Annotated in this window: 53 protein-coding genes (2 of these 53 running past the window's edge); 19 read left to right on the forward strand and 34 right to left on the reverse strand. The window is 68.7% G+C overall.

Features of this window, described 5'->3' with window-relative positions; genetic code table 11:
- The 6 genes from AB0F43_RS36260 to AB0F43_RS36285 form a co-directional block, all read right to left on the reverse strand.
- Window positions 1-884, reverse strand: the 5' portion of a protein-coding gene (locus AB0F43_RS36260) for an FGGY family carbohydrate kinase (RefSeq protein ID WP_360487771.1). Its footprint begins 541 nt before the window's first position; 884 of the gene's 1425 nt are visible here — the first part of the coding sequence; its start codon is at window positions 882-884; its stop codon lies beyond the left edge, outside the window.
- A gap of 134 nt (window positions 885-1018) precedes the next feature.
- The gene (locus AB0F43_RS36265) at window positions 1019-2050 is read right to left on the reverse strand and encodes an NAD(P)-dependent alcohol dehydrogenase (RefSeq protein WP_360487774.1); all 1032 of its coding nucleotides are present in this window, start codon (window positions 2048-2050) and stop codon (window positions 1019-1021) included.
- Window positions 2047-3519 carry a mannitol dehydrogenase family protein gene (locus tag AB0F43_RS36270; RefSeq protein WP_360487777.1) on the reverse strand — a complete coding sequence of 491 codons (1473 nt, stop codon included), beginning with the start codon at window positions 3517-3519 and terminating at the stop codon, window positions 2047-2049. The genes AB0F43_RS36265 and AB0F43_RS36270 overlap by 4 nt, the downstream gene beginning before the upstream one ends.
- The gene (locus AB0F43_RS36275) at window positions 3516-4361 is read right to left on the reverse strand and encodes a carbohydrate ABC transporter permease (RefSeq protein WP_360487780.1); all 846 of its coding nucleotides are present in this window, start codon (window positions 4359-4361) and stop codon (window positions 3516-3518) included. Before AB0F43_RS36275 ends, AB0F43_RS36270 begins: the two co-directional genes overlap by 4 nt.
- Before the next feature lie 76 nt (window positions 4362-4437).
- Window positions 4438-5394 carry a sugar ABC transporter permease gene (locus AB0F43_RS36280; RefSeq protein ID WP_360487783.1) on the reverse strand — a complete coding sequence of 319 codons (957 nt, stop codon included), beginning with the start codon at window positions 5392-5394 and terminating at the stop codon, window positions 4438-4440.
- A 12-nt stretch (window positions 5395-5406) separates the two neighbouring features.
- Complete coding sequence (locus tag AB0F43_RS36285) at window positions 5407-6771, reverse strand: sugar ABC transporter substrate-binding protein (protein ID WP_360487786.1); 1365 nt, start codon at window positions 6769-6771, stop codon at window positions 5407-5409.
- 152 nt (window positions 6772-6923) lie between these two features.
- On the opposite strand from AB0F43_RS36285, the gene AB0F43_RS36290 reads away from it, so the two are divergent.
- Together AB0F43_RS36290 and AB0F43_RS36295 are read left to right on the forward strand one after the other, a co-directional pair.
- Complete coding sequence (locus AB0F43_RS36290) at window positions 6924-7898, forward strand: sugar-binding domain-containing protein (protein WP_360487789.1); 975 nt, start codon at window positions 6924-6926, stop codon at window positions 7896-7898.
- A complete protein-coding gene (locus AB0F43_RS36295) occupies window positions 7891-8679 on the forward strand; it encodes a phosphotransferase (protein ID WP_360487792.1) in 789 nt (262 codons plus the stop codon). The genes AB0F43_RS36290 and AB0F43_RS36295 overlap by 8 nt, the downstream gene beginning before the upstream one ends.
- Here AB0F43_RS36295 and AB0F43_RS36300 read toward each other — a convergent pair.
- Window positions 8636-9079, reverse strand: coding sequence for a hypothetical protein (locus tag AB0F43_RS36300; protein WP_360487795.1), 444 nt, complete (start codon window positions 9077-9079; stop codon window positions 8636-8638). The genes AB0F43_RS36295 and AB0F43_RS36300 overlap by 44 nt on opposite strands.
- Window positions 9080-9169: 90 nt before the next feature.
- Between AB0F43_RS36300 and AB0F43_RS36305 the strand changes: the two genes are divergently transcribed.
- Window positions 9170-9757 carry an ATP-binding protein gene (locus AB0F43_RS36305; RefSeq protein ID WP_360487798.1) on the forward strand — a complete coding sequence of 196 codons (588 nt, stop codon included), beginning with the start codon at window positions 9170-9172 and terminating at the stop codon, window positions 9755-9757.
- Between the two features lie 136 nt (window positions 9758-9893).
- Here AB0F43_RS36305 and AB0F43_RS36310 read toward each other — a convergent pair whose 3' ends face one another.
- From AB0F43_RS36310 to AB0F43_RS36335, 6 genes are all read right to left on the reverse strand, one after another.
- Entirely contained in the window at window positions 9894-11168 is a 1275-nt protein-coding gene (locus tag AB0F43_RS36310; RefSeq protein ID WP_360487801.1) for a thymidine phosphorylase, read from the reverse strand.
- The gene (locus AB0F43_RS36315; protein ID WP_360488033.1) at window positions 11165-11560 is read right to left on the reverse strand and encodes a cytidine deaminase; all 396 of its coding nucleotides are present in this window, start codon (window positions 11558-11560) and stop codon (window positions 11165-11167) included. Before AB0F43_RS36315 ends, AB0F43_RS36310 begins: the two co-directional genes overlap by 4 nt.
- 70 nt (window positions 11561-11630) lie before the next feature.
- Window positions 11631-12914 carry an ABC transporter permease gene (locus AB0F43_RS36320; protein ID WP_360487804.1) on the reverse strand — a complete coding sequence of 428 codons (1284 nt, stop codon included), beginning with the start codon at window positions 12912-12914 and terminating at the stop codon, window positions 11631-11633.
- On the reverse strand, window positions 12911-14116 hold the full coding sequence (locus tag AB0F43_RS36325) for an ABC transporter permease (protein WP_360487807.1): 1206 nt from the start codon (window positions 14114-14116) through the stop codon (window positions 12911-12913). Before AB0F43_RS36325 ends, AB0F43_RS36320 begins: the two co-directional genes overlap by 4 nt.
- Window positions 14117-15667, reverse strand: coding sequence for an ABC transporter ATP-binding protein (locus AB0F43_RS36330; RefSeq protein WP_360487810.1), 1551 nt, complete (start codon window positions 15665-15667; stop codon window positions 14117-14119).
- 91 nt (window positions 15668-15758) lie between these two features.
- Entirely contained in the window at window positions 15759-16835 is a 1077-nt protein-coding gene (locus tag AB0F43_RS36335) for a BMP family ABC transporter substrate-binding protein (RefSeq protein ID WP_360487813.1), read from the reverse strand.
- A gap of 296 nt (window positions 16836-17131) precedes the next feature.
- Between AB0F43_RS36335 and AB0F43_RS36340 the strand changes: the two genes are divergently transcribed.
- Complete coding sequence (locus AB0F43_RS36340) at window positions 17132-18313, forward strand: amidohydrolase (RefSeq protein WP_360487816.1); 1182 nt, start codon at window positions 17132-17134, stop codon at window positions 18311-18313.
- Between the two features lie 229 nt (window positions 18314-18542).
- Here AB0F43_RS36340 and AB0F43_RS36345 read toward each other — a convergent pair whose 3' ends face one another.
- Window positions 18543-20123: a methylmalonyl-CoA mutase family protein gene (locus AB0F43_RS36345; RefSeq protein ID WP_360487819.1), complete on the reverse strand. Its 1581-nt coding sequence runs from the start codon at window positions 20121-20123 to the stop codon at window positions 18543-18545.
- A gap of 215 nt (window positions 20124-20338) precedes the next feature.
- Between AB0F43_RS36345 and AB0F43_RS36350 the strand changes: the two genes are divergently transcribed.
- The 5 genes from AB0F43_RS36350 to AB0F43_RS36370 all read left to right on the forward strand — a co-directional run bounded on the left by AB0F43_RS36350 (window position 20339) and on the right by AB0F43_RS36370 (window position 26636).
- A complete protein-coding gene (locus tag AB0F43_RS36350) occupies window positions 20339-20569 on the forward strand; it encodes an AbrB/MazE/SpoVT family DNA-binding domain-containing protein (protein ID WP_360487822.1) in 231 nt (76 codons plus the stop codon).
- Window positions 20556-20996: a type II toxin-antitoxin system VapC family toxin gene (locus AB0F43_RS36355; protein WP_360487825.1), complete on the forward strand. Its 441-nt coding sequence runs from the start codon at window positions 20556-20558 to the stop codon at window positions 20994-20996. Before AB0F43_RS36350 ends, AB0F43_RS36355 begins: the two co-directional genes overlap by 14 nt.
- Window positions 20997-21169: 173 nt before the next feature.
- A complete protein-coding gene (locus AB0F43_RS36360; protein WP_360487828.1) occupies window positions 21170-22312 on the forward strand; it encodes a glycosyltransferase family 1 protein in 1143 nt (380 codons plus the stop codon).
- A gap of 76 nt (window positions 22313-22388) precedes the next feature.
- Window positions 22389-23495 carry a glycosyltransferase gene (locus tag AB0F43_RS36365; protein WP_360487831.1) on the forward strand — a complete coding sequence of 369 codons (1107 nt, stop codon included), beginning with the start codon at window positions 22389-22391 and terminating at the stop codon, window positions 23493-23495.
- A gap of 102 nt (window positions 23496-23597) precedes the next feature.
- Window positions 23598-26636 carry a choice-of-anchor D domain-containing protein gene (locus AB0F43_RS36370; protein ID WP_360487834.1) on the forward strand — a complete coding sequence of 1013 codons (3039 nt, stop codon included), beginning with the start codon at window positions 23598-23600 and terminating at the stop codon, window positions 26634-26636.
- A gap of 46 nt (window positions 26637-26682) precedes the next feature.
- Here AB0F43_RS36370 and AB0F43_RS36375 read toward each other — a convergent pair whose 3' ends face one another.
- The gene (locus AB0F43_RS36375; RefSeq protein WP_360487837.1) at window positions 26683-27498 is read right to left on the reverse strand and encodes an MBL fold metallo-hydrolase; all 816 of its coding nucleotides are present in this window, start codon (window positions 27496-27498) and stop codon (window positions 26683-26685) included.
- A gap of 318 nt (window positions 27499-27816) precedes the next feature.
- Between AB0F43_RS36375 and sdhC the strand changes: the two genes are divergently transcribed.
- Genes sdhC through AB0F43_RS36395 form a run of 4 tightly spaced genes read left to right on the forward strand, consistent with a single transcriptional unit; the run spans window position 27817 to window position 31114 of the window.
- A complete protein-coding gene (gene sdhC, locus AB0F43_RS36380; RefSeq protein WP_360487840.1) occupies window positions 27817-28194 on the forward strand; it encodes a succinate dehydrogenase, cytochrome b556 subunit in 378 nt (125 codons plus the stop codon).
- 1 nt (window position 28195) lies between these two features.
- Complete coding sequence (locus AB0F43_RS36385; RefSeq protein ID WP_360487843.1) at window positions 28196-28654, forward strand: succinate dehydrogenase hydrophobic membrane anchor subunit; 459 nt, start codon at window positions 28196-28198, stop codon at window positions 28652-28654.
- 13 nt (window positions 28655-28667) lie between these two features.
- Window positions 28668-30410 carry a succinate dehydrogenase flavoprotein subunit gene (gene sdhA / locus AB0F43_RS36390; protein WP_360487846.1) on the forward strand — a complete coding sequence of 581 codons (1743 nt, stop codon included), beginning with the start codon at window positions 28668-28670 and terminating at the stop codon, window positions 30408-30410.
- A complete protein-coding gene (locus tag AB0F43_RS36395) occupies window positions 30410-31114 on the forward strand; it encodes a succinate dehydrogenase iron-sulfur subunit (protein ID WP_132326561.1) in 705 nt (234 codons plus the stop codon). Before sdhA ends, AB0F43_RS36395 begins: the two co-directional genes overlap by 1 nt.
- Before the next feature lie 154 nt (window positions 31115-31268).
- On the opposite strand, the gene AB0F43_RS36400 is transcribed toward AB0F43_RS36395, so the two are convergent.
- Together AB0F43_RS36400 and AB0F43_RS36405 are read right to left on the reverse strand one after the other, a co-directional pair.
- Window positions 31269-31694, reverse strand: a complete 426-nt coding sequence (locus AB0F43_RS36400) for a DUF2000 domain-containing protein (RefSeq protein ID WP_360487849.1) — start codon at window positions 31692-31694, stop codon at window positions 31269-31271.
- An 83-nt stretch (window positions 31695-31777) separates the two neighbouring features.
- Window positions 31778-32608: a M55 family metallopeptidase gene (locus AB0F43_RS36405; protein WP_360487852.1), complete on the reverse strand. Its 831-nt coding sequence runs from the start codon at window positions 32606-32608 to the stop codon at window positions 31778-31780.
- Window positions 32609-32632: 24 nt separating this feature from the next.
- Between AB0F43_RS36405 and AB0F43_RS36410 the strand changes: the two genes are divergently transcribed.
- On the forward strand, window positions 32633-33424 hold the full coding sequence (locus tag AB0F43_RS36410; protein WP_360487855.1) for an AraC family transcriptional regulator: 792 nt from the start codon (window positions 32633-32635) through the stop codon (window positions 33422-33424).
- Here the strand turns inward: AB0F43_RS36410 and AB0F43_RS36415 are convergent.
- The 7 genes from AB0F43_RS36415 to AB0F43_RS36445 all read right to left on the reverse strand — a co-directional run bounded on the left by AB0F43_RS36415 (window position 33414) and on the right by AB0F43_RS36445 (window position 41753).
- Entirely contained in the window at window positions 33414-33638 is a 225-nt protein-coding gene (locus tag AB0F43_RS36415) for a hypothetical protein (protein WP_360487858.1), read from the reverse strand. The two genes, AB0F43_RS36410 and AB0F43_RS36415, sit on opposite strands and share 11 nt — an antisense overlap.
- A gap of 188 nt (window positions 33639-33826) precedes the next feature.
- Entirely contained in the window at window positions 33827-36583 is a 2757-nt protein-coding gene (locus AB0F43_RS36420; RefSeq protein ID WP_360487861.1) for an AAA family ATPase, read from the reverse strand.
- Window positions 36584-36815: 232 nt separating this feature from the next.
- Entirely contained in the window at window positions 36816-37541 is a 726-nt protein-coding gene (locus AB0F43_RS36425) for an FCD domain-containing protein (protein WP_360487864.1), read from the reverse strand.
- Between the two features lie 9 nt (window positions 37542-37550).
- Window positions 37551-38327 (reverse strand): 3-oxoacyl-ACP reductase, encoded by a 777-nt coding sequence (locus AB0F43_RS36430; RefSeq protein WP_360487867.1) that lies wholly within the window; start codon window positions 38325-38327, stop codon window positions 37551-37553.
- Window positions 38328-39680: an aldehyde dehydrogenase family protein gene (locus AB0F43_RS36435; RefSeq protein ID WP_360487870.1), complete on the reverse strand. Its 1353-nt coding sequence runs from the start codon at window positions 39678-39680 to the stop codon at window positions 38328-38330.
- A complete protein-coding gene (locus tag AB0F43_RS36440) occupies window positions 39677-40408 on the reverse strand; it encodes a gamma-glutamyl-gamma-aminobutyrate hydrolase family protein (RefSeq protein ID WP_360487873.1) in 732 nt (243 codons plus the stop codon). The genes AB0F43_RS36435 and AB0F43_RS36440 overlap by 4 nt, the downstream gene beginning before the upstream one ends.
- Window positions 40389-41753, reverse strand: coding sequence for a glutamine synthetase family protein (locus AB0F43_RS36445; protein ID WP_360487876.1), 1365 nt, complete (start codon window positions 41751-41753; stop codon window positions 40389-40391). Before AB0F43_RS36445 ends, AB0F43_RS36440 begins: the two co-directional genes overlap by 20 nt.
- 154 nt (window positions 41754-41907) lie before the next feature.
- On the opposite strand from AB0F43_RS36445, the gene eat reads away from it, so the two are divergent.
- The 3 genes from eat to AB0F43_RS36460 all read left to right on the forward strand — a co-directional run bounded on the left by eat (window position 41908) and on the right by AB0F43_RS36460 (window position 45600).
- The gene (gene eat / locus AB0F43_RS36450) at window positions 41908-43347 is read left to right on the forward strand and encodes an ethanolamine permease (protein ID WP_360487879.1); all 1440 of its coding nucleotides are present in this window, start codon (window positions 41908-41910) and stop codon (window positions 43345-43347) included.
- Between the two features lie 129 nt (window positions 43348-43476).
- Window positions 43477-44436 (forward strand): zinc metalloprotease, encoded by a 960-nt coding sequence (locus AB0F43_RS36455; RefSeq protein ID WP_360487882.1) that lies wholly within the window; start codon window positions 43477-43479, stop codon window positions 44434-44436.
- 33 nt (window positions 44437-44469) lie between these two features.
- Window positions 44470-45600, forward strand: a complete 1131-nt coding sequence (locus AB0F43_RS36460; protein ID WP_360487885.1) for a D-alanyl-D-alanine carboxypeptidase — start codon at window positions 44470-44472, stop codon at window positions 45598-45600.
- A 31-nt stretch (window positions 45601-45631) separates the two neighbouring features.
- On the opposite strand, the gene AB0F43_RS36465 is transcribed toward AB0F43_RS36460, so the two are convergent.
- The 3 genes from AB0F43_RS36465 to trpS are packed head-to-tail and all read right to left on the reverse strand — an operon-like array spanning window position 45632 to window position 48300.
- Entirely contained in the window at window positions 45632-46672 is a 1041-nt protein-coding gene (locus AB0F43_RS36465; RefSeq protein WP_360487888.1) for a YihY/virulence factor BrkB family protein, read from the reverse strand.
- 30 nt (window positions 46673-46702) lie between these two features.
- Window positions 46703-47215: a 2'-5' RNA ligase family protein gene (locus AB0F43_RS36470; protein WP_360487891.1), complete on the reverse strand. Its 513-nt coding sequence runs from the start codon at window positions 47213-47215 to the stop codon at window positions 46703-46705.
- 8 nt (window positions 47216-47223) lie between these two features.
- Window positions 47224-48300: a tryptophan--tRNA ligase gene (trpS, locus tag AB0F43_RS36475; protein WP_360487893.1), complete on the reverse strand. Its 1077-nt coding sequence runs from the start codon at window positions 48298-48300 to the stop codon at window positions 47224-47226.
- Window positions 48301-48370: 70 nt separating this feature from the next.
- Here trpS and AB0F43_RS36480 point away from each other — a divergent pair, with 70 nt between their 5' ends.
- A complete protein-coding gene (locus tag AB0F43_RS36480) occupies window positions 48371-48916 on the forward strand; it encodes an alpha/beta hydrolase (protein WP_360487896.1) in 546 nt (181 codons plus the stop codon).
- Here AB0F43_RS36480 and AB0F43_RS36485 read toward each other — a convergent pair whose 3' ends face one another.
- The 6 genes from AB0F43_RS36485 to AB0F43_RS36510 all read right to left on the reverse strand — a co-directional run bounded on the left by AB0F43_RS36485 (window position 48917) and on the right by AB0F43_RS36510 (window position 54943).
- On the reverse strand, window positions 48917-49321 hold the full coding sequence (locus AB0F43_RS36485) for a hypothetical protein (protein ID WP_360487899.1): 405 nt from the start codon (window positions 49319-49321) through the stop codon (window positions 48917-48919).
- A 78-nt stretch (window positions 49322-49399) separates the two neighbouring features.
- Complete coding sequence (ngcE, locus tag AB0F43_RS36490; protein ID WP_360487902.1) at window positions 49400-50749, reverse strand: N-acetylglucosamine/diacetylchitobiose ABC transporter substrate-binding protein; 1350 nt, start codon at window positions 50747-50749, stop codon at window positions 49400-49402.
- Between the two features lie 13 nt (window positions 50750-50762).
- Complete coding sequence (locus AB0F43_RS36495) at window positions 50763-51665, reverse strand: carbohydrate ABC transporter permease (protein WP_360487905.1); 903 nt, start codon at window positions 51663-51665, stop codon at window positions 50763-50765.
- Window positions 51666-51675: 10 nt separating this feature from the next.
- On the reverse strand, window positions 51676-52587 hold the full coding sequence (locus AB0F43_RS36500; RefSeq protein ID WP_360487907.1) for a sugar ABC transporter permease: 912 nt from the start codon (window positions 52585-52587) through the stop codon (window positions 51676-51678).
- A gap of 122 nt (window positions 52588-52709) precedes the next feature.
- A complete protein-coding gene (gene ngcE, locus AB0F43_RS36505; protein WP_360487910.1) occupies window positions 52710-54131 on the reverse strand; it encodes an N-acetylglucosamine/diacetylchitobiose ABC transporter substrate-binding protein in 1422 nt (473 codons plus the stop codon).
- A gap of 23 nt (window positions 54132-54154) precedes the next feature.
- Complete coding sequence (locus tag AB0F43_RS36510; RefSeq protein WP_360487912.1) at window positions 54155-54943, reverse strand: SIS domain-containing protein; 789 nt, start codon at window positions 54941-54943, stop codon at window positions 54155-54157.
- Window positions 54944-55200: 257 nt separating this feature from the next.
- Here AB0F43_RS36510 and AB0F43_RS36515 point away from each other — a divergent pair, with 257 nt between their 5' ends.
- Window positions 55201-56190, forward strand: coding sequence for a BadF/BadG/BcrA/BcrD ATPase family protein (locus AB0F43_RS36515; RefSeq protein WP_360487915.1), 990 nt, complete (start codon window positions 55201-55203; stop codon window positions 56188-56190).
- 146 nt (window positions 56191-56336) lie between these two features.
- On the opposite strand, the gene AB0F43_RS36520 is transcribed toward AB0F43_RS36515, so the two are convergent.
- Window positions 56337-56565, reverse strand: the 3' portion of a protein-coding gene (locus tag AB0F43_RS36520) for a YciI family protein (protein WP_360487918.1). It continues 161 nt past the right edge of the window; 229 of the gene's 390 nt are visible here — the last part of the coding sequence; the start codon falls outside the window, past its right edge; its stop codon occupies window positions 56337-56339.

Raw genomic sequence — 56565 nt, forward strand, 5'->3', positions numbered from 1 at the left:
AGCTCAGCTGTGGCCGACAGGACCCGGGCGGCGTTCAGCGTGCAGACCAGCGGCAGGTAGCCCCCAGTCGCATCGGCGAATCCTGCGACGAGGCCCGATGCGTCAGCGGTCGGGTCGGCCGAGCGGGCGAACGCCGTACCGCTGGTGCCCAGCGAGACGGCGACGTCGCCCGGCTGCAGATCCAATCCAAGCGCGGCCGCCATGTTGTCACCCGTACCGGCTGCGAGCGCGGCACCGGCCGCGGTCTGCCCGACGATCTCGGCCGGCCCAGCGACGCGTGGCAACTCCAGCGACCGACCGAAAGCAAGCTCGACCAGGTCCGGCCGGTAGCTGTTCGTGGCCGGCGACCACCAGCCCGTCCCGGAGGCGTCACCGCGGTCCGTGCTGATGCCCTCGATGCCCCGCCGATCGGCCGCCAGCCGATGCGTCATCCAGTCATGCGGCAGGACGACGGCCGCCGCGCGGGACGCAGCGTCGGTATCGCGAACCCAGCGCAGCTTGGTCACGGTGAAGCTCGGCACCGGCACCGACCCTACGGCCGCCGCCCACGCACCCGGACCACCGAGCTCGGAGATGAGCTCCACCGTCGCGTCCGCGGAGGACGTGTCGTTCCACAACACTGCCGGGTGGACGACCTCGCCGGCGTCGTCCAGCAGGACCATGCCGTGCTGCTGCCCGCCGATCGAGATCGCCTCGACCCCGTCGAGCAGCCCGTCGGACGCGATCTCCCACGCCTTCCACCACTCAGCCGGATCCACCTGGGTCCCGTCCGGGTGCGGTGCCCGGCCTTCGCGCAGTACCGCGCCGGTGTCGGCATCGCACACGACGACCTTGGTCGCCTGCGTGGAGCAATCCACACCGGCGACAAGCCTTGATTCACTCATATTCGGCCTCCTCGTGAGCGCGGGCGGAACCAACCCTAACCGGCCGAGCCAGAGCGCGTACGGCGTTGTCCACAAGCGGACCGGCACCCGCAGCCGGACCGGGTGTGGCCGCGGGCGCCGGCGTTCAGGGCCGGTCAGCTTCCGGGGCGGACTATCGCCTTGATGGCCGCAGGATCCTGGCGGCCGGCGGTCAGCGCATCCGGTGCCTGCTCGAGTCCGTGGCGGCTTGTCACGAGCCGATCCAGGTCGACACGGCCGGTCGCCACCAGAGCGATCGCCGTCGGCCAGGTATTCGCGTAGCGGAAGGTCCCGGTCACCTCGATCTCATGCTCCTGCACATACGACAGCGGTAACGGCAACTCGTCGCCACCCATGCCCACGAGGACCGCGCGGCCGGCCGGGGCGAGAGCGCGGATGCCCTCAGCGACGACGGGCGGATGTCCCGAGCACTCGAGCAACACGGTGGGCGACCAGTCCAGCTCGGACAATTTCGCCGTACGAGCGTCGATCACATCGGTGGCGCCGAGCTCCGACGCTGCCGCGAGACGCGCCGGATTGACGTCGGAGACCGCGATCAGGGTCGCACCGAGCGCTCGCGCCACCTGGACGCAGAGCAGGCCGATCGCCCCGGCGCCGGTGACCAGCACCCGCGAACCGGCACCGACCGCGCCCTTGCCGCAGGCCCACACGGCCACCGACAACGGCTCCAGCAGAGCCGCCGCCTCGTCGCTCACACTGTCTGGTACGACGTGCGCCATCGCCTGATGTACGACGACCAGCTCGGCGAAGGCACCGTCAACCGGCGGGGTGGCGAAGAACCGCATCTCCGGGCAGAGGTTGTACCGGCCGGCGAGGCACTGTTCGCAGGTGAAGTCTGGCCGGCCGGGCTCGATCGACACTCGGTCCCCGATCTGCCGGCCGGTCACTCCTGGACCGAGTTCGACGATCACGCCCGACGCCTCGTGCCCCAGGACGAGCGGCTGGTCGACGACGAATCGCCCGATCCGGCCGTGGTCGAAGTAGTGCGTGTCGGACCCGCACACCCCGACGGCGGCGACCTTCACCAGCACCTCGCCGGCTCCCGGACGCGGCACCGCACGCCGCTGCGTCACCACGTCCCCGGCGCGACGCAGCACGGCCACCCGCATGGTGCCGACGGCCGTCATCCGGCCCCGACTTCCAGGGTCGCCCGCGCTCCGCGTTCGTGCAGGGATCGCAGCGCCGAGGTGTACTCCGCGACGAAGCGAGGATCCGATGCCAGGTCACCGAACAGGTCTGGATCCGAGATGAACACCAGCGGATCCTGCCGGTTGTGTCGCGCACGCTCCATGAGCGTGTCCTTCAGCCGATCCACCACCTCGATCGGCTCACCCTGCTCGTCGACGCCCTCGGCGTACCGGGCCCAGGAGGCGACGACCAGCGCCGACCGCCCGATCTCCCGGCCGGCCGCCAACTGCTCGCGGACGACGGGCAGCAGCCACTTCGGGATCCGGTCGGAGCTCTCCGCGCACAACCGCGCCAGCGTGTCCCGCACCTCCGGGTTCGCGAATCGCTCGATCAGCTGATGCTTGTAGCGATCGAGGTCCACCCCGGGCACCGGCGGCAAGGTCGGCGCACCTTCGACGTCCATGTATCCCAGCAGGAAGTCGACGAACAGCTTGTCCTGGCACACCTCGTGCGCGTAGCGGTACCCCGCCAGATAACCCAGGTAGCACAGAGCCTGGTGACTAGCGTTCAGCAGTCGCAGCTTCATCAGCTCGTACGGCTCGACGTCGGCAACGATCTGTACGCCGACATCCTCGAACGGCGGCCGTGAGCCACCGAAGGCGTCCTCCAGCACCCACTGCGTGAACGGCTCGCACACCACCGGCCAGCCGTCCTCGACCCCGAACCGCTCGGTCAGCGCGACCCGGTCCGAGTCCGCGGTCACCGGCGTGATCCGGTCCACCATGGAGTTCGGAAACCGCACCTCGCCGGCGATGAACGAGGCCAGCGAAGCGTCCTTCAGCCGGGCGAAGGATGTCAGCATCTTCCGGGCCACGTGCCCGTTCCCCGGGATGTTGTCGCAGGACATCACCGTGAACGGCGCCACCCCGGCCGCCCGCCGCCGGGCCAGTGCCTCGACGATGAAGCCGAACACGCTGACCGGCACCGCACCCGGCCGCAGGTCCGCCGCCAGCGCCGGATCGGTGGCGTCGAGCTCACCGGTCACCTGGTTGACGTGGTACCCGCCCTCGGTGATCGTCAGCGACACGATCCGCGTCGCCGGATCGACCAGCCGGTCCAGCACCGCCGACGGGTCGTCCGGCGCGAACAGGTAGTCCACGATCGAGCCGATGACCCGCGGCTCGAGCGTCCCGTCCGGATACTTCACCACCAACGTGTAAAGGCAGTCCTGCGCCTGCAGTACGTCGTACATCCGCCGATCCTGGGGCAGCACGCCGACCCCGACGATGCCCCAGTCGAGCGCCTTGCCGGCATTCATCAACTGGTCCAGGTACATCGCCTGGTGGGCCCGGTGGAAACCGCCGACCCCGAAGTGCACGATGCCCGGGCGCACCGCCGTACGGTCGTACGACGGCACACCCACCTCGTTGCCCAGAGCATCCAAGGCCTCCGATGAGAGCACCGTCACTTGACCGCTCCCAGCGACAGGCCCTGGACGAGCTTGTCCTGGGCGGCGAACCCGGCGATCAGCACCGGCAGCGACACCACGATGGACGCGGCACAGACCTTGGCGAGGAACAATCCTTGGCTGGTCACGAAACCAGTCAAGAACACCGGTGCCGTCTGCGCCACCGTGCCGGTCAGCACCCGCGCGAACAGCAGCTCGTTCCAGCTGAAGATGAAGCAGATCAGCGCCGCCGACGCGATCCCCGGGGTGACGATCGGCGCCACCACCGAGCGCAGGGTGCGGGTCAGGTTCGCGCCGTCGACCGAGGCCGCCTCGAGGATCTCGACCGGCACCTCGGACAGGAAGCTGCGCAGCATCCACACCGCGATCGGCAGGTTCATCGATGTGTAGAGGATGATCAGCAGCCAGATGTTGTCCAGGAGTCCGACGCTCTGCGCGAACAGATAGATCGGCAGCAGCCCGGCCACCACCGGCAGCATCTTGGTGGACAGGAAGAAGAACAGCACGTCGGTCCACTTCTTCACCGGCTTGATCGACAGCGCGTACGCCGCCGGGAAGGCCAGCAGGATCACCAGCGCCGTCGACAGGATGCTCGCGGTGAGCGAGTTCGCGAGCGACGGCCAGGGGCCGGTGTCGAAGAACGAACGGTAGCCGTCGAGGCCCAGCGGCGCGGCCAGGTCCGGCGGGTTCTTCGCCGCGTCCTCCTCGGTGTGGAACGACGTCAGCAGCATCCACAGCACCGGCAGCACGAACAGGATGCCGACGATCCACGCCAGCCCGGTCAGCGCGAAGCCGCCACCGCGGCGCGGCCGCCCCGTCACCATCGTCACCTGGGAACTCATCCGCGTCCTCGCTTCGCTCCGGGCGCGGCTGAGGCACAAACCGGGCTGTGCCTGATTGTGAACTCGCTTCGCTCGTTCATCGTCCGGTCTCCTCTCGGAACAGCGTCGACACCGACCGCAGCGCGAGCGTCGCGATCACGATCGTGCCGATCACCACGATCACGCCGGCCGCGGAGGCCCGGCCGTAGTCGTGTGCGGTGTAGAAGGTCTGGTAGATCGTGTAGGGCAGGTTCGCCGTCCCGAGCCCGCCGGACGTGATGGTGAAGACCGCGTCGAAGTTCTGTACGACGTAGATCGAGCCCAGCAACGCGGACAGTTCCAGGTACTGCCGAAGGTGCGGCAGCGTCATGTACCGGAAGATCTCCCACTGGTTGGCGCCGTCGATCCCGGCCGCCTCGATCACGTCCAGCGGACGGCTCTGCAGCCCGGCCAGCAGGATCAGCATCATGAACGGCGTCCACTGCCAGACCAGCGCGAAGATGATCGACCACAACGGCTGGTTGCTGATCCAGTCCGGCTGCGGCGCGTTGTCACCGAAGATCCACGTCAGCACCCCGTTGAAGAGCCCGTACGTCGGGTTGTAGAGCGCGTGCTTCCACAGCAGCGCCGCTGCCACCGGTACGACGAGGAACGGGGTGATCATCATCGTCCGGACGGCACCGCGACCGCGGAACTTCCGGTCCAGCAGCAAGGCGATGAGGAGCCCGAGGACAAGACTGATCAGGACGACGCCCGCCGTCAGCAGGATCGTCACCCAGATCGCGTTCCGGGTGTTCGCGTCGGTCAGCACCCGGCGGAAGTTGTCCACCCCGGCGAACCCGCGCTCGTCCGGGTAGTAGGCGTTCCAGTCCATGAAGGACACGATGACGGTGACCAGGAACGGCAGCTGGGTCACGATGATCATGAACACCAGCGCGGGCAGCAGCGGCGCGCGGCGGGCCCAGTCGCCCGCCTTGCGCATCGTCGTGCCTTCGGATCCGGGCGGCGGCGCGGCGCGACCGGACCGGGTCTCAGTGTCGACTGACGTGGACATTGATCGCTCCCCTCACTTCGCTTCACGGGAGCGATACCGCTCCGCGACGTCGTCGGCGAGCTCCTGCCCGCGTTTCAGCGCTTCGTCCACACTCATCCGCCCGGCGATCGCCGAGCTCACGTCCTGACTGACCTGCGTCCCGAGATCCGGGAACTCCGGAATGTCGACGAACTGGATCCCGATCGCCGGCCGCGGCTGAGTGCCCGGGTTGCGCGGGTCGGCGGTCTCGATCGCCTGCCTGGTCGGCTCCGCGAACGCCCCGGCCTCCTTCAGGTACTGCGGGTTCTCGTACGTCGACGCCCGCTTGCCGGCCGGCACCCGGGACCACCCGAGCTGCTCGCCGACGAGCTGCTCGTACTCCTTGCCGGACGCCCAGGAGATGAACTTCCAGGCGTTGTCCTTCTTCTTGCTGGCCTCCTGGATGCTCCAGGCCCACGCGTACAGCCAGCCGGCGCTGTCCGTCTTCACGACCGGCGCCGGGGCGTAGCCCATCTTGCCCTTCACCGGCGAGTTCGGCGCCTCCAGCGAGCCGGCTGCCGACGTGGCGTCGTACCACATCGCCACGTTGCCCTGGACCGTGTTGTTCAGGCACTCGGTGAAGCCGGCCTGCGGTGCGCCTGCCTCCCCGTGCGTGCGGACCAGATCGACGTAGAACTTGACCGCCTCGGTGAACTCCGGCGCGTCGACCTTGGCCTGCCAGTCCTCGGTGAACCAGGTGCCGCCGAAGGTGTTCACAACCGTGGTGAGCGGGGCGAACACCTGACCCCAGCCGGGCTGGCCGCGCAGGCAGATGCCGCGCATCCCGGGCTGGGCGTTGTCCACCGCGGCCGCGATCTCGGCGACCTGCTGCCAGGTCGGCTTGGCCGGCATCGTGATGCCCTTCGCGGCCAGCACGTCCTTGCGGTACATCAGGAACGACGACTCACCGTAGAACGGTTCGCCGTAGATCTTTCCGTCCTCACCGGACAGCGATGCCGTCATCGGCTTCAGTACGTCGTCCTGGTCGAACGACGGATCCTTGTCGATGTAGTCCGACAGTGGCGCGATCCACTTGCTGGTCGCGTAGATCGGGATCTCGAAGTTGCTCAGCGTCGCCACGTCGTACTGCCCGGCCTGGCTGGAGAACTCCTGGCTGATCTTGTCCCGGACGTCGTTCTCCGGCAGCACGGTGAAGTTGACCTTGATCCCGGTCTCCTTGGTGAAGTGGTCGGCGGTGAGTTTCTGCAGGTCGACCATCTGCGGGTTGTTCACCATCAGCACGTTGATGCTGTCGGCCCCGCCGCCGCCCGCACCGCCGCCCCACCCGGCGCAGCCGCTGACCACACTCACCAGGAATGCGATCGCGACGGCCCCGATGCGTTTCCGCTGTCCCAGCACGAGCCGCTCCTTCGGTCAGAGATAGCTGTCGGTCAGGGTCGCTCATATGAGCACCGGTCTGCTCACACAAGAGTGAACCGGGAACGCCTTGACCTGTCAAGAGTCTGTGCAACACTAGGGCGCAGGTGTGCTCATATGAGCGGGGAGGCAGAATGGAGCCGAGCACCAACGCCTACGGACCGGCACAGCTCGTCCTGACGGCGTCGATCGCGCGCCGGTACTACGTCGACGGGCGATCGAAGGTGGAGATCGCCGACGAGTTCCAGCTCAGCCGGTTCAAAGTGGCCCGGCTGCTGGATCACGCGCGCAGCAGTGGGCTGGTTCGGATCGAGATCAGCCATCCCGGTTCCATCGACCTGGACCTGTCCGCCCGCCTGCAGGAGTCCCTCGGGCTCCGGCGGGCGATCGTGGTGGACACGCCGGAGGAGGATCCGGCGGCGCTCCGGACCCAGCTCGGCAAGGCGGCCGCGGATCTGCTGTCCGAGATCGTCACGGCTGACGACGTCCTCGGGCTCGCGTGGGCCCGGGCCGTGACCGCGATGACCGAGCAGCTGACCTCACTGGCCCCGGTTCCCGTCGTCCAGCTCACCGGCGCGCTGACCCGCCCGGACGTCGAGGCGAACTCGGTGGAGCTGGTGCGGCACACGGCTCGCCTGTCGGGCGGGCCGGCGTACCTGTTCTATGCACCGCTCGTCGTGCCGGACGCCGCGACCGCGCGGGCGTTGCGACAGCAGCCGGAAGTGGCCGAGGCGATCAGTCACTTCGAGTCCGTGACCAAGGCGGTGGTCGGCCTGGGTTCGTGGACGGCCGGGCAGTCGACGCTGTTCGACGCGATGGACGAGAAGGCCCGTGAGCAGTTGCACCGGCGCGGCGTCGCCGCCGACATCTCAGGGGTGTTCGTCAGTGCGGACGGCGAGGCGGTGCAGAGCCGCGTCACCGACCGGGTGATCGCGATCAGCGCCGCGCAGATGGCGGCGATCGACGAAGTGATCGCGATCCCGTACGGGATGGCGAAGGTCCAGGCCGTCCGGGCCGCCGTCCGCAGCGGCCTGGTCAACGGACTCGTCACCCACAGCCCGCTCGCCAAGGCCCTGCTGGACGAGACATCCTTGGCAAGTGATGGGTGAGGCTGAGACCCAGCTCCTGGGCGGCACCGCCAACCGTGGTCTGGTCGTGCGCGTCGGCGACACCGTACGACGTCCGCTGCGGCCGAGCAGCCCGGCGACACATGCGCTGCTTCAGCACCTCGAGCGGGTCGGCTTCGACGGCGCGCCGACGCTGCTCGGGATCGACTCAGCCGGCCGGGAGGTTCTGTCGTACTTGCCCGGCGAGACGGTGACAGCGCCGTACCCGAGCTGGTCGATGACGGACGCCGCGCTCGAGAGTGTGGCCCACCTGTTGCGTCGCTACCACTCCGCGGTCGCCGACTTCTCACCCGGTGAGCTGGAGTGGGCCGAGCCGGTGCCGGCGCAGTACGTCGACGGCCTGGTCAGCCACAACGACCCGAACCTGGACAACATCGTCTTCCGCGACGGGGTGGCGGTCGCGCTGATCGACTTCGACCTGGCCGGACCGGGATCGGCGTTGTGGGACGTGGCGGCCGCGATCCGGCTCTGGGCGCCACTGCGGCCGGATGCCGACATCGACGACGTACGCCGAGGTCGTACGTTAGCCCGCCTGCGGCGATTCGCGGACGCCTACGGGCTCTCCGCCGCCGATCGCGCTCGGCTCGTCGACGCGGCGGCGCTCAATCACGAGTGGTGCATGGACTACGTACGCCGGGGCGCGGAGACCGGGCACCCGTGGTTCCACCAACGCTGGACCACGGGCGAGGCCGACCTCACCGACCGGACCAACCGCTGGTTCACCGACCAGGCGGAGGCCCTTCGCCAGGCTCTCCTCCCCTGACCGCCGCAATCTCCCGCTCAGCCTCGGCCACACCGTCGTAGTACGACTCGTGCAACCTGCGGATGAAGTGCGGCAGGAAGACGATGGCCGGGCTGGGCCAACGCGAGATCTCCTCGCTGCCGAACATCAGAACGACGAACTCGCACGCCACGATCGCGATCAGCACGATCCAGCCGTTCTGGCAGACCCACGGCCCATCGCCGGCGGCCAGCCCTCTGCGGGTCACCGCGCCCACAGCGAGCAGCGAGGCCGTCAGGACGACAACGATCAGCAACGCCGTGAACTGCCAGCCGTGCACCTGGCCCCATCGCCCGTCGTGCCGGAGCATCCGCACGGCCTCGATCGCAAAGGCGATGGCGATCAGGGCGTAGACCACCGCACCCAATTTCAGCTTCGGCACGGGGGCTCCTGACGGGTCGGGACGAGTCTAGTCCGCCTATCGCCGGGAGCGGGTTGGTTGTTACTGCAGGAAGTGGCCGACAATGAGCCGGTGAGTTCGCGAGTGGTGTTGCTGGCGGGGCCTTCAGGGGCGGGGAAATCGCATCTGGCCGAGGTGGCGGGGCTGCCCGTCGTACGGCTGGACGACTTCTACCGGGACGGGGACGACGAGGCGATGCCGCGGTCACCGCTCGGGATCGTGGACTGGGACGACCCGCGCTCGTGGGACGGCGACCGGGCCGTCGCGGCACTGGAGACCCTGTGTACGGCGGGGGTCGCGGACCTGCCGATCTACGACATCGCCGCCGACGGGACGGTCGGGCACCGGCCGGTTTCCACCCTGGGGTCGCCGCTGATCATTGCCGAGGGCATCTTCGCGGACCAGGTCGTCGGCGCACTGCGTGACCGCGGGCTGCTCGCCGCCGCCATCTGCGTCCGGCACCACCGGCTCGTCACCTTCGTCCGCCGATTCCAGCGCGACCTGCGGGAACACCGCAAGCCGCCGTTCACCCTGCTGCGCCGCGGCCTGCTGCTGCTCCGCGACGATCCGCAGGTGGTCCGCCGCTGTCTCGACGCCGGGTGCGAGCCCCTGCACCCAAAGGCCGCCCGGCACCGCATCCAAACGCTCCTCACAGCCTGACCTGTCGCGACAAGCAGCCGCCTGATCTGCTTTCCGGAAGATCACTGCCGCCCACCGCAAACAATCCTCCGGAAACCACGCAGCGGTTCTCCAGAAACACCACTTCGTCGCCTGCGGCAACCGAGATGCTGCCGGTTCAGCCAATCCGGTCGATGACCAGCGGGTTCGGTTCGTACGACGTGGCGACCTCGACCGCGTCGGTCAGGGACTCGAGGGCCCGGTCGAAGCGGCTTGGGTCGTCGGTGTGGAGGGTCAGGAGGGGCTGTCCTTCGGCGACCACGTCACCGGGCTTGGCGTGCAGTTCCACGCCCGCGACGGCGGACACCGGGTCCTCCTTGCGGGCGCGGCCGGCGCCGAGGCGCCAGGCGGCGACTCCAACGGCCAGCGCGTCGAGCTTCGACAGAACTCCCGAGGCAGGCGCTGGTACGACGTGCTGCTCAGGGGCGACCGGCAAGTCGGCCGAGGGGTCGCCGCCCTGGGCCGCGATCATCGTGCGCCAGACGTCCATCGCCGTACCGTCGCGGAGCTTCTCGGCCGGGTCGACGTCCGTCACGCCCGCAGCAGCGAGCATCTCGGTGGCAAGCGCGACGGTGAGCTCGACGACATCGGCCGGGCCGCCACCGGCCAGCACCTCGACGGACTCGCGGACTTCCAGGGCGTTCCCGGCGGTCAGGCCGAGCGGGACGGACATGTCGGTGATCAGGGCAACGGTCTTCACCCCGGCATCGGTGCCGAGGGCAACCATCGTCTCGGCCAGCTCGCGCGCGTCGGCGAGCTGTTTCATGAACGCGCCGGAGCCGACCTTCACGTCCAGTACGAGCGCACCGGTCCCCTCGGCGATCTTCTTGCTCATGATCGAGCTGGCGATCAACGGGATCGCCTCGACAGTACCCGTGACGTCCCGCAGCGCGTAGAGCTTCTTGTCGGCCGGCGCCAGCCCGTCACCGGCGGCGCAGATCACCGCGCCGACGTCCTCCAGCTGGCGCATCAGCTCGTCGTTCGACAGCGTGGCCCGCCAGCCCGGAATCGACTCCAGCTTGTCCAGCGTCCCGCCGGTGTGGCCGAGGCCGCGCCCGGACAGCTGCGGTACGGCGACGCCGCAAGCCGCCACCAGCGGCGCCAACGGCAAGGTGATCTTGTCGCCGACACCACCGGTCGAGTGCTTGTCCGCGGTCGGCCGGGACAGCCGGGCGAAGTCCATCCGCTCACCGGAGGCGATCATCGCCTCGGTCCAGCGGGCGATCTCGCGCCGGTTCATCCCGTTCAGCAGGATCGCCATCGCCAGCGCGGACATCTGCTCGTCGGCGACCTGACCGTGGGTGTAGGCGTCGATCACCCAGTCGATCTGCCCGTCACTCAACTCGCCCCGGTCTCGCTTGGTGCGGATGACGTCGACGGCGTCGAAGCTCACTTCTCCTCCTTCAGGAACTCCGGCCCGAACGCCTCGGGGAGGAGCTCACGCAGCGGCCGGATCCCGGCCATTGTCTCGAGCAACAGTTCGGGGCCGCCGTGTTCGTGCAGCAGCTGGCGGCACCGGCCGCACGGTGTCAGCAGGTCCCGGCGACCGTCCACGCAGGTGAACGCGACCAGGCGTCCGCCGCCGGTGTTCATCAGCTCCGAGACCAGTCCGCACTCGGCGCACAGGCCCAGGCCGTACGACGCGTTCTCCACGTTGCACCCGGTCACCACCCGCCCGTCGTCGACGAGCGCCGCGGCACCGACCGGGAAATGGGAGTACGGCGCGTACGCCCGGCCCATCGCGTCGACCGCGGCCGACCGCAGCACCTTCCAGTCGATCTCCACCTCACCAGCATCCCGCACCGCGGCACCCGAGGCCGACTCCACAGCGGGAGTCGGCGCAGCGTCGTACGGCTTACTCGGTGACGTAGGGCTCACCATCCGCCTTCGGGGCGCGAACCCGGCCGACCAGGCCGGCGACCGCGATGATTGTGGCCAGGTACGGCGCCATCAGCAGTAGCTCGCCCGGGATCGGGGTCTGGATGATCTGGAGCTGGGACTGCAGCTGGGTCGCGAAACCGAAGAACAGGGCGGCGACCATCGCGCCGATCGGGTGCCAGCGACCCATGATGAGGGCGGCCAGCGCGATGAACCCGTTGCCGGCCGTCATCTCCTTGCTGAATGACCCGGCGTAGCCGACCGTGAAGAACGCCCCGCCGAGCCCTGCGAGCACACCGGCCCAGAGGACGGCGGAGTACCGGACCCGCTTCACCTTGATGCCGACCGTGTCCGCCGCCTTCGGGTGCTCACCGACCGCGCGGACCCGCAGACCCCATCGGGTCTGGAACAGCACGAACGTCACCACCGCGACCGCGAGGTAGGTCAGGTAGACCAGCACTGTCTGGTTGAACAGGATCTGCCCGATGAACGGGATGTCACCGAGACCGGGGATCTTCACCGCGGACAGGACGCTCGGGGTGTTCAGCCTCTCCGCGTCCTCCTGCAGGAACTGGTCGAACAGGTAGCCGGTGATACCGGACGCGAACACCACCAGGACGACGCCGAGCACGACCTGGTTTACCAGGTACTTGATCGAGAACACCGCGAGCAGCCAAGCCATCGCCACGCCGGTCGCCGCCGCCGCGATCAGGGCCGCCGCCGCGCTGTTCGTCGTACTCGCGACAACGGCGGCGGTGAACGCGCCGACCAGGAACTGGCCCTCGATGGCGATATTGATGACACCGGCCCGCTCGCACAGCACACCGGCGAGCGCGCCGAGGATCAGCGGGGTGGCGAAGTTCAGCGTGCCCTGGAACTGGTTGGCCAGCGGGAACGTCTTGCCCGCCGCGGCCCAGCAGAGGAACGCGCCGATGAAGCAGACACCCAGTACGGCGGCCAGCCAACCGCCGTACTTCCGCGGGACCCGGCGCATGATGTACGCGACGGCCGTGAGCACACCGAGTATGCCGAGCAGGATGCCGACCGGTTGTGCGGGAAGACCCAGCAGGTTGTTCTGCAGATCCCCCGACACCAGCTGGAACGTCGCCTCGCCGCTCTTGGTCGCGATCCCCAGCACGAGGCCGATCAGCGCGAACACCAGCAACACACCGCCGACCCGCAGCCGGCGGACCCGGTCGGCCGGGCCCTCGATGTTCGCCGGTGCCGGCGGGAGAACGGTGTCCGTGCTCGTCTGGCTCATCCGTTCCAGCCTTTCGCGAGGACGGCGCCGGCACCGCGTTGCTTCGGCAGGAACCGGAAGACCGAGCGCACCAGCGCTGGGGCCGCGACGAACAGCACGATCACGGCCTGCAGGACGGTGGTCAGGGTGAGCGGGGTCTGGGTGAGCAGCTGCATCTGCAGGCCGCCCGCGTTCAGGGCGCCGAAGAGCAGACCGGCGAGCACCGTGCCGAGCGGCGTACCGCGGCCGAGCAGCGCGACCGTGATCGCGTCGAACCCGACCGTGGCGGCGACGCCGTCGGTCAGCGGGAGGTCGGTGCCCAGCACCTGCTGCGTCCCGGCCAGACCGGCGAGCGCGCCGGCGACCACCATCGCGATGATGTACGCCCGGCCGACCGACATACCCGCCGTACGGGAGGCGTCGGGGTTGGCGCCGACGGCGCGCAGCTCGAAGCCGACGGTCGAGCGGTTGAGCAGCCACCAGACGAAGACCGCGGCGAGCAGGGCGAGAATAAAGCCGGCGTGCAGCCGGGTGCTGCCGAACTGCGGGTACTGCGCGTTGGCGTCGACGATCGGCGAGATCGGGTCGGTTCGCCCCGGCCGCCGGAAGGTCGGTGTCGTGAGCAACCATTGCAGCAAGTAGATGGCGACGTAGTTGAGCATGATCGTGACGATCACCTCGTGCGCCCCGGTGCGCGCCTTGAGCAGGCCGACCACACCACCCCAGATGGCGCCACCGATCAGGCCGGCGATCACCGCGAGGACCAGGTGTAGAACCGGCGGCAGGTGCCAGGCGAAACCGACGTAACCGGCCAGGATGGCGCCGACGATCAGCTGGCCCTGTGCCCCGATGTTGAACAGACCGGTGCGGAACGCGAGTGAGACGGCGAGACCGCCGCAGATCAGCGGTGTTGCCTGGGTCAACGACTCGGTGATCGGGGTGACCCCGCCGAGCGCGCCGACCGCGAGTGCCTTGTACGCCTCGCCGACAGCCGACAACGCCGCGGAGATGGTGTCCATCGGCGCGGCACCGAAGTACCCGATGGTCGCCTTCACCTGGTCGTCACCGACGATGATCAGGATCGCGCCGACCACCAGCGCCAGCACGATCGCGCTCAGCGAGACCAGGCCCTGGACCGCCCACGACGGCAGGCCGGACCGCTGCGGCGCCTTGGCCGGTGGGGGTGCGGCCGGCGTCGGTTCGACCGTAGTTTCTGTGCTCATCTAGATGGTTCCCAACGTGGTCGGGTTCTCGATCGCGACTTCGTGCGCCTCGGTCCGGGAGGCGCCGGCCATCATCAGGCCGAGCTCGTCGCGCGGGGTGTCGGCCGGTACGACGCCGACCACCTTGCCGCGGTACATCACCGCGACCCGGTCGGCCAGCGCCGCGATCTCGTCGAGCTCGGTGGACACGATCAGCACCGCGGTGCCCCGGTCGCGTTCGCCCACGATCCGGGTGTGCAGGAACTCGATCGAGCCGACGTCGACACCTCGGGTCGGCTGGGACGCGACCAGCAGCTTCAGCGGCCGGGACAGCTCGCGGGCCAGCACCACCTTCTGCTGGTTGCCGCCGGACAGCGACGACACGGCCAGGTCGGTGCTCTGGGTGCGGATGTCGAACTCCTCGACCCGATCCCGCGCGTTCTTCTCGATCTCGTCGGTCCTCAGCGCGAGCCCGTTGCCGAACGGCGCCTGGCGGAACAGGTCGAGGACCAGGTTCTCCGCGACCGAGAAGGAGCCGACGTAGCCGTCATGGGCGCGGTCCTCGGGAACGTACCCGATCCCTGCGTCGAGCCGCTGGCGGGTGGTCCGGCCGGTCAGGTCGTTGCCGTCGAGCGAGATCTTGCCGGCCGCGACCGGGGTCAGTCCGAGCACCGCCTCGGCCAGCTCGGTCTGGCCGTTGCCGTGGACACCGGCGACGGCCAGGATCTCGCCGGCCCGGACCTCCAGGTCCACGCCGTCGACGGCGGCGAACCCACGCTCGTCGATCACCGTCAGCCCTTCGACCCGCAGTACCGGGTCACCCGGACGGGCTGGCTCCTTGCCGACGACCAGGTCGACCGCGCGCCCGACCATCAGCTCGGCGAGCTCCTCCTCCGACGCCGACGGCTCCGGGCTGCCGACCACCTTGCCACGGCGGATCACCGTGATCTTGTCCGCGATCGCCTTCACCTCTTTGAGCTTGTGGGTGATGAAGACGATCGAGGTGCCGTTCTCCTTCAGCTGGCGCATCACGCCGATGAGCTCGTCGATCTCGGCGGGGGTGAGCACCGCGGTCGGCTCGTCCAGGATCAGCACCCGCGCTTCGTTGGTGAGCGCCTTGATGATCTCCACTCGCTGCTGCACGCCGACCGGGATGTTCTCCACCAGCGCCTCTGCGTCGACCTCGAACCCGTACCGGTCGGACAGCTCGGTGACGAGCGCGTGCGCTTTCTTCCGGTCCAGCACGCCGCCGGGATGGGTGTTCTCCCGGCCGAGCATGATGTTCTCCGCGACGGTGAACACCGGGACCAGCATGAAGTGCTGGTGCACCATGCCGATGCCGTGCTCGATCGCGTCGCTCGGCGAGGTGATCCTCACCTTCTCGCCGTCGATCACGATCTCGCCGGAGTCGGGCTGCAGCAGCCCGTAGAGCATGTTCATCAGGGTGCTCTTGCCGGCCCCGTTCTCGCCGAGCAGGCAATGGATCTCACCCGGCTCGATGACCAGGTCGATGTGGTCGTTGGCGACCAGGGAGCCGAAGCTCTTGGTGAGCCCGGAGAGCTCGAGATGCATGCGCAGCCTTCCTTTCAGACGGCGAGCCAGGAAGGCGTGACCTGTGGTCTGCCTTCCTGGCTCGCACCGTACTACGCGGTGACGCCGTGGTTCAGGACGCCTTCGGCTGCGCCTTGGACTGGATGGTGATCTTGCCGCTGATGATGTCGGTCTTGATCTGGTCCAGCTCGCTCTTCAGCTCGGCCGGGACCTTGCTGTCGAACTCGTGGAACGGTGCCAGCGAGGTGCCGCCGTTCTCCAGCGTGCCGATGAACTGGCTGTTGTCGAATTTGTCGTCGACCACCGAGACGATGGCGTCCTTGACGGCGACGTCCATGCCCTTCTTGACGCTGGTGAGCAGCACCGAGCAGTACTCCGCGGCGCTCTCGCACCCGTCGGTGTCGACCCAGATGGCGTTCACCTTGCCGTTGCTGGCCTTGGCCGCCTGCAGGCCGCCCAGACCGGCCGGGCCGGCCACCGGGAAGATGATGTCGGCGCCCTGGGTGATCAGGTTCTGGGCGTTGTTCTGACCCTTGGCCTTGTCCTCGAAGTCACCGGTAAACAGGCCGGTCTGCTTGGCGTCGTCCCAGCCGAGCACCTGGACGTTCTTCGACTTCTGCTTGTTGTAGTAGCGCACGCCCTCGGCGAAACCGTCCATGAAGATGGTCACCGGCGGGATCTTGATACCGCCGAACGTGCCGACCTTGCCGGTCTGGCTCATCGCCGCGGCCAGGTAGCCGGCCTGGAAGCTCGACTGGGCGGTGTTGAAGCCGAGCGGCTTGACGTTCTCGATCGGCTTGGCCGGGGCCGAGTCGACGATGGCGAACTTGATGTCCGGGTTGGCCTGGGCCGCCTTGTCGGTGGCGTCCTCCAGCTTGAAGCCGACCGAGATGATGATGTTGCACTTGGCGTTCACCATCGCGGTCATGTTGGTCGGGTAGTCGTTATCCGACTTCGACTCCGCCTTGACCTCGGTCAGGCCCTTCTCCTTCACCGCTGCCTGGAGACCGGCGTACGAGGTCTGGTTGAACGACTTGTCGTCGAACCCACCCGAGTCGGAGACCATGCACGCCTTGAAGTCCTTGTTGGCGCTGCCGCCAGAGGTGTCCTCCGCCGGAGGGCTGCCACAAGCGGCGACGGCGAGCGTCACCACACCCACGATCGCCGTTCCCCGCACGTACTTCTTCACCGGACGTCTCCTTCGTCGACCAGATTGCGTGTCCGGCACGCCATCCCCCAGCGTGCCGCATCCGCAGACTATAGGGCGCGGTCCGTCCTTCTTTGAACGTCAAGAGGACCTCGATACCGGAAAGTGACCGGCGCTTTCGTCACATCTCCACAACTCCTCCGGCCCAGCTACCCAGCGCGCCACGCAGGTCACTGTGCGCACGCTCCGTGGTCGCGCTCCCCTCTGCGGTCGTGACGCTGTGTCACCGGATTGGACACGTGGCCAGTACCACGGTTGCGGGATGAAACAATCGCGGGATGACTCACCAGTTGCTGGTCGCCGACGTATTGGCGCGCGTCGAGGAGATTCGTGACGAGGCGATCGAGGTACGCCGTGACCTGCGCGCCCATCCCGAGCTCGGCTGGCACGAGGTCCGTACGACGGAAGTCCTCGAGCGCAAGCTGGTCGGGGCTGGGCTTTCTCCCCGGGTGCTGCCGACCGGCACGGGACTGATCTGCGACATCGGGTCGGGTGACTCGTGCGTCGCGCTGCGGGCCGACATCGACGCCCTACCGGTGCCGGACGCCGTGGAGGCGCCATGGCGATCGACGATCGACGGTGTCTCGCATGCGTGTGGTCACGACGTACACACCGCGGCTCTGCTCGGCACCGGACTCGTCCTCGCCGGGATGGCCCGCGACGGGCAGCTCGATCGGCGGGTGCGGCTGATCTTCCAGCCGGCGGAGGAGGTGATGCCAGGCGGAGCGCTCGGTGTCATCGCGGCCGGCGGACTCGACGGAGTCCGCCGTCTTTATGGGCTGCACTGCGATCCCCGCCTGCAGGTCGGCCAGGTCGGTCTACGGGTCGGCGCGTTGACCGCGGCCGCCGACCGGATCCTCGTTCACCTGACCGGGTCCGGCGGTCACACGTCTCGCCCACACCTGACCGGCGACCTCGTCTACGCGCTGGCGACCCTGGTCACCGAGCTCCCAGCCGCGTTGTCGCGCCGAGTCGATCCGCGGGCCGGGATGTCACTCGTCTGGGGCCGCATCACCTCGGGCTCGGCCGCCAACGCGATCCCCGCCCGCGGTGAGGCCGAAGGCACCCTGCGCTGCCTCGACGTCAACGCCTGGCGCCTCGCCGCCGAGTTGATCCCGGAGCTGGCCGCGCACCTCGTCGCGCCGTACGGCGTCGAGGTCGACACCGAGGTCACCCGTGGTGTTCCCCCGGTGATGAACGACGCCGGCGCCATCGAGGTACTGCACGACGCCGTGCGCCAGACGTTCGGTGCCGGCGCCATCGCCCCGACCGACCAGAGCCTCGGCGGCGAGGACTTCGCCTGGTACCTGGAAAATGTCCCGGGCGCCATGGCCCGCCTCGGCGTCCGCCCGCCGTCGGTGGAAACAGCGGCCGACCTCCACACGCCCGGCTTCGACCCCTCCGAAGAGTCCATCCCCCTGGGCATGACCCTCCTCACCTCCACCGCCCTCCTCGACTGACACGCGTCTGGCCCAACGGGCTTCCCAGATCAACTCCCGGTCCGCCGATGCCCATGCCAGCCGAAACCTCGGTACCCTGACATGCCCCTACAGGTGCAGAACGGTTCGCCAGCAAGGGAGAGCTTCTGATGGCAGAGGTCGATGGCGGAGACATCAACTTCGCCAGGCGAGAGTTGCTTACATCGGCAGGAAGCTTGGAATCTGATGTCTGGCGTCCTACGAGCGACTGCTAGAAGGTGTCGGCGGGGACGTAGACGCCCCAGACGTCCCTGAGCGTGTCGCACACCTCCCCGACGGTGGCGCGGGCCTTGAGCGCCTGCTTCATCGGGTAGAGGCAGTTGTCGTTGCCTTGGGCAGCGATTTTGAGGGCGGCCAGCGCCTCGTCCACCGCCGCCTGGTCGCGCTCGGCCCGCAGCTTGGCGAGCCGTTCGGTCTGCTGCGCCTCGATGGCCGGATTCACCCGGAGAGGTTCGTACGGCTCCTCCTCGGCGGCCTTGAACTTGTTCATCCCGACGACGACCCGCTCGGCCGAGTCGATCTGCTGGGCGATCAGGTACGCCGACCGCTCGATCTCCTGCTTCTGGAATCCCTTCTCGATCGCGCCGACGGCCCCGCCGTACTCCTCGATCTGCTCCATCAGTTCGAGCGCGGCCGCCTCCACCTCGTCGGTGAGTGACTCGACGACGTACGAGCCTGCGAACGGGTCGACGGTCGCGGTCACGTCGGTCTCGTAGGCGAGCACCTGCTGGGTGCGCAGCGCGAGGCGGGCCGCCTTCTCGGTCGGCAGCGCGATCGCTTCGTCGTACGAGTTGGTGTGCAGCGACTGCGTGCCACCCAGTACGGCGGCCAGGCCCTGGACGGCGACGCGGACGAGGTTGACCTCAGGCTGCTGCGCAGTGAGCTGGACGCCGGCGGTCTGGGTGTGGAACCGCAACATCATCGACTTCGGGTTCTTCGCGCCGAACTCGTCCCGCATCACCGCGGCCCAGATCCGGCGGGCGGCGCGGAACTTCGCCACCTCCTCCAGCAGGGTGGTCCGGGCGACGAAGAAGAACGACAACCGCGGCGCGAACTCGTCCACGTCCAGCCCGGACGCGAGCGCGGCCCGCACGTACTCGATCCCGTTCGCCAACGTGAAGGCGATCTCCTGCGCGGGGGTCGCACCAGCCTCGGCCATGTGGTAGCCGGAGATCGAGATGGTGTTCCAGCGCGGCAGCTCCGCCTTGCAGTAGGCGAAGATGTCGCTGATCAGCCGCAGCGACTCCTTCGGGGGATAGATGTAGGTGCCGCGGGCGATGTACTCCTTCAGTACGTCGTTCTGGATCGTGCCGGTCAGTTTGGCGCCGGGAACGCCCTGCTCCTCGGCCACCAGTTGATAGAGCAGCAGGAGCACCGAGCCGGGTGCGTTGATCGTCATCGAGGTGGACACCTGGTCCAGCGGGATCTTGTCGAACAGCACCCGCATGTCGTCGATCGAGTCGATCGCCACGCCGACCTTGCCGACCTCGCCGTGCGCGATCGGGGCGTCGGAGTCGTACCCCATCTGAGTGGGCAGGTCGAACGCGACCGACAGCCCCATGGTGCCGTGGTCGATCAGCTGGTGGTACCGCTGGTTCGACTCGGCCGCCGTACCGAAACCGGCGTACTGGCGCATGGTCCAGGGGCGCTCGGTGTACATCGTCGGGTAGACCCCGCGGGTGTACGGGAACCGCCCCGGCTCCCCCAGCTTCGCCTCGGCCTCGAACCCGTCCAGCACCTCCGGCCCATACACCGGCGCGAACTCGAACCCCGACTCACTCCGACGACTCATCCCCCCACGGTAGGCCGAACCACCCCACCACTGGTATGCACCAGGGCACGCCACCGGTGTGGGCTCCAGCACAACCGTGCGATACGGGATCCTCGGCCAGGTGAGAAGACCGACGCCGGCGCGTGACCCCCTTCATGAGGAGGTCAGGTGGTCGCGGCGTCACGTGGCGGAGTAGGATTCCTACCAGTTGGATTCCTACCGAGGAGGTGTATTGGATGAAGCTCAGGTCGAAAGGTCAGCTGACGGTCCCGATCGAGATCCGGCAGCACCTCGGCCTGCACGAGGGCGACGAGGTCGAGTTCACCATCCACGGGAACGTCGTTCACTTGACCCGGGCGCAGGCGAACCGATCGCACGGGCGACGGATCGCCTCGCGGCTGCGTGGTCGGGGCACGAGCGGGATGAGCACCGAAGAGATCATGGGCCTGCTCCGTGGCGAGGACTGACCTGAGTCTGGTCCCTCCCCCGACGACGCTCGTCGACGCCTGCGTGATCCTCGACCTCACCACCAACGATCCGAAGTGGGCAGACTGGTCGGAGGAGGCGATCGCGCAGGCCGCCGACGAGGGACCGCTCGTCATCAACCCGATCGTGTACGCCGAGGTGTCGGTGGACTTCACGTCGATCGAGGAACTGGACGAGGTTCTCGACGATGCCGACCTGCGCCGCGAACCGCTGCCGTTCGACGCGGGATTCCTAGCTGGCAAGGCCTACCTGACGTATCGCCGCCGAGGCGGCGCCCGCAGATCCCCCCTCGCAGACTTCTACATCGGCGCCCACGCCGCGGTCGCCGGCCACCGGCTCCTCACCCGCGACCCCGCCCGGTACCGGACCTACTTCCCGAACCTCCCCCTCCTCAGCCCGGAAAGCTGAGACTCGCTTCGCGGCGGCCGCTACGCCGACCACGGCGGCGGTGATTCCCCGGCGTTTGCGTGGTACTCACCAAGTACCGCCGGGTGGCTACCTCAAGTCCACTTGACGTCCGTGCAGGTGTCAGCAGGGGATCGACGTGCTGTCACTCGAGTGTCGCCGAGGGTTCATGGGCGGTGGGGAACGTTCGGGGCGTGCGCATCGTGATGGTCGCTGAGTCCTTCCTGCCGCAGATCAATGGCGTCGCGAACACGGTTCGCCACGTCGCCGACCGGTTGCTCGCCCGCGGGCACGAGCTGCTGATCATTGCCGCCGGCCCCGGTCCGGACAGCTACCGCGACGTGCCCGTGCTGCGGGCGCGGAGCTTCGGGATCCCGGGCTACAAGGAGTTCCCGGTCGGGCTGCCCGATCCGTCGATCGAGCGGGCGATGGCCGAGTTCAGGCCCGACCTGGTCCATCTCGCCTCGCCGTTCATCATCGGCGCCTACGGCCTGCGTAGCGCGCGCAAGCTCGGTCTGCCGACGGTCGCGATCTTTCAGACCGACATCGCCGGGTTCGCCCGTCAGTACCCGTGGTTCGCCGCGGCCGACCGCGGTGTCTGGCGCTGGGTACGCCGGGTGCACTCGCGCGCCGACCGCACCCTCGCCCCGTCCACCGCGTCAGTCCAGCAGCTCGTCCAGAGCGGCGTACCGCGGGTCCATCTGTGGGGTCGCGGCGTGAACCTGGACCTGTTCGACCCCAAGCACCGCGACGAGAACTGGCGCCGGGAGATCTCCCCGGACGGCCGGCCGATCGTCGGGTACGTCGGCCGGCTGGCCGCGGAGAAGAAGGTCCGCCGCCTCGCCGAGTTGGCCGATCTCAACTGCCGCGTCGTCATCGTCGGCGACGGCCCGGACCGGGCCGCCCTGGAGAACTCCTTGCCAGGAGCAACCTTCCTGGGAATGCGCCGCGGTGCCGACCTGGCCTCGATCTTCGCCGGACTGGACGTGTTCGTGCACACCGGCGAGCACGAGACGTTCTGCCAGACCATCCAGGAGGCGCAGGCCTCCGGCGTCGCCACGGTCGGCCCGGCCGCGGGCGGCCCGCTCGACCTGATCCGTCCAGGCTCCACCGGGCTGTTGTTCGACCCCGGCCGGCCGGGGTCGCTCCGCGAGGCGGTCAAGACGTTGCTCGACGACCCGGCGGCCCGGAGCCGGGTGGCGGCGAACGGCCTGGAACGGGTGCAGACCAGGACGTGGCCGGCAGTGGTCGACGACCTGGTCGACCGGCACTACGCCGAGGTCCTCCACGAGGCCGCGGCCGTCCGGCGGGTCGCATGAACGAGCGAAGCGAGTTCATCATCAAACACAGCCCCGTTCGTGTCTCATCCGCGCCCGGAGCGAAGCGAGGACGTGGATGAGCGTGCTGCGGATCGCCCAGCTGGCCAACTTCGTCGGGCCGACGTCCGGTGGGATGCGGACCGCGATCGAGCACCTCGGTCAGGGGTACGCCGACGCCGGCGCCGAACGGATCGTGATCACCCCCGGCGAACGCGACACCGTGACCGAGACGGCGGCCGGCACGGTGATCCGGATGAAGGCACCGAAGGTCGGCGGCGGCTACCGCCTGATCACCGACCCCTGGAAGGTCATCGACACGCTCGAGCGCTTCCGGCCCACCACGGTCGAGATCTCGGACAAGTCGACCCTCCTCCCGGTGGCCCGCTGGGCCCGCCGCAACGACATCGGAGCGGTGCTCTTCAGCCATGAACGCTTGGACGCGATGCTGTCGCTCCGGACCGGTCGTCAACTGGGCGTCGCGGCCGGAGTCGGCGCTCTCTACAAGCTCCTCAGCCGGACGTACGACGCCGTCGTGGTGACGTCGCGTTATGCGGCCGCCGAGTTCGACGAGGTGACGACCCCACTGGTCCGGATCCCGCTCGGTGTCGACCTGGACACCTTCCACCCATCTCTGGCGACGCCGGTGGACGACGGCGTACTGAAGCTCGTACACGCCGGCCGCCTGTCCCGGGAGAAGAGCCCGCACCTCGCCGTCGCCACCGCTGCCGAACTCCACCGGCGGGGCGTCCCGATGCGCATGGACATCTACGGCTCCGGCCCACACCTCGACGAACTCATCGCCATCGCGGGCTCCGCTCCGATCACCTTCCACGGCTACGTCGACGGCCGGCAGACATTGGCGAGGCACCTCGCCGAAGCCGACATAGCCCTCTCCGTCTGCCCCGGCGAAACCTTCGGCCTCGCCGTCCTGGAAGCCCTAGCCGCCGGCACCCCGGTAGTCACCGCAAATACCGGCGGCGCCCGAGAACTGGTCGACGAATCCTGCGGCCGCTGGGCACCCGCAACCCCAACGTCCCTGGCCGACGCCGTCCGCGAACTGGCCCAACTCCCCGGCCGGAGAGCCGCCGCCCGCCGAAGGGCCGAACTCTACGACTGGAGCACGTGCGTCCAGCGGATGCTTGCACTGCACCAGCGCCTGGTGCAGCCCCGCCTCGCTGCCTAAAGCTGCAAGCGGGTTGCGGCGAAGACCGAAACCGCGATAGTTAGTTCCTTTCTCGCCGGTGCGTTCGGGGCGCGCGCCGGAAATCCCCTGCTTGGAGATTCGATGCGCCGCGCCCGCAGACCCGCCCTCTTCCGCTACGCCCTGGCCGCCGCCCTCGCGGCCATCACCATCCCCTTCCTCGCCCACGCCGCCTTCGGCGACGAGACCGTCACCGCACCCACCGCCCAGGTCTTCCCGACCCGCCAAGGCATAGGTGTCACCTGGACCGACGTGGACGCCTCCGGCTACCGCGTCGAACGTAAGCAGGGCACCGCCGACTGGCAGGACATCAGCGGCCCCCTGACCGACTCGACCACCACCTGGATCGACGAGACCATCCCAGCCGGCACTACCGCCGACTACCGCGTCGCCACCACCGGCACCGACCCGGCCACCAGCCCGGAGGTCAAAGCCACCCGCGTCGCCGAAGCGCCGTCCGTCGGCGACACCGACGTACTCGTTCTGAACGCCCACCACGGTGCGGGCGACACCTGGTTGCGGGACGAGACCGCCGGACCGGTCACGGCGTCCGCGCCGGACAACGGATCGCGTATCTTGTCGGCCGGCTCGCTCAAGCTGCGAATCCCGGCTCTTCTGTCCGGACCGGGCTACATCTTCTTGCCTGCGACAAAGGTCGAGCTGACGCAGGGCGATCGCAGTTGCACGACCTGGGGGGAGCTCTGGGTGACCGCCGTCACCTACACGCCAGACCTCGCACTCGAGACCCTGACGGCCAACCTGCAGGTCCCCTTCTGCGGTGGCACCACCGTTCGCACCGACCTCGACATCCGCTTCCGGAGCACGGCCGGCTACCAGAACCTCTCGGTCACGCCGGACCGTCCGGACTTCGGGCGGGTGATGACGGGGAAGAGCTCCAGCGACGTCCCGATCACAGTGAAGAACACCGGCACCGAGCCGGTGAAGATCGTCAAGGCATGGCTCAACACCGGCGCCGGGAACGACTGGGCGCTAACCTCGAACAACTGCCCGGCCACACTGCCCGTGGCCGCCTCGTGCGCGCTTACCATGCAGTTCCGGCCGCGGCAGGATGGCCCCTACTCGGCTCGGCTGACGATCGACGACACCACCACGTCCGGCATGCACAGCGTGCTGGCGACGGGCACGGGTGTCCAGCTGCCGACCTCCATGGGTGTGAGCGTGGCCGGCACCTTCACGGGTCATACCGTGACCTGGGCGAGTCTGCAGGCGTCCGGTGGCACCCCGGTGCGTGGCTACTACCTCCATCGCTACCTGAACGGTGCGGAAACCACGCAGTGGATCGCTGCCGTCCTGTCGGCGAAGATCATGAGTGTCGCCGACGCTGACCCGCCGGCCGGAGTCGAGTACGCCGTCTCCGTCGTCAACGAGGTGGGCGAGGGCCCGACGGGACCACGCACGGCGCCGGGCCGCGTGCCGGCTCAGCTCGCCATCATCCAGGGTGAGCCGACGGCCGGTGAACTGATGGCGGCCAGCCTGTCCGGATGGGCCGTACCGCTCCCGGGCGACAGCACCGCCGACCAGCCGAAGGAGGCCGTCGCCAGCGCGCCCGACGGGCGTTCACTCGCCTACGTGACGAACACTGGCGAGCGGGTCCTGTGGTCGCGCCGCCTCGATCCGGACGGGCTCGGTGCTCCGGTACAGCTGTGGACGTCATCAGCGGCCATCACCCACCTGTCGTGGTCACCGGACGGCACCCGCATCGCCTTCCAGGCACCCGAGAACGACACCCCCTGCGTCTACGTCATCCCGGCCGCCGGTGGTACGCCGGCAAAGGTGGCCTGTGACATCACCAGCCCGAGTTGGATGCCGGATGCGGCGAGCCTGATCGTGGTCGACCGCCGACTGACGGACGACCGGATCGCGCGGATCGAAGCCAAGCCGGGTGGCACCAGGCTGAAGACGATGCCCGCCCCGGTCGCACCGGCGGACGGAACACCGGTCCGGGTGTCGCCGGACGGGAACTGGGTCGCGTTCGGGTCGGGGACCGCTGTGCAGGTCATCGACTCCACATCCCTGACGCCGAGCACGGGCCCGTCGCTTGGCGCGACGGTACGTTCGATCAGCTGGGATCCCGACGGTGGTCAGCTGGTCGCCCTCACCGACGCGGGGCGGATCTTCCAGCTCGGAGTCACGCTCGGAAAGGTCGACCAGCCCGCGGTCAGGCTCGGACCCGACAAGGACGAGGCCCGCCTGGATCTCGCCTGGCAGCGGCTCGGTGTGACGATCGCACCGACGCCGGCTGTTGTCGGTCCGCAGACCTCCGTCGCGTTCGACGCCTCGGCACTCCTCCCGGGGACGACGTTCACCTGCAGGATCCTCGCGCTCCCGTCCACACCGTGCACCTCGCCGTACGTGGCAGATATCGTGAGCTCGGGCGAGAACACCGTGGCGATCGTCGCCACGGAGCCGGACGGGCGGGTCACCAAGGCGCTCCGGACGTTGAACGCCGATGTCAGAGGGCCGGAGGCTCGAATGACCGGGCCGGGGTATCAGGCGTCGGTGGCCGCGACGGCGACGCTGACGGTGTCCGCCACGGATGCGAACGGGGTGGCGTCGTACGACGTGCGCTACCGCCGGGCCACCTCCGCCGGGGCGTACGGCGCCTACGTGCAGCCGTGGACGAATACGACCGCGACGTCGATGAACCTTGCCGTCGCGGCCGGGTACGAGTACTGCGTTTCGGTGCGGGCGAAGGACAAGCTGGGGAACGTCGGCCAGTGGAGTGTGGAGCGGTGCTTCTCGCGGCCGCTCGACGACCGGTCGTTGACGTTGGCCTCGACCGGCTGGACCCGGGCGACCGGATCGGCGTTCTACTACGGCACCACCACGCAGACCACGGCGTACGGCAAGTCGCTGACCCGGACCGTGCAGGGCAAGCGGTTCTTCCTGGTCGCCACCCGCTGCCCGACCTGCGGATCGGTCGCGGTGTACGCCGGGAACAGGTACCTGACCACGGTCAACCTGGCCTACCCGACCACGCACCGCCAGATCCTGCTCGGCCTCCCGGTCCAGAGCACGCTCTTCAGCGGCACACTGAAGCTCGTCTCCGCCTCCACCGGCAAACTCGTCCAGATCGACGGCCTCGCTGTCGGCCGTACCTGACGAAGGGCTCGGACGCCCCAAAACACAGGGGGCGTCCGAGCACAGGTCAGGTCAGGTGGTCGTAGTCGCCGCGGACCCAGGCGGCGTGGCGGTCGGCTGAGCGGCGGACTACGGCTTTGGCGTCGACGGGGATCACGGAGCCGAAGTTGTTGTAGAGGCGGTCGTAGTCGAAGACGTCGAGGGACCGGGCGACCCGGTCGACGACGGCGCCGGACAGTGGGATGCGGTTCGGGTAGCTGCGCATGAAGCTGACCGAGGTGCGGTCGGGGTTGGCGAAGATGGTGTCGCCGGACAGGATGACGCCCTTGCCGTCCGCGGCTCCGGCCCAGTGCACCACCGCGCTGCCTGGGAAGTGGCCGCCGGGCTGGATCACGGTGATGCCCGGGAGCGGGGTGAGCTTGCCCGACCAGGTCTGGATCACCGGGTCCTGCCGGGCGACCCATTCGGCATCCGCCTCGGAGACGTAGACCGGGACGTTGCCGAGTCGGTGGCTCCACTCGACCTGTACGCCGTACATGTGCGGGTGGCTGGCGATGATCGCGGCGACCTCGCCGAGCTCACGCACCCGGCGTACGGCGTCGTCGTCGACGTATCCGATCGGGTCCCAGAGCAGGTTGCCCTCGGCCGTCCGCACCAACATCGCCTGCTGGCCGATCCCGACCGGCGGCTTCGACGTCACGCCGTACAGGTCCGGTTCGACCTCCTCGATCACGACCTGGGTGCCGGCCGCGGCGAGCTCGTCGAGTGTGGTCCAGTGCTGGCCGTCGGCGGGCACCCACTGGCGTTCGTCGGCGCAGATCGCGCAGACCTCGCCCTGCTCGGAGTGCTCGACCGCACAGGTCGCGCAGATCCAGAAACTCACTGTGTTCTCCCCTCGCTGTGACCCGGGCGACATCCCGGGCCGTTCCAGAGTCTCGGCTCTCAAGCTCAGTTGAAGTCAAGAACATCGTCGGCGGTCCGTCGAGGGCCACTCCCGGTCTTGCCCAACGGGCCACTTGGAGAGCGATGTCACACCTGTCAGGACAAAATGGGCCGACCGGCAGGACTAGCATCGAACCGGTCCGGTTTTCGCCGGGCCGAGCCGATCGCGGCCGCCCCGTGAGACTGCGCGGGGCCCAACTCAGGTCCCGGCGTGCCGCGTGCATCGGCTCTCGGTCTGACGTCCGATCGGAGGATCGGTTTGCCCAGCAAACCAGCCGGCACGCTTTACCGCGGCCGGGAGGGCATGTGGTCATGGGTCGCGCACCGGATCACCGGGGTGGGGATCTTCTTCTTCCTCCTGGTGCACGTGCTGGACACCGCGCTGGTCCGGGTCTCCCCGGAGGCGTACAACGAGGTCATCGGCACCTACAAGAACCCGCTCGTCGGCCTGCTCGAAGTCGGTCTGGTGGCCGCGATCCTGTTCCACGCGTTCAACGGCATCCGGCTCATCCTGGTCGACTTCTGGGCCAAGGGCCCGCGCTACCAGCGGCAGCTGATGATCGGCGTGGGCGTGATCTGGGTGGTGCTGTTCGTGCCGTTCGTGATCCGGCACCTCTCACACGTCTTCGGAGGCTGAGATGACCGACATCGCGGCACCCCGGTCCAGCTCCCGCTCCCGCTCGCTCAAGGGCGGCGGCCGGAACCGGTCCGGGCAGACCAACTTCGAGCTGTACAGCTGGCTGTTCATGCGGCTGTCCGGCCTCGCCCTCGTCGTCCTGGTGCTCGGCCACCTGTTCGTGAACCTGATGCTCGGCGACGGGATCAACGCGCTGGACTTCGGTTTCGTGGCCGGCAAGTGGGCCAACCCGCTGTGGCAGGTCTGGGACCTGCTGATGCTGTGGCTGGCGATGCTGCACGGCACCAACGGACTGCGCACGATCATCAACGACTACGCCGAGAAGGACCAGACCCGGTTCTGGCTGAAGTCCCTGCTGATCACCGCCTCGATCGTGATCGTCGTACTCGGCACCCTGGTGATCTTCACCTTCGACCCCTGCCTCGACCCCAGCTCCACGCTGTCGGTCTGCAACAAGTAAGGACAGCTCACAGATGCAGCGGCATCAGTACGACGTAGTCATCGTCGGCGCGGGCGGAGCGGGTATGCGCGCCGCCCTCGAGTCCAGCAAGCGGACCCGGACCGCGGTCCTGACCAAGCTCTACCCGACCCGGTCGCACACCGGCGCGGCCCAGGGCGGCATGTGCGCCGCGCTGGCCAACGTCGAGGAGGACAACTGGGAGTGGCACACCTTCGACACGGTCAAGGGCGGTGACTTCCTGGTCGACCAGGACGCGGCCGAGGTGATGTGCCGGGAGGCCGTCGACGCGGTCCTCGACCTGGAGAAGATGGGCCTGCCGTTCAACCGGACCGCCGAGGGCAAGATCGACCAGCGCTTCTTCGGCGGCCACACCCGCAACCACGGTGAGGCCGTCGTCCGGCGGTCGTGCTTCGCGGCCGACCGGACCGGCCACATGATCCTGCAGACGCTGTACCAGCAGTGCATCAAGCAGAACGTCGAGTTCTTCAACGAGTTCTACGTGCTCGACCTGCTGATGGTGAACGGCCGCTCCACCGGTGTCGTCGCCTACGAGCTGGCCACCGGCGAGCTGCACATCTTCTCGGCCAAGTCGGTCGTGTTCGCCTCCGGCGGGTTCGGCAAGGTGTTCCGGACCACGTCCAACGCGCACACGCTGACCGGCGACGGGATGGGCATCGTCTGGCGCAAGGGCCTGCCGCTGGAGGACATGGAGTTCTTCCAGTTCCACCCGACCGGCCTGGCGGGTCTCGGCGTACTGCTGTCCGAGGCGGCGCGCGGCGAGGGCGGCATCCTGCGGAACAAGGACAACGAGCGGTTCATGGAGCGGTACGCGCCGACGGTGAAGGACCTGGCGCCGCGTGACATGGTCGCCCGCGCGATGGCGAACGAGGTGCGCGAGGGGCGCGGCTGCGGCCCGGACGGCGCGTACGTGATGCTCGACCTGACCCACCTGGAGCCGGCCCACATCGACGCCAAGCTGCCGGACATCACCGAGTTCGCCCGGACCTACCTCGGCGTGGAGCCGTACACCGAGCAGATCCCGGTGTTCCCGACCGCGCACTACGCGATGGGCGGGATCCCGACCAACATCAAGGGCGAGGCGCTGGCCAACAACGAGGACGTGATCCCCGGCCTGTACGCCGCGGGCGAGGTCGCCTGCGTGTCGGTGCACGGCGCGAACCGGCTGGGCACGAACTCGCTGCTGGACATCAACGTCTTCGGCCGCCGGGCCGGTATCGCGGCCGCCGAGTACGCCGAGACCGCCGCCTTCGAGGAGCTGCCGGCCGCACCGGAGACCTTCGTGGTCGAGCTCGTCGAGGGGCTGCGGAACGCGACCGGCGACGAGCGGGTGGCCGCGATCCGGGCCGACCTGCAGGCCACGATGGACCTGAACGCGCAGGTGTACCGGACCGAGGGCTCGCTGAAGCAGGCGCTGGTCGACATCGAGGCGCTGAAGGAGCGGTTCGCCCGGGTCGCCGTTCAGGACAAGGGCAAACGGTTCAACACCGACCTGCTCGAGGCGGTCGAGCTGGGCTTCCTGATCGACCTGGCCGAGGTGCTGGTGGTGTCCGCGCTGGCCCGCAAGGAGTCCCGCGGCGGTCACTTCCGCGAGGACTACGACAAGCGCGACGACGTCAACTTCATGCGGCACACGATGGCGTACCGCGAGGTCGATGCCGAAGGCAATGTGAACATCCGGCTCGACTACAAACCGGTCGTCCAGACCCGCTACAAGCCGATGGAGCGCAAGTACTGATGGACGTCAAGGTCAAGATCCTGCGGTACAACCCGGAGGTCGTCGACGAGGCCGAGTGGAAGACCTACTCGGTCACCCTGCAGCCGACCGACCGGGTGCTGGACGCGCTGCACAAGATCAAGTGGGACCAGGACGGCACGCTGACCTTCCGCCGCTCCTGTGCGCACGGTGTCTGCGGTTCCGACGCGATGCGGATCAACGGCCGCAACCGGCTGGCCTGCAAGACGCTGATCAAGGACCTGAACCCGGAGAAGGAGATCACCGTCGAGCCGATCAAGGGCCTGCCGGTGCTCAAGGACCTGGTCGTCGACATGGAGCCGTTCTTCGACGCGTACCGCTCGGTGATGCCGTTCCTGGTCACCAGCGGCCACGAGCCGACCCGGGAGCGGATCCAGTCGCAGGCCGACCGGGACCGGTTCGACGACACCACCAAGTGCATTCTCTGCGCCGCCTGTACGACGTCCTGCCCGGTGTTCTGGTCCGACGGCCAGTACTTCGGCCCGCAGGCGATCGTCGGCGCGCACCGGTTCATCTTCGACAGCCGCGACGAGGGCACCGAGCAACGGCTGGAGATCCTGAACGACAAGGAGGGTGTCTGGCGCTGCCGGACCACGTTCAACTGCACCGACGCCTGCCCCCGCGGTATCGAGGTCACCAAGGCGATCCAGGAAGTGAAGCGGGCGCTGATCTTCCGCCGCGTCTGACCCCTGCCGTCATCCGTAAGCCCCTGGACCGCGCCCGGTCCAGGGGCTTTCGTCGCCTGGGTGACGGCTATCGTCGGTTGGATCTCGGTTCGAACACGGAGAGGGAATGACAGGTTGGTTGCTGTCTGGGGAAGGTCGGCAGCGCGTTACGCGCTCACGGGTGCTTGGCGGCGCCCTTGAGCACCTTGTCCACGGCGTTCCTCGGCCCGTAGACCGCGATCCCGACCAGGTCAAGCTCCGCTGTCCGGACCGCCTTCACCGCCGCCCGATTGTCCCGATCGTTGCCCGTAGCAAACAACTCCTGGGTGAACACGGAGTGCTCGATGCCGCGCTTGAGCGCCCGCTCGTGCGCCGTACGCATGAACTCCTTGGACCCCTCGAACACCATCACCGGCTGCCTGAACATCGGCAGGTAGGTGGTGCCATCCGCGTCCTGATAGGCCTCCCCCACCACCTCGGCACGCGTCCCCGCAATCCCACTCACCAGGAACGCCGTCACGTTGAGCCGCTGCCACACCGCCAGGTCATCCCGCAACAACACCGCGATCTTGGTATCGAACCGAACCGTCTCATCATCCACCCACCCATCGTCGCGGGCCGCCCAACGCCCCGTCTTGTACGTTCTTGACCTCTGGCCGGCGCCACCGCATCACCCCCGCCGAGTCAGCAGTAGGGCGGGTTGGTCGTTACCGCGGTGGCTACGCGGAGGAAGAGGTTGAAGAGGCGGTAGAGGTGGAGCATGTCGGCGTGGACGGTGACTGTGCGGTCGTCGCGGCGTTCGACGCCCGGGATGGCGGTGAGGTGGGAGACGACTGAGGCTGATTGCCAGCGGACCGTGAGTTGGCGGGTTGTGGTTCGGCTGGCCGGGAGGGGTGGGAGGTTCGCCAGGGCCGTGCGGGCGGTGGTTTCGATGGCGGCTCGGGCCTCGGGGACAGGGACCAACTGGGCGGCGAAGCGGTCCTTGGCGTACTTGACCGGGACGGTGGCCACGGCGGGGTCCCAGGCGGTCATTTCGGTGCAGGCTGTGTCGTCGCCGGTGAGCATGGCGACGGGTACGCCGTACGCGGCGGCCGCGGCGTGGAAGAGGCCGATCTCGCCGGTGACCTGGTCGTCGAGCCAGATGTCCTCGATCTCGTGGCCCATGAAGCTGTGACTGAGTACGCCGAGCACCCCGGCGCGCGCGTGGTAGCCGATGCAGAAGACGGCGTCGTGCTCACTGGTCAGGCCCTCCATCATGCCCATCGGCTTCGGGCGGCCCTTGATCAGCGACGCGCGCGGGTCGAGCAGCTCGGGCAGCAGGTTGCGCATCGGGCCGTGAGCGTCGTTCACCAGGACGGCGGTCGCGCCCGCGTCGTACGCACCCCGAACGGCCGCGTTCGTGTCCTCGGTCATCAGGACCCGGCCACGCTCGTAGTCCCGCCCCGGCGGCTGGACGTCCTCCGCGTCGACCAGCCCGGTGATGCCCTCCATGTCCACGCTCAGATAGACCTTCACGGCAGGCAGCGTATGTTCTTTACCGTGAGCAGTGGCGCTGAGGTCAAGGCGTGGCGGCCCGCGCTGAGCGGTGTCGTCGAGGTTCTGCACGCCCACTTCCCCTCCCACGCGTACCCGAGCCACACGCACGACGCGTGGACCGTGCTGATCGTGGACGAGGGTGCGGTGCGCTATGACCTGGACCACCGCGAGCACGGGCTGGCTCAGGCGCAGGTGTCGCTGCTCCCGCCGAACGTGCCGCACGACGGCCGGTCGGTCCGGCCAGAGGGGTTCCGCAAACGGGTGCTGTATCTGGACCCCGGTCGACTCGGCGACAACGTGATCGGCGCGGCTGTCGACCAGCCGGAGTACGTCGATCCCGTCCTGCGACACCGCATCCACCAGTTACACGGCGTACTGCTCGACGGGAAGGAAGACCTCGAGGCGCAGAGCCGGCTCACGCTGATCGAGGAGCGGTTGCGGCAACACCTGCAGCGGAATGTCGGCGATCCGCCCGATCGCCGTGATCCCGGGGTGGCTTCGCGGCTGCGCGACGTACTGGATGAGTCCGTGCCGGCTGGGATCACGCTGGACGACGCGGCGAAGCTGGTGCATGCCCATCCGGCGCACCTGGTCCGGGCGTTCAGCCGCGAGTACGGGATGCCGCCGCACCGGTATCTGACCGGGCGACGGGTTGATCTGGCACGGCGGTACCTGCTCGACGGGTGCCCGCCCGCCGAGGTGGCGACGCTGGCCGGCTTCTACGACCAGTCACACCTGAACCGGCACTTCCGCCGCATGCTGGGTGTCACCCCGGCGCGGTTCGTCAGGCGTTGACCTTGGTCCGGGAGGCTTTGTACGCCCGGACGCCCCACGTACCCAGGACCGCCGCGATCAGCAGGTTGACGACGATCAGGATCGTGTGGGCGACGTAGTACCCGGTCGGGCGGCCCTCTGTGTCGGCGAGTGCCTTGATGAAGCGCAGGTAGGTGACGACGTTCCAGACCGCGATCCCGAGCAGGACCAGTGCGTGCTTGCGTTCGAGTTTCACCTGTCCATTGTCCCTGGCGAGGAAATCGGGGCGGCCGCGCCTCACTCGGCCGCCCCGGGGCGAGCGGCGAAACTCACGTCATCGACCCTGAGGCACCGGCCGGAGAGCGGCAAGGGATGTCGAGCTACCAGCGGGTCACCACAAGGGATTCCCTGCAGACCCGTACGACCTTCAACCGACAACGTCGCTCAGGGGTTGGGGCGGTCGACCATGCGCAGGAGTTGGGTACGGTTCGCCACGCCGAAGCGGCGGTAGAGGCGGGTGAGCTGGGACTCGACCGCTTTGACGCTGAGGTAGAGAGCGGCGGCGATCTCGCGGTTGGTCGAGCCGTCGCGGACCATGGCGACGATCTGCTGCTCGTTGTCGGTCAGTTCGGAGGGCTGGCGGCTGCGGCTGGGAACGTCGAGGCGGGCCAGTTCGGTCTCGGCCACCTCTCGCCAGGCGGGCGCGCCGTACGTCTCGAACTGCTCGATCGCGTCCAGGAAGGCCGTCCGCGCGACCGAGCGGCGACGGGCCTGGCGCGCTACCCGGCCGCGGGTCAGCTCGCACCGGGCCAGGTCCAACGGGTAGACGCGGTCCCCCGCCGTACTGATCGTCTGCTCCAGCAGGTCGAGCGCGGCGGCCGGATCACCTTGTTTGGCGATCAGCAGCGCCTCCGAACGCGCCAGGCCGACCCGCACGACCGCACGGTCCAGGATCTCGGCCCGCCGGCGGATCTCGGCGATCAGCGCGGCCGCATCCTCCAGCCGCCCGGACGCGACCAACGCCTCCGCATAGTCGGCGTGCCACGGGATGACGGCCGGGTCCCACGGCATCGCCGCCTCGCCTGAGTCCGCGATCGCGTCGAACGCTTCGACCGCACGCTGCGGATCCCCGGTCAGTACGCCGATCAGCCCCAGGCTGGCCAGCGCCGGACCGGTCCACTCGTCGTTGCCGACCAGCCGGACACCCTCCAGCGCGGCCTCGGCCAACTGCCGGCCCATCGCCGCCGAACCGCCGGCCCACTCCGCCCGGCTGGCGATGATCATCCCGACCTCGGCCTCTTCGCCGATGTCCTGCATCAGCTGGTAGCACTCGTGGCCCGCCGCGAGCGCGTCCGCACCACGGCCGCTGCGCTCGTAGATCGCCGTCGCCGAGATCAGTACGGACGCCAGCCAGCGCATCGCGCCGCCGTCGCGGACCTCGTCGACCAGCGCGCTGATCGCGGTGATCGCCTCGGCGGTCCGACCGCGGAACAGCTCCCGCATCGCCGCCATCTGCCGCGCGTTGACCACGGTCTTGGTGAGCGGGAGGTCGCGCGCCAGCTCAGCCGCCTCCTGCAGCAGCGCGTCAGCGGTCTGCTCGGCGTCCCGGGCGATCTGCACCGAGCTCGACGCGCTCAACGCGTCCACCACCGCCTCGGTGTCACCGCACTCCCGCGCGAGCGCCTCGGCCACCCGCGCGTCATCCTGCGCCGCGTCCAGCCGGCGGTCGAAGTACGCGCTGTGGCTGCGCATGATCCGCACCCGAGCCTCGAGCCGCTTGTCCCCGACGGCAGCCTCGAACGCCTCAGCGAGCAGCTCGACCCGCCGTTCACGGTCGGGCCAGGCGGCATCCACCAGCAGCAGCAGCGCGGGCACCTTGGTCTCCGACTTGGTCGCCGCCTGTACGGCGAGACGCGCCATCTCGGCCGACTCCGCGAGATGTCCGGCGGCTGCGGCGTCGTCAGCGGCGCGGGTCAGGCGTCGAGCGCGATCGTCCGGCAGGCTGATCGGCGTACGTTCGGCCGCCAGTCGCCAGAGCGTCGCCGCGGCACCGGGCGCACCACGACTGGCCGCGACCGCGGCGGCCTCTTCGATGGTGACGGCGAGCCCCGGGTTGGCCTCCTGGGTAGCGAGCGCCCGGTGGGTCGCGTTCTCGACCGGTTCGTCCACCGCGGCGGCCAGCTGCGCGTGGGCCTGACGGCGTGCGGCCGAGGTCGCCTCGGCGTACACGAACTCCCGCAGCAGCGGGTGCGTGAACCGCAACCGCTCCGATGACACGTCGACCAGCCCCAGCGCCTCCGCCTCGGCGAGCTCGGAGTCGATCGGCCGTCCGAGGGACTGCGCGAGCTGGCTCGTGGTCGGGCGTGGAGAGGAGGCGGCGTGGAGCAGGAGCTCGTGCGCACCCGACGACAGGTCGGCCAGGCGGTCGCCGAGCAACGTCTTGAGGCGGCTGGACACCGGGAGCGGGTCGTTGGGCGACACGCCTTGCGGGTGCCGCAGCACTGCTCGGCCGAGCTCCAGCGCCATGAACGGGTTGCCGTCGCTCGCGGTGAAGATGCGGCGGGCTGTGCGCACCGGGAGCGGACTGGAGAGACGCTGCCGCAGCAGGCCGAGTACGTCGGGCTCCGTGAGCGGTGGCACCTCCAGCTGCAGCAGCGGCTCCGGGCACGCTTCGGCCATCACCGGGAGGTCGCCGTCGGCCACCTGCTCGGTGGCGAGCATGTGGACCCCGTCGGTCAGCCTGCGGGCGCAGAAGGTGAGGACTTCGAGGCTGGACGGGTCCACCCACTGGATGTCGTCCACGACGAGTAACACCGGGCCATTTGCCGCCAGGCGGCGGAGGACATGCAGGACGGCGAGGCGCACGGCCAGCTCGTCGCGGACAGTGTCGGGCGCGCTGGCCTTGAGCAGGGCGACCTCGAGCGGCTGGCGGAGGTGGTCGGGCAGGACCTGCCAGGCGAGCTCGAGCTGGTTGGAGAGGAGGTCGAGGAGGGTGACGTACGGAAGACCGGCTTCGGACTGTGACGGGGCGGCGCTGAGGACCCTGCAGCCGCCCCGGGTCCGATCCGCGACGAGGGCGCGGCCGAGCGCGGACTTGCCGATCCCGGTCGGGCCGTAGAGCAGCACGCTGCCGCTGGTCTCGAGCTGCTTCCGGGCACGCTCGACCAGCCCGGCGCGGCCGACCAGCTCGTCGTCAGTCATCGATCACTAAACTCCTCGAAGGATTACCCTCGCCGATTATCACGCTGAATGACCATCCGACACGGCGAGTGTCACATGAGGAAACCATCCCGTCACCATCCTGTCACCCGTCGCAGGCCGGATCAGAGCGGTCAGAACGGCACTGTTGTGCCGGGGCACGAATGGAACACCCGCACCTTGTACACAAAAGCCAGAGCCTCCGCCGGCGGGAAAGCTCGGGACACGGATCGCGTCAGGGGAAGCTGAGGAAGGCTCTGAGCAGGGCGGCGGTGCCGGACAGGTGCTCCTGCATCGCGCGCCGGGCGGCCTCCGGAGCGCCGTCCAGGATGGCGTCGACGATCGCCTCGTGTTGTTCGTTGGAGTGCTCGATGTTGCGTTCCAGCAGAGGGATCGCATCCAGCAGCTCGTTCAGCCGCATGCGCGCGTCGGCGGTGGCCGACGTCAGCGAGGGTGAGCCGGTGACCTCGGCGATCGCCAGGTGCAGCCGGGAGTCCAAGCGGCGGTAGTCGGTCAGCGACGCGGCCGAGGTCTCGGCGAGACACCGGCGCAGGTGGTCCTGTTCGGCAGAGCTCAACAAGCGGGCCGCGGCCGCTTCGGCAGCGCCGGTCTCCAGCGCGGAGCGCAGGACCAAGGCGTCGTCCAGCCCGTCAGCCAGTTCGCGGGCCAGCCGCTTGGCCGGCGTACGACGAGGCTTCGGCAGCTGCGCGTTCACGAACGTACCGCCGTACCGCCCGCGCCGGGACTCAACGTACCCGGCCTCGGTCAGCGCGTGCAGCGCCTCGCGCAAGGTGACCCGGCTGACGTTCAGCCGGGCCGCCAGGTCGCGTTCGGACGGTAGCCGGTCTCCCGGTCCGACCACTCCCAGTTTGATTGCCTGCAGCAACCGTTCGACCGTCTCCTCGAACGGGTTCCCGGTCCGCACCGGCCGGAACAACGCGTCGTCTGCCTGGGCAACCATGGTCACAGACTAGATCGGGGTCACGTAGGCACCCGAGATGCCGCCGTCCACCAGGAAGGTGTTGGCGGTGATGAAGGAGGCGTCGTCGCTGGCCAGGAACGCGACCGCCGCGGCGATCTCCTCCGGCTCGCCGAACCGGCCCATCGGCACGTGCACCAGCCGGCGCTGGGCCCGCTCCGGGTCCTTCGCGAACAGCTCGGTCAGCAGCGGCGTGTTCACCGGCCCCGGGCAGAGCGCGTTGACCCGGATCCCCTGCCGGGCGAACTCGACGCCGAGCTCGCGGCTCATCGCCAGGACGCCGCCCTTCGACGCGGAGTACGAGATCTGCGACGTGGCCGCGCCCATCACCGCGACGAACGACGCGGTGTTGATGATCGACCCCTTGCCCTGCCGTTGCATGTAAGGGATCGCGGCCTTGCAGCACAGGTACACCGAGGTCAGGTTGACCTCCTGCACCTTGCGCCACGCGTCCAGCCCGGTGTCCAGGATCGACGCGTCGTCCGGCGGTGAGATCCCCGCGTTGTTGAACGCGATGTCGACGCTGCCGTAGGTGTCGAACGCCTGCTGGAACAGGTTCTCCACCGCCGCCTGGTCGGTGACGTCGGTGGCGACGAACAGCCCGCCCGCCTCGTCCGCGGCGGCCTTGCCGGCGGCCGGGTCCAGGTCGCCGATGACGACCTTGGCCCCCTCGGCCGCGAGCCGCCGTACCGCGGCCAGGCCGATTCCGCTCGCACCGCCGGTGACGACCGCGACCCGGCCTTCCAGCCGGCTTGCCTTCACGTCCATTCAGTCCTCCGTGCTGATGAAGATGTTCTTGGTCTCGGTGAACGCGTCCAGCGCGTCCGGGCCGAGCTCGCGGCCGAGCCCGGACTGCTTGTAGCCGCCGAACGGTGTCGAGTACCGGACGGACGAGTTCGAGTTGACCGACAGGTTGCCCGCCTCCACGCCGCGGCCGACCCGCAGCGCCCGGCCGACATCGCGGGTCCAGATCGACCCGGACAGCCCGTACTCGCTGTCGTTCGCGATCCGCACCGCGTCGGCCTCGTCCTCGAACGGGATCACCGCGACGACCGGCCCGAAGATCTCGTCCCGGACCACGCGGTCGTCCACCGCGACCGGTGCCAGCACCGTCGGCGGGAACCAGAACCCGGGCCCCTCGGGCGCGGCGCCCTGGAACGCGGGGTTCCGCACGTACGACGCCACCCGCTCCAGCTGCCCGGCGGAGATCAGCGGCCCCATCTCGGTCGCGGGGTCACTGGGATCGCCGACCTTGAAGGACTTCACCGCCGGCTCGAGCAGTTCCAGGAACCGGTCGTACGCCGACCGCTCGACCAGGATCCGCGATCGCGCGCAGCAGTCCTGACCCGCGTTGTCGAACACGCCGTACGGCGCCTTGGCCGCGGCCTTGTCCAGCTCCGCGTCGGCGAACACGATGTTGGCCGACTTCCCGCCGAGCTCGAGCGTCACCCGCTTCACCTGCTCGGCGCACCCGGCCATGATCTGCTTGCCGACCGCGGTCGACCCGGTGAAGACGACCTTGCGTACGCCCGCATGGGTGACGAACCGCTGCCCGACGACCGAGCCCTTGCCCGGGACGACCTCGAACACCCCCGGCGGCAGCCCGGCCTCCAGCGCCAGCTCACCGAGCCGGATCGCGGTCAGCGGCGTGAGCTCGGCCGGTTTCAGTACGACGGTGTTGCCCGCGGCCAGGGCGGGTGCGAAACCCCAGCCGGCGATCGGCATCGGGAAGTTCCACGGCACGATCACGCCGACCACGCCGAGCGGTTCCTGGAACGTCACATCGATGCCGCCGGCAACGGGAATCTGCTTGCCGAACAGGCGTTCCGGCGCGGCCGAGTAGTAGGTCAGGACGTCGCGGACGTTACCGGCCTCCCAACGGGCGTTGCCGATGGTGTGACCGGCGTTCTCGACCTCCAAGGCGGCAAGGTTGTCCAGGTCGGCGTCCACCGCGTCAGCGAACCGGCGCAGCAGCCGGCCGCGGTCCGCCGGGGCGACGTCCCGCCATTCCTCGAAGGCCTTCGCGGCCCGCGCGATCGCCGCGTCCGCGTCCTCCTCGGTGGCCAGGGAGATCGTCCGGACGACCTTCTCGGTGGCCGGGTTGATCACGTCGTACCTCATGCTGTGCTCCCGGATGATGGGCTCCTGGTTGCTGCGATCAGTGCGGTGAACAGCCGCAGGTCGTCGGGGTTCTCCTCCGGGTGCCACTGCACGCCCAGAGCGAAGTCATGGCCTGCCACCTCGGCCGCCTCCACCGTCCCGTCGCCGGCGCGGGCGGTGACCTGAAGCGTCGGCGCCACCACGTCCAGGGCCTGGTGGTGGTAGCAGCGCACGCTCGTCCGGTCGCCGAAGAGCCGTGCGGTCAGCGTGCCCGGCTCGATCTTGACCTCGGTGGTCCCGAACACGGCCGGCGACGGCCGGTGCTCGTCGTGCGCGACCACGTCGGGCAAGTGCTGCTGGAGCGTTCCGCCGAGCGTGACGTTGAGCATCTGCAGTCCGCGGCAGATCGCGAGCAGCGGCAGGTCTCGGTCGAGCGCCGCCCGGATCAGGATCGTCTCGTGCTCATCCCGGCCCGGCCTGGTGCCGACCGTCTCCGGATGCGGCGTGGCGTCGTACGTCGAGGGGTCGACATCGCAGCCGCCCGCGACGATGAGGCCGTCCAGCACGTCGAGCACGGCGGTGTCGGTGCCGACCGGAGGGAGCAGCAACGGTACGCCGCCGGCCGCGACCACCGCGTCGAGATAGACCCGCGGGAGCAGGGCGGCATCGCGCTCCCAGACACCCCAGACGGTCGGCTCGAGGTACGTCGTGATGCCGATCCTCGGCTTGTCAGAGGCGCTCGAAGCCACGAACCCGCTCCCAGTCGGTGACGGCCGCGTCGTACGCGTCCAGCTCGATCCGCGCGGCGTTGGTGTAGTGGTCGACCATCTCGTCGCCGAACGCCAGGCGGGCGACCTTCGAGCCGGTGAACAGCGCGGCCGCCTCGCGCAGCGTCGTCGGCACATGCTCCTTGTCGGAGTCGTAGGCGTTGCCCTCGAGCAGCGGCTCGAGCGGCAGTTCGTTCTCGATGCCGTGCAGGCCGGCGGCGATGATCGCGGCGACGGCGAGATACGGGTTCACGTCGCCGCCGGGCAGCCGGTTCTCGACCCGGAGCGACTCGCCGTGCCCGACCACGCGGAGCGAGCAGGTGCGGTTGTCCAGCCCCCAGGCGACCGCGGTCGGCGCGAAGCTGCCCTTCACGAAGCGCTTGTAGGAGTTGATGTTCGGTGCGAGCAGGTAGGTGAACTCGGGCAGGCAGGCGAGCTGGCCGGCGATGAACCGCTCCATCAGCTCGGAGAACCCGTACTGGCGATCACCCGCGAGGACGGCCTCGCCCTCGGTGGACCGGAAGCTCAGGTGGATGTGGCACGAGTTGCCCTCGCGTTCGTCGTACTTCGCGATGAAGGTCAGGCTCTTGCCGTGCTTGGCGGCGATCTCCTTCGCGCCGTTCTTGTAGATCGAGTGGTTGTCACACGTCACGAGTGCCTCGTCGTACCGGAACGCGATCTCGTGCTGGCCGAGGTTGCACTCGCCCTTGGCCGACTCGACGTACAGCCCGGCTCCGGTCATCCCGTTGCGGATGTCGCGCAGCAACGGCTCGACCCGCGTGGTGCCGAGGAGTGAGTAGTCGACGTTGTACTGGTTCGCCGGGGTCAGGTCGCGGTACCGCTTGTTCCAGGCCGACTCGAACGTCTCGTCGAAGACCATGAACTCGAGCTCGGTCCCGACGTACGCGTTGAGGCCGCGCTCGGCCAGCCGGTCCAGCTGGGCTCGGAGGATCTGCCGCGGTGAGGCGGGCATCGGGCTGCCGTCGAGCCACTGCACGTCGCAGAGCACCATCGCGGTGCCCTCGAGCCAGGGGATCAGCCGTAGCGTGTCGAGGTCTGGCGCCATCAACAGGTCGCCGTAGCCCCGTTCCCAGGACGACATCTGGTAGCCGTCGACCGTGTTCATGTCGACGTCGACCGCGAGCAGGTAGTTGCAGCCCTCGGTGCCGTGCGCCAGCACCTCCTCCAGGAAGTACCGCGCGCCGCAGCGTTTGCCCTGCAGCCGGCCCTGCATGTCGGTGATCGCGACCAGCACGGTGTCGATCTGCCCGGCCGCGACCAGTTCGCGGAGTGCCTGCACGGTCAGCTTGCCGGTGTTCGAGTCCACGGTCGCTCCCGGAGGTCTATTGGTCTGCGGTCAGTCCATTGACGCAAGCGTCGGCCTGGATGTCAATCCGGCGTTTCTCTTGACACCGGGTCGTGGCGCGAGGAACCTCGTGCCATTCCTAGTGGTATGGCGGTAGACCATTGGAGGGCCCACGATGAGCCGGAAGAACACCCGTGTCGACTACCAGCAGGTCGGCAAGGAGTACCTGGAACACCGGCAACTGAAGCGCGGCGCGGCCGGCTGGGTCCTGCTCGCCGGGCTGGGCGTCGCCTACGTCATCTCCGGCGACTTCGCCGGCTGGAACTTCGGTCTGGCCGAGGGTGGCTGGGGCGGCCTGCTGATCGCGACCGTGCTGATGGCCACGATGTACACCTGCATGGTGTTCGGCCTGGCCGAGCTCGCCTCCGCGATCCCGGTCGCCGGCGCCGGGTACGGGTTCGCCCGCCGGGCGCTCGGCCCGCTCGGCGGATTCGCCACCGGGACGGCGATCCTGATCGAGTACGCCATCGCGCCGGCCGCGATCGCCACCTTCATCGGCGGCTACATCGAGGCGCTCGGGTTGTTCGGGCTGACGTCGAGCTGGCCGGTCTACCTGGCCTGCTACGTGATCTTCGTCGGCATCCACCTGTACGGCGTGGGCGAGGCGCTCCGGTTGACACTCGGGATCACCGTGCTCGCCGTGGTCGCGCTGGTGGTGTTCGTGATCGCGATGGTGCCGAAGTTCGACGCCGACAAGCTGTTCGACATCGTGCCGAACACCGCGGCAGGTGCGAGCGACTTCATCCCGTTCGGGTACGCCGGGGTGCTGGCGGCACTTGTCTACGGGATCTGGTTCTTCCTCGCGATCGAGGGTGTGCCACTGGCCGCCGAGGAGGCGCGGGATCCGCGCAAGGACATGCCCCGCGGCATCATCACCGGCATGGGGGTCCTGCTGGTCTTCGCCGCGCTGATGCTCGTCTTCACCGCCGGCGGCGCGGGCTCCTCGGTGATCGCCGAATCCGACAACCCGCTCCCGCTGGCCCTGCGGACGGCGTTCGGCGGTGACACCTGGGTGGCAGACTTCGTCAACTACGTCGGGCTGGCCGGGCTGGTCGCGAGCTTCTTCTCGATCATCTACGCGTACTCCCGGCAGCTGTTCGCGCTGTCCCGGGCGGGTTATCTGCCCCGGTTCCTGTCGGTCACCGGCAAGCGCAAGACGCCGTACCTCGCCCTCACCGTTCCGGGCCTGATCGGTTTCCTGCTCGCCGCGATCACCCAGGACGGCGCGCTGCTGATCAACATCGCCGTCTTCGGCGCGACCGTCTCGTACGTGCTGATGATGCTCGCCCACATCGTCCTCCGGGTCCGCGAGCCCAACCTGGACCGGCCGTACAGGACGCCCGGCGGGCGCGTGACCACCGGCATCGCGCTGGTCCTGGCCGTGACGGCCGTGGTGGCCACGTTCTTCGTGGACGAGAAGGCCGCGGCCATCACCGCCGCGATCTTCGTGGTCGCCATCGCGTACTTCTGGTTCTACAGCCGCCACCACCTGGTCGCCGCCGCCCCCGAAGAGGAGTTCGCCGCCATCCAGCGAGCCGAGGAGGAACTGGCCTGAGGGTGCGTCGGCGCGGTGGTGCCGTGGCACTGGACGGTCAGTGAACGGCTTTGCACTCTGCGGCATCGTGCGGAAAATCGGGGGATTCGGCCGCACCGCCCAAGCGGCCCCATCCCGGAGGACGCTCCTATGCGATCTTTCACGTTGTCCGCCCCCACCCGTCCCCGCGCCCGCGCCCTGGCCGTTCTGCTGGCTGGTACGGCGCTCGCGTTCAGCCCCCTCGGTGGTCAGGCGACCGCGAAGTTGCCGGCCGACCAGGTCGGCAACCCCTGCTTCACCCCGCCCGAGTCGACCTCGGCCCGGGGTGGGCAGGGCGCCGACCACCGCGAGCTGTCGGTGGCCGAGCAGAAGGCGATCGACGCGAGAACCGCGCAGATCCTGAAGGCGAAGGCTGCCCGCGGACTGACCCCACAGGCTGGCACGCTGGCCTCCGCAAGTGTGCCGGTGTACATCCACGTGATGCGCAGCAGCTCCGGTGCCGGTGACGTGACCGACACCCAGATCTCGCAGCAGATCGCCGAGCTGAACCAGAACTTCGCCGGCGGCGAGTCGTCCCAGGCGGCGAACACCGGCTTCAGCTTCTACCTGGCCGGCACCTACCGCTACAACAACAGCACCTGGCACCGCGACGGCCAGAGCACGACGTACCGCTCGCAGACCCGCAAGGGTGGCAAGAACGCCCTCAACATCTGGCTGGTCAACTTCTCCTACCTCGGCATCGCGACGTTCCCGTGGGACTACGCGAGCAACCCGTCGATCGACGGCATCCGGGTGCAGTACAGCTCGCTGCCGGGCGGTTCGTCGACGAACTTCAACCTCGGCAAGACTGCCACGCACGAGGCCGGCCACTGGTTCGGGCTGTACCACACGTTCCAGGGCGGTTGCACGAGCACGAACGACTCCGTGTCGGACACCCCGGCCCAGGGCAGTGCCAGCAGCGGCTGCCCCGTCGGCCGCGACTCGTGCTCGCTGCCCGGTCTGGACCCGATCCGCAACTACATGGACTATTCGTACGACTCCTGCTACAACCAGTTCACTCCCGGGCAGAGCACCCGCATCAGCAACATGTGGACGGCGTACCGGGCGTGACGTGGGCACCGAAGGCCGTCTAGAGTGCCGCCGATGCGTGTGCTTCTGACGGCTGCCGCTACCGCCGTACTGGTGGTCAGCGGTCCGCTGACAGCAACCGCCGCCGGCCAGGGCCCACAAAGCCCGGTCGGCGGCGACCAGCTGACCACGAAGCCGACGGTGGTCGCCGACGGGGCGACGCCGCCGGCCGTCCGGGCATCGGCGTACGTCGTCGCCGATATCGACACCGGCGAAGTACTGGCCGCGAAGGCACCGCACGCCAAGCTGCGACCGGCCAGCACGCTCAAGACCCTCACCGCGCTCGTCCTGCTGCCGCGGCTCAAGAAGTCGGACGTGGTGGTCGGCACCGACGCGGACGCCGGTATCGAGGGCAGCAAGGTCGGTGTGTACCCGGGTCTGCGGTACAGCGTCGACCTGCTGTTCGAGGGCATGTTCCTGGCCTCCGGCAACGACGCGGTGCACGCCCTGTGCGTCCACGACCAGGGCGGTGTCCGCGGCACGATCCAGCGGATGAACCAGAAAGCCAAGGAACTCGGTGCGCTCGACACGACCGTGACCGACCCGACCGGGCTCGACGCCGACGGGCAGTACTCCAGCGCCTACGACCTGGCCCTCTTCGCCCGCGCCGGGCTGGCCCGGCCCGACTTCGCCAAGTACGCGGCGACGAAGTACACGGCCTTCCCGAACGTCGGAAACAAGGGCACCTACCAGGTCGCGAACCAGAACAAGTTGCTGTTCGGCTACGACGGCGCACTGGGCGTCAAGACCGGCTACACGACGCTGGCCCGCAACACGTTCGTCGGAGCGGCCCGCCGACACGGCCACACCCTGGTCGTGACACTGATGAACGCACCCCATGGCATCACCGAGGACGCGACCAACCTGCTCTCCTGGACGTTCAAGAACTACGACCAACTCAACCCCGTCGGCACGCTGGTCAAGCCCGCGGCACCGCCACCGCAGGTTGCTGCCGGTCCCAACGGAACGACGAGGTCCGAGTCCGGTACGGCGCAGCCGCCGCGCAGCCGCACTGTCCTCAACCCAGGACAAGCCGTCCAATCGCTGATACTCCGCATCCCGGCCTGGGCCTACGCCGCACCACCAGTCTTGCTACTCGGCCTGTTCCTGCGACGACCACGTGGCCTGAGGAGACGAAGGCACTAGGCGGTGTCTGACGGGAACCGTCAGAGACCGCCTAGCGGCGGATGGAGCGGGCGGCCTTGGCCAGCTGCACCGCCAGAGCGCTGGCTGTCACGCCGAGCAAGGCACCGGCGGCGACCGCAACTGTGTCGGCCTTCTTCTGCGGCACCGGCACGACCGTGTAGCGCTTCCCGGGCGGCCCTGGCAGCAGCGGCTCCTCCGCGATCTGCAGGCGACGCTCGTCCGAGTGCTCCCTCGCCCAGGCGTCAAGGCTGGCCTCCTTCGTCCACGCCGCGAGGAGCATGATCGCCCGGGTCATCAGGTAGATCCACACCAGCAGCGCCAGCGGCAACGCCAGCGCGCCGTACGCCGCGTTGCTGCCGAGGACGTACGTGACGTAGATGTTGCCGAGCTTCTGCGCGAGGAAGAACAGGACGCCACCGGCCAGCGCCGCGATCAGGGCGACCTTGCGAGGCAGGACGATCCGCGGCATCGCGGTCAGCAGGTACAGGAAGAGCACGGCGCCCGCCGCGATGCCCAGGACGATGCTGATCAGGTCGAGTCCCCAGTTGGCCAGCCAGGTCCCGTCCAGGTCGACCCAGTCGACGATGCGCTCGGACAGGCCGGTCAGCACCGACGAGGCACCTGTCGCGATCACGCCGATCACCCCGAGACCGACCAGTGCGCCGAGGTCGACGAGCTTGAGCTTGACGATGTTGCCGGGCTGGTCGTCCAGTTCGTGCATCGAACGGATCGAGGCCCGCAGGGAGTCGATCCAGCCGAGGCCGGTGATCAGCAGCGAGACGCCGGAAACCAGGCCGATGGTGCCGGCGTGGCTGATCAGCGAGTCGATGTCGATCTTGTCGCCGATACCGGGCAGGTTCTGCGTCAGCGACTCCTTCAGCGTCTCGACCGCGGCGTCACCGAGCAGCGGGCCGGTGATCGCCGCGGCCAGCACGATCAGCGGGAACAGCGACAGGAACCCGAAGAAGCTCGTCGCCCCGGCCAGCCGGTTACCCCGCCGGTCGCCGTACCGGTTCCAGGCGCGCCACAACTGCGTCCGGCTGAAGCGCTTCCACGCCGTCCTGATTCCCATTGGTCTCCTGTACCCCGAAGTGCAGGAGACCTAGCCTGCCAAGGGGAACGACCGCTGCGGGCGCCACACGCCGTCGGCGCCGTGTTCGTAACGGCTGAAGGCGTCGACGTCGAAGGCGCAGTCGTACTCCGACAGGGCGTCGTACGCGCGGTCGAGCGACTCCTTGTCCAAGTCGTGCGCCAGCGTCACGTGCGGGTGGTACGGGAACCGCAGCTCCACCTGCAGCGGCCCCGACCGGACCTGCGACTGCAGCACCTCGCACGACGAGATGCCCTCGGCCAGCGGTACGAACACCACCGGCGAGATCGGCCGGAACGTCGCCGTACCGCGCAGCCGGATCCGGAAGCTCGGGAACCGCGCGGCCACCTCGCGCAGGTGGTCGTCGATCAGGGCCAGGTCGGCCTCGTCCACCACGGTCGGCGGCAGCAGGGTCACGTGGGTGGGGATCGAGGAGGCCATCGGATCACCGAACTCGGCCCGGTACTTCTGCAACTCCGAGCCGTAGGGTTCCGCGATCGGGATCGCGACACCGATCGTCGCCATCCGGGGCCCTACCGGCCCGATCCGAGGGCCGGCCCGAACATCGGGGGTGCCGGCACGAAGCCCAGCCGGTCGTACACCCGCTGCAGGGTCGGCTCGGTCACCGCCCGGGCGCGCTCCGCCCCGGCCGCCAGGATCGCGTCCAGCTGGGCCTTGTCGTCCAGATAGCCGAGCGTCTTCTCCCGGAACGGGGTGACGAACTCGACGACGACCTCGGCCAGGTCCTTCTTGAAGTCGCCGTACCCGCGACCGGCGTACTCGTCCTCGAGCTCGCTGATCTTGCGGCCGGTCAGAGCCGAGTAGATGGTCAGCAGGTTGGCCACACCGGCTTTGTTCTCCGGGTCGAAGACGACCTCGCGGCCGGAGTCGGTGACCGCGGAGCGGATCTTCTTCGCGCTCACCTTCGGGTCGTCCAGCAGGTCGATGATGCCGGCCGGCGAGGAGCTCGACTTGCTCATCTTGGCTGTCGGGTCCTGCAGGTCCCCGATCTTCGCCGTCTCCTTGACGATGTACGCCTCGGGCAGCCGGAAGGTCTTGCCGAACCGGTGGTTGAACCGCCCGGCCAGGTCCCGGGTCAGCTCCAGGTGCTGGCGCTGGTCCTCGCCCACCGGGACGCGGTCGGCCTGGTAGATCAGGATGTCGGCGGCCTGCAGGATCGGGTACGTGAACAGGCCCACGGTGGCCCGGTCGGCGCCGCCCTTGGCGGACTTGTCCTTGAACTGCGTCATCCGGCTGGCCTCGCCGAACCCGGTCAGGCAGCCGAGCACCCAGCTCAGCTGGGCGTGCTCGGGGACGTGCGACTGGACGAACAGCGTGGACCGCTCCGGGTCGATCCCGGCGGCGAGCAGCTGCGCCACCGAACGGCGGGTCCGCTCCCGCAGAGCCTTCGGGTCGTACTCCACCGTGATCGCGTGCAGATCGACCACGCAGTAGAACGCGTCATGGTCGTCCTGCAGGGCCACCCACTGACGCAACGCACCGAGGTAGTTGCCGAAGTGGAAGGAGTCCGCCGTCGGCTGGATCCCGGACAGCACCCGAGGGCGACGCTGGGAACCGGCTGCGGAGGGGTCAGACGCAGCTACAGACATGCCCCCGATTCTGCCAGCGCCCCAGCGCCGATCCACACCGGGGCGGTTTCCTCCCCATAAACTCCGTCCTATGAGTTCGCCCACAGTTGTGGTCATCCCCGGCGGGCAGTTCGGGCCGACATCGCCGCTGCTCATGTACGCCGCCGATGCAGCCGAGCACCGGGGAGCCGACGTGGTCCGGGTGTGGTGGGACGAGCCGGACCGCCCGCTGACGCTGACCGAGTCGGAGCGCGGCCCATGGGTTCTGCCCCAGGTCGAGAAGGCCCTCGACCACGTGAGTGACGACGTGTTGCTGATCGGGAAGTCACTCGGCAGTTATGGCTCCACCCTCGCCGCGGAGCGCGGATTCCCGGCGGTTTGGCTGACACCTGTGTTGCCCAGCACCTGGGTGGTCGACGGCCTGCGCCGCGCGACCGCACCGTTCCTGCTGGTCGGCGGTACGGCGGACCCACTCTGGGACTCCACGCTGGCTCGTGAGCTCACGCCGTACCTGCTGGAAGTCCCGGAGGCCGACCACGGCATGTACGTCCCCGGCAGGCTGGCCGCGTCGGCCGCCGTACTCGGGCAGGTCGCGACGGCGGTTGAGGACTTCCTCGACCAGGTGGTGTGGCCCTAGCTACCACGACCAGCCGCGGGAGGCCAGTTCCTGTTCCTCGCGCCAGCGTTTCTCCTCGCCGCGCTTCAGTTCGGCTTCGGTGGGTATGCCGGCCAGCCGGCAGGCCTCGTCGAGCAGGTCGTCGTACGCCGCCTCGACGGCCATCAACCGGTGTGCCCTCGCGTAGACCCCGGGGGCGGTCTCGATCCGCCGGATCTCACCGGCCAGATGACCGAGCCTGGTCTGCAGGCGCAATGTGTCGAAGGGGTCAGGCTCGGGCACCGTACGCCGGCGAAGCCGGCGAGCCAGCCGCCCGGCCAAGGCCTGCACACCCCGACGCCAGCGCGACGCCGGCGGCTGCGGCAACATCAGGTTGAGCAACCCGCACATGAACACGAACAGGAGCAGCGCAGCTACCCACTCCATCGACCTCACCACCCTCTTTCGAGGTTACGACGGCTCGGAGCCGACGGCGAGGGTTTTGCGGATGGCCAAACCCGGGATTCAGTCCCGGTGGTACTTCGTGACCGCTTTGTCCTGCTTGAGTTTGTCGGCGGCGGACTGGATCCGGGCGGTCCACTCGGAGAGTTGGAGGCCGCCGGTGAGGAACTGGCCGGTGGACTGGGCCGCGGTGGTGGCGAAGCCGGGGTACCAGTCGGCGAAGTACCAGGTGATGACCTGGTCCCCGGCCGCTGTCAGCAGGTCGCGGGCCGAACGGAGCGCCGTACCGATCTCCAGGCCGTCGGCCGCACCGCGGACGATGGTGAGCTGGTTCGACTCCTCGGTGACCTGGGCGGCGACGTCCTTGGTCAGCATCGCCCGGAGGTACTCCTGCCCGCCCGCCCTGTTCTTCGCCTGCTCCGGGACCAGGTACGGCGCGGTGGCCGCGACGTGCAGGCCACGCGCGAGTGCGGGCGAGCCGTCGAGCGGCGGCACCCCGATCATGGTCAGCGCGAAGTTCGGCGGGACCAGCGGTTTCATCTCGTTCTCGAGCCAGTTCCCGCACGGCAGCAGGCCGGCCCTCGAGGCCAGGAACCGTTTCTGCGAGGCGATGTGGTCGAACTCGGCGCTGCCCGGTGCGATCAGCCCGCGCTTGCCGAGCTCGCCGACCGCGCTGATCGCCCGGGTGACGCTCTCGTCCTTCCAGGCGCCGTCCTCGAGGTTGTCGATCCGCTTCACCACGTCGTGGCCGCCGGTCTTCGCGGCCAGCGTGAGCACCAGTTCCAGCAGGTAGTACGGGTGCGCGCCGGCGTACACGAACGGGCCGAGCCCGGCCGCCTTCATTTCGGTGCCGAGGGCAAGCAATTCCGGCCAGGTGCGCGGGACGTCCCAGCCGAACCGCTGGAACAGGCTGGCCGAGTACCACAGGCCGTACACGGTGGCGATGTAGTTCACGGTCCGCTGCGACCCGTCGTACCGCCCGGCCTCGAGCATCCCCGGCAGTACGGCGTCCTGCACCGTCGCGTCGGCGTTGTCCCAGGCGGGAGCCTCCAGCAGCGGTCGCAGATCCGCCAGCTGGCCCTGACCCACCAACCGCCCGAGCTCGAGCCGCCCGTCGCCGGAGTTCAGCACCACGTCCGGCGGACTCCCCGCCGCGAACCGCGGCAGCGCCACGTCCCGCAGCTTCCCGGACACGGTCGCGGTCACGTTCGCGGCCGGATACTTCTTCCGGTACGCCGCCGCCGCGAACCCGCCGTACTCCTCCCCGGCCAGCACCTCGACCGGCACGTCACCGGCCACGCTGAACGGGTTGTCCAGGTCCGCCGTCGGCGTGCCGCCCGTCGTACCCGAGGAACAACCGCTCACCAGGGCGCCGGCCAGCACTCCCTGCAGAACAGTCCGACGTTTCAGCACCCCGGCAGGTTAGCTACTTGAGGGTGGCACCGGTCAGGCCGGCCTGGACCTGGCGGTAGAAGACCAGGTAGACGGCGATGACCGGGACCATGGCGATGGTCAGTGCGGCGAACAGGATGCCCCACTCGTTCTCGTAGCGCTGGCTGCCGAGGAGGGTCGCGATGCCCTGGGACAGGACCGGTTTCTCCGGCGACAGGAACGACGGCAGCACGAACTGGTTGAACTGACCGAGCACGTTGAAGATGCCGACGCTGATCAGGCCGGGCTTGGCCATCGGGAGCATCACCCGGAAGAACGTGGTGGCGTGGGAGGCACCGTCGACCAGGGCGGCCTCGGCGATCGAGGTCGGCAGGGTGCGGAAGAACGCGTGCATGAAGAACACGGTGAACGGCAGCGAATAGGCGATGTAGACCAGGATCAGGCCCTGGTACGTCGACACCATCCCGAAGCCCTTGACCACGAAGAACAGCGGCACGATCGCCAGGAAGGTCGGGAACATCATCCCGGCCGCGAACAGGTAGTAGATGAAGCGGTTGCCGGGGAACTCGTACCGGGCGAGCACGTAGGCGACCATCGACCCGAACAGCATGGTGCCGAAGACACCGCCGGCGACGACCACGGCGCTGTTGAACAGGTAGTCGCCGACGCCCTTGTCCCAGGCCCTGGAGAAGTTGGACCAGAGCAGGTCCTTGGGCAACGCCCACGGGTTGTCGCCGAAGATCTCGCCGGTGCTCTTCAGCGAAGCGAGCAGCGCCCAGACGAACGGCACCACGACGAGAATGCTCCAGGCGATCAGCACCGTGTGGGAGAACACGTTCACCGGGCTGAGGGCACGGTCCTTGCCGCCGGCCGGGTGAACCGCCGGCACGGCCTTCGAGGTGGTGTCCTCGACGTCGATCTGCACAGGTACGGTCATTTCCGGCCCCTCAGTATTCGATCCGCTCGCGGCGGGTGGCCCGGAGCATGACAGCGGCGATGATCAGCGTCAGGAAGAACAGCACCACACCCATCGCCGAGGCGTAGCCGGCCCGGCCGTACTGGAAGCCGTTGTCCGCGATCTGCAGGCCCATCACCTGGGTGGAGTTGTCGGGTCCGCCCGGTCCCGCGGTCATCACCGCGACCAGTGCGTACGCGTCCAGAGCCAGGATGGCCAGGTACACCCAGGAGGTCTGGATGGTGTCCCAGAGCAGCGGCAGGGTGATCCGGTAGAACGTCGAGAACCGGCCCGCGCCGTCGATGATGGCGGCCTCGAAGATGTCCTTCGGGATACCGGACATCGCCGCGTTGAACAGCACCAGGTAGAACCCGACGCTGCCCCAGATCATCACCCACATCACGCAGTACAGCGCGATGTTGGGGTCGGCCAGGTACTCCGACGTACCCAGACCGATCGCCTTCGTGAAGGAGTTGAGCAGGCCGGTGTCGGTCGAGGTCATCACCGTCGCCCAGATGACCGCGATGACCGGGACGGACAGCACCTGGGGCAGGAAGAACGCCAGCTTGTAGAAGCCGTTCCCGCGGACCCCCTGCACCCCCGCGGCGTTCGCCCGCCCGCCCACGTTGAGCAGGTAGGCGAACACCAGGGCGAGGAAGATGGTGATCAGCGGCAGCCCGACAAGCAGGATCAGGTTGTGCCCGAGCGCCTGGCGAAACACGCTGTCGTCGGCGAGGGTCTTGAAGTTGTCAAAACCCACGAACTTGAAATCCGGTGAGATCCCGGTCCAGTCGGTCAGCGAGTAGTAGAACGCCTGGACGAACGGGGAGATCACGAAGATCGCATACAACGCCAGTGGAATCGCGAGGAAGCTCGCGACGAACCGGTAACTGCCGTGCCGCATCTCTCTCCTAACAGCGCAGGGGCAGGATCAGCCGGGCTGCGGGTCAGCTTCTCCCACAGCCCAGCTTGCACCACCAGGCCGTGGGATGGCTTCCGCCCCCACACAGCCCGGCTTTGCCTGGATCAGCTGCGGGTCTGCTTCTTGGTCTTGGGGTCCTTGGCCGTGTCGTCGGCGATCTTCTGTGCACGGTTGCAGAACTCGTCGGCGGTGATCCGGGCCGCGGCCAGCTCGCCCCAAACGCTACGGATCGGCTTGTCCATCGTCGAGTACCAGGCGGCGAAGTACGTCGTCCAGTTGTTCTCGCCACCGGACTTCAGCAGCGCACCGGACGAGGAAGCGCCCGGGCTCAGCTTCAGGCCCTCGCCGGCACCCGTCACGACGGTCGGCGAGCCGGTCAGCTCGGTGAACTTGCCAGCTGCCTCCTTCGACAGCATGATCCGCATGAACTCCAGGCCGCCGGCCTTGTTCTTCGCCTTCTCCGGGACGATGAAGGGCTCACCCGCGGCGATCTGGGTGCAGTCGACCGGCAGCTTCGCACCGTCGAGCAGCGGGGTGTAGGCCGCGGTGGTCTCGAAGTCCTTGGGCGCGACCGGCTTCTGCTCGTTCTCCAGCCACGAACCCGACGGGATGAACGCCGCCTTGCCCTGGTTCCAGGCCGTCTGGGACTGGATGTGGTCCAGCCCCTCCGTGCCCTGCATCATGTAGCCCTTGCCCTTGATCTCCAGGATCGCCTCGGCCGCCATCTTGACCGACTCGTGCTTCCACGCGTTCGGCTCGAGCTGGTCGATCGCCTTGATGACGTCGTGGCCACCGTGCTTGACGGCCATGTCCATCATCACCTGGCCGATGTAGTACGGGTGCTTGCCCTGGTGGGCCATCGGCGCGATACCGGTCTTCTTGATCTCCTCGCACAGGTCGAGGAACTCCTGCCAGGTCTTGGCCGGCTCCCAGCCGTTCTTGGTGAACAGCGGCTTGTTGTACCAGATCGCGTACACGGTCAGCACGTAGTTGAGCAGCAGCGGCTTGCCACCCAGCTGGGCCGCCTCCAGGGTGATCGGCTCGATCGTGTCGCGGACCTTCTTGTTCGCGTCGTCGATCGAGGGCGCGTCGAACAGCTGGGTCAGGTCAGCGAGCTGACCGCTGGTGGCCAGCGTCGACGACGGCAGCGCCGAGGCGCCGGAGTTGTCGATCACGTCCGGCGGGTTGCCACCGTTGAACCGCGGCTGCAGCTGCGGGGTGATGTCGGTGATACCTGCGTGCTTGACCGTGGCACCGGGGAACTTCTTCTTGTAGAGCTCCTCGTGCGCCTTGGCGTAGTCGTCGCCGTACCCGCCCTTGAAGATCACCACGTCCAGCGGGTCGGATTCCTTTACCCCGAACGGGTTCTGCGCCGTCTGTTCGGCGCCGCCACCGCCGGTGTTGTCGTCGTCGCTGCCGCCACTGGCGCACGCCGAGAGCAGCGTGCTGCCACCGGTGGCCAGCAGCGTGCCGACCGCCGCGCGCTGCAGGAACAGCCGCCGCGACAGGTTGTCAGGAGTGGTCATGGGTCCCGCCTTCCGAGAGTGTTTCATGCAGTACGCCGGATCCGGCCGGCGTACTGTGCTTCAAGGGCGTGGTTGTGGTCGTCGCCGCCCGGGATGTTCGCGGACAGGTAGACCGGTGCCGTCTCGCCTGCCTCGGTCAGCCGGCGCAGGACCTCGGCGACCAGCATCTGCGCGATCAGTGCGGCGGTGATGGACGACACCGCGCAGACCTTGCCGCCATCGGGCAGGTCGAGCACGGAGTCGCCGTACGGCGCATGGTTGTCCAGCACCACGTCCGCGAAGTCGATGAGTTTCTTCCCCGACGGGTGGCGCGAGTCCATTCCGCCGGTGTGCTGCAGTGAGGTGATCGCGATCAGCGGGTGGCCCTTCTCCTTCACCACTCCTGCGAACTCGACGATCGAGCCGTTCACCCCGGAGTTGGAGGCGATCACGAACAGGTCGGCCGGGTGCGGTTCGGCCAGGTCGTAGAGCCGGCGCGCGATCGCCGGGTCGCGCTCCAGCTCACCGCCGCGGAGCAGCTCGATCGGCTCGCCGCCGAGCAGGACCAGGTCGCGCAACGCGATCCGGTTGGTCGCGATCAGCCCGCCGGCCCGGCCGGCGATCTCCATCGCCAGCGCCTCGGAGTGGCCGGAGCCGAACGCCTGGATGACGCCGTTCTTGCGCAGTGCGTCGGTGAACAGATCCGCGGCCTGCTGGATCGGGCCGTCGATCTGCTCGGTGACGGCGGTCATGATCGGCATCAGCGCGTGAACATAAGCCTGCGCGCTCACTCCGCCGGTCTCCCCTGGTCCGCCCTGGTTACTGCTGGCCATCAGCGGCCCCACCCCTCGACTAATGTGATCGGCGCGACACTCCTGGTGCCGACAACTGCGCAAGTTTGCGGTTTGCTGGACAGAACTTTTCTCAACTGGCAGCTAAAGTCAAGGCTCATCCCACTCTTCTCCCCAGATCGGGACCGTTGCGTGACCTTGGTTGTTGTTGTCCATCAAATGGCACTTTCGAGCAGTTTGGAGCATTGCCTATGTCGGTCGAACGCCCGCTGCCGGAACCTGCGGACTCAATGGTCTTGATGCCAGCATCGGCACTGGTCCTGGGCGGCGACCTCGGCGGCACCTCCACCCGGATCGTGATCGCGGACCATGAGGGCAACGTAGTCGGTCGAGGGGCGGCCGCGGGCGGAAATCCGACCAGCCACCCCGCAAGTGCCGCGGCCAATTTCGGGCAAGCGCTTCACGCGGCGCTGGCCGGGCTGGATCCGGACGCGGTCAAGGCCGCCGTGATCGGCGCGGCGGGCGGGTCCGCCCTGGCGCGGCCCGACGTACGCGCCCAGTTCGACGCCGCCTGGACGGGCGCCGGGCTGACCGGCGAGCCCGAGTTCATCGGCGACCTGGAGGTCGCTTTCGCCTCCGGTACGCCGGAACCGGACGGCGTGGTGCTGATCGCGGGCACCGGCAGCGCGGCCGGCCTGGTCCGCGACCACCAGCTGGTGCGGACGGCGGACGGCCACGGCTGGCTGCTCGGCGACGACGGCTCCGGCTTCTGGCTCGGCCGGGAAGCAGTACGCAGCGTGCTGCGCAAACTGGATCTGAGTGAACCGATCGGTGTGCTCGGCCAGGCCGTCGTCCAGGCAGTACTCCCGGACCGTGACGAGACGGCGATCGCCCAGCGTGAGGGGTACGACGTACTGCGTGACGACTTGATTCGCGCGGTGAACGGGCGACCACCGGTGATGCTGGCCGAGCTGGCCCGGACCGTGGTGTGGGCCTTCGAGCAGAACGACGAGACCGCACACGCCTTGGTGAAACGCGCAGCAGAACTGCTCACAGAAACGGTTGGGCGGCTCAGGACAACGTCGGACAAGGGCCCGATGGTGCTCGCCGGCAGTGTCGCCGGTGAATCGTCACCGGTCGGCCGGCTGATCCGCGAAACCATCCACCAGCACTTCTCCGGGGAGGTGCTGACCGCCCGCGACGGCGTCGGCGGCGCCACCTGGCTGGCCCTCGGCACCCTCGACCCCGCCCTGGCCACCCGCGAAAACCACACCCGCCTCGTCAGCTGACCACCCCGCCCTCGCAGCATTTGATGGGTTGACCCATCAGGTGGTGGGTTATCCACCCTGATTCCGGGTGGATAACCCCCAATTTCGGTGGTCAACCCATCAAATAGGCCCGGGGCGGTGGTCGGCCCCGGATCAGGCCTGGCGGGTCAGCCTTCGAAGGTGGCGACGGGGCGGAGTTCGATGCCGGCGCCGTACTCGGCTTCGGGGATGCGGGCGGCGATCTCCTCGGCGCGTTCCGGGGTGGCGACGTCGACGATGAAGACGCCGGCGAGTTGTTCCTTGGCCTCGGAGTAGGGGCCGTCGGTGGTGGCGCGGACACCCTTGCGGACCCGGACCACCTTCGTCCGGGCCGGCGCCTCGAGCGGTTCGGCCACC

This window comes from Kribbella sp. NPDC023972, assembly GCF_040639075.1.
Taxonomy (GTDB): Bacteria; Actinomycetota; Actinomycetes; order Propionibacteriales; family Kribbellaceae; genus Kribbella.

Bases quoted from the DNA above. Each gene is read 5' to 3' on its own strand.
- AB0F43_RS36265 (WP_360487774.1), bottom strand. From the start codon at position 2,050: ATGACGGCCGTCGGCACCATGCGGGTGGCCGTGCTGCGTCGCGCCGGG.
- AB0F43_RS36275 (WP_360487780.1), bottom strand. From the start codon at position 4,361: ATGAGTTCCCAGGTGACGATGGTGACGGGGCGGCCGCGCCGCGGTGGC.
- AB0F43_RS36280 (WP_360487783.1), bottom strand. From the start codon at position 5,394: ATGTCCACGTCAGTCGACACTGAGACCCGGTCCGGTCGCGCCGCGCCG.
- AB0F43_RS36290 (WP_360487789.1), top strand. From the start codon at position 6,924: ATGGAGCCGAGCACCAACGCCTACGGACCGGCACAGCTCGTCCTGACG.
- AB0F43_RS36295 (WP_360487792.1), top strand. From the start codon at position 7,891: ATGGGTGAGGCTGAGACCCAGCTCCTGGGCGGCACCGCCAACCGTGGT.
- AB0F43_RS36320 (WP_360487804.1), bottom strand. From the start codon at position 12,914: ATGAGCCAGACGAGCACGGACACCGTTCTCCCGCCGGCACCGGCGAAC.
- AB0F43_RS36325 (WP_360487807.1), bottom strand. From the start codon at position 14,116: ATGAGCACAGAAACTACGGTCGAACCGACGCCGGCCGCACCCCCACCG.
- AB0F43_RS36330 (WP_360487810.1), bottom strand. From the start codon at position 15,667: ATGCATCTCGAGCTCTCCGGGCTCACCAAGAGCTTCGGCTCCCTGGTC.
- AB0F43_RS36340 (WP_360487816.1), top strand. From the start codon at position 17,132: ATGACTCACCAGTTGCTGGTCGCCGACGTATTGGCGCGCGTCGAGGAG.
- AB0F43_RS36345 (WP_360487819.1), bottom strand. From the start codon at position 20,123: ATGAGTCGTCGGAGTGAGTCGGGGTTCGAGTTCGCGCCGGTGTATGGG.
- AB0F43_RS36350 (WP_360487822.1), top strand. From the start codon at position 20,339: ATGAAGCTCAGGTCGAAAGGTCAGCTGACGGTCCCGATCGAGATCCGG.
- AB0F43_RS36365 (WP_360487831.1), top strand. From the start codon at position 22,389: ATGAGCGTGCTGCGGATCGCCCAGCTGGCCAACTTCGTCGGGCCGACG.
- AB0F43_RS36370 (WP_360487834.1), top strand. From the start codon at position 23,598: ATGCGCCGCGCCCGCAGACCCGCCCTCTTCCGCTACGCCCTGGCCGCC.
- AB0F43_RS36385 (WP_360487843.1), top strand. From the start codon at position 28,196: ATGACCGACATCGCGGCACCCCGGTCCAGCTCCCGCTCCCGCTCGCTC.
- sdhA (WP_360487846.1), top strand. From the start codon at position 28,668: ATGCAGCGGCATCAGTACGACGTAGTCATCGTCGGCGCGGGCGGAGCG.
- AB0F43_RS36395 (WP_132326561.1), top strand. From the start codon at position 30,410: ATGGACGTCAAGGTCAAGATCCTGCGGTACAACCCGGAGGTCGTCGAC.
- AB0F43_RS36420 (WP_360487861.1), bottom strand. From the start codon at position 36,583: ATGACTGACGACGAGCTGGTCGGCCGCGCCGGGCTGGTCGAGCGTGCC.
- AB0F43_RS36425 (WP_360487864.1), bottom strand. From the start codon at position 37,541: ATGGTTGCCCAGGCAGACGACGCGTTGTTCCGGCCGGTGCGGACCGGG.
- AB0F43_RS36430 (WP_360487867.1), bottom strand. From the start codon at position 38,327: ATGGACGTGAAGGCAAGCCGGCTGGAAGGCCGGGTCGCGGTCGTCACC.
- AB0F43_RS36435 (WP_360487870.1), bottom strand. From the start codon at position 39,680: ATGAGGTACGACGTGATCAACCCGGCCACCGAGAAGGTCGTCCGGACG.
- eat (WP_360487879.1), top strand. From the start codon at position 41,908: ATGAGCCGGAAGAACACCCGTGTCGACTACCAGCAGGTCGGCAAGGAG.
- AB0F43_RS36455 (WP_360487882.1), top strand. From the start codon at position 43,477: ATGCGATCTTTCACGTTGTCCGCCCCCACCCGTCCCCGCGCCCGCGCC.
- AB0F43_RS36460 (WP_360487885.1), top strand. From the start codon at position 44,470: ATGCGTGTGCTTCTGACGGCTGCCGCTACCGCCGTACTGGTGGTCAGC.
- AB0F43_RS36465 (WP_360487888.1), bottom strand. From the start codon at position 46,672: ATGGGAATCAGGACGGCGTGGAAGCGCTTCAGCCGGACGCAGTTGTGG.
- AB0F43_RS36470 (WP_360487891.1), bottom strand. From the start codon at position 47,215: ATGGCGACGATCGGTGTCGCGATCCCGATCGCGGAACCCTACGGCTCG.
- trpS (WP_360487893.1), bottom strand. From the start codon at position 48,300: ATGTCTGTAGCTGCGTCTGACCCCTCCGCAGCCGGTTCCCAGCGTCGC.
- AB0F43_RS36480 (WP_360487896.1), top strand. From the start codon at position 48,371: ATGAGTTCGCCCACAGTTGTGGTCATCCCCGGCGGGCAGTTCGGGCCG.
- AB0F43_RS36485 (WP_360487899.1), bottom strand. From the start codon at position 49,321: ATGGAGTGGGTAGCTGCGCTGCTCCTGTTCGTGTTCATGTGCGGGTTG.
- AB0F43_RS36495 (WP_360487905.1), bottom strand. From the start codon at position 51,665: ATGACCGTACCTGTGCAGATCGACGTCGAGGACACCACCTCGAAGGCC.
- AB0F43_RS36500 (WP_360487907.1), bottom strand. From the start codon at position 52,587: ATGCGGCACGGCAGTTACCGGTTCGTCGCGAGCTTCCTCGCGATTCCA.
- ngcE (WP_360487910.1), bottom strand. From the start codon at position 54,131: ATGACCACTCCTGACAACCTGTCGCGGCGGCTGTTCCTGCAGCGCGCG.
- AB0F43_RS36510 (WP_360487912.1), bottom strand. From the start codon at position 54,943: ATGGCCAGCAGTAACCAGGGCGGACCAGGGGAGACCGGCGGAGTGAGC.
- AB0F43_RS36515 (WP_360487915.1), top strand. From the start codon at position 55,201: ATGCCAGCATCGGCACTGGTCCTGGGCGGCGACCTCGGCGGCACCTCC.